The sequence below is a fragment of the Mycobacterium sp. genome, from assembly GCF_035274705.1.
In the GTDB taxonomy this organism is placed as follows: Bacteria; Actinomycetota; Actinomycetes; order Mycobacteriales; family Mycobacteriaceae; genus Mycobacterium.
On the sequence record NZ_DATENY010000032.1, the window covers coordinates 1 to 57,642 of the forward strand.

Below are 57,642 nucleotides of genomic sequence, written 5' to 3' on the forward strand. Positions count from 1 at the left end.
GCACGGCGCACGGCGCCGCCGGTGGCAACGGCGGCAGCAGCCTGTGGCTCGGCAACGGCGGGGCCGGCGGAGCGGGCGGTAACGCCGACGCCCCTGGCGACGCCGTGGGCGGCGTGGGCGGCAAGGGCGGCGACGGGGGCAAGCTGCTCGGCGACGCGGGGACCGGCGGGGCCGGCGGCACAGCGACGAGCGCGGACGGCAACGCCACTGGTGGCGACGGCGGTAAGGGTGGGTTCATCGGAGTCGAGGGCAATGTCGCCCAAGGCGGCGCCGGCGGCGACGCTCAAACCACGAACGGTAACGCCGCAGCCGGTGCGGGCGGTGACGGTGGAAGCAGCCTTTGGGACGGATTCACCGGCCACGGCGGAAACGGCGGCAACGCAACCACCGTCAAGGGTGACGCCACCGGCGGCGACGGCGGCAACGGCGGCAGTACCGGCTGGGACGGCTTCGGCGGCAACGGCGGCAACGGAGGCACCGCCACAACCACCACCGGCAATGCGACCGCTGGTAACGGCGGCGACGGTGGCGCCGGCGGCTGGAGCGCGATAAGTGGATCGGGCGGTCACGGCGGCAACGCCACCACAGGCACCGGCACTGCGAACGGCGGTCACGGCGGCAAGGGCGGCGACTCGCTGCCCCTGAGCTTCAATTCGCCGGGTGGTAACGGCGGCAATGGTGGCGATGCAACGGCCACCACAGGAGCCGGTCACGGCGGCAACGGCGGTCGTGGAGGCGTCGGGCAGCTGGGCGGTCCGAACGGCACCAACGGCACCGGTGGCACTGGAACCGGAAGTGACAGCGGCTCCTCCAATGGCAGCGATGGCGGTTCGGGGGGCGGCAGCGGTTAGACCGGATTGGCCTGCCACAGTTGAGAAATCGACAGACCCGCGTGCTGCAGTAGACGCCGGGTCAGCGGCAGGCCGATGCCGATCACCGATGACGGGTCGCCCTCGACTCCGTCGATGAACCAGCCGCCGAGGCCGTCGAGCGTGAATCCGCCGGCCACGGCCAGCGGCTCCCCGTGCTCGACGTACGCGTCCAGGTCGGCCGCAGATGGGGTGCCGAACCTCACTGTGGTACAGGTTGCGTCGGCCGCACGGTAGGTGATCACGTTGTCGCGCAAGCGAATTAGGCAGTGGCCGGTGTAGAGCTGGCCGGATTTGCCGGCCATCTGCCGCCAGCCATCGCGGGCCGCGTCCGCCGACGCCGGCTTGCCCAGTAGTACGCCGTCGCGGTACAGCATCGAATCACAGCCGATAACAACGCAATCCGCGGCGACATCTGGGTCCAGCGCATGCGCGACGGCATCGGCCTTGGCCGCGGCCAGCGCAGTGGTCACGTCCCCCGGGGTCGCCTCGGGATCCAGCCGCGCGATGACGGCGTCCTCGTCTACCCCAGAGACGCTGACAAGCGGATCGATTCCGGCCTGGCGCAAGACTTTGCGGCGGCCCGGCGAGGCCGACGCGAGCACCACCCGGGTCATTTCCGCATGTGCGTCCGTTCCAGCAGCGTCACCCGCTGCCAGCTGAACGTCGTGTAGCGCAGCCGATCCACCGGGTGTCCCCACAGGTTCTGCTCGGCCTCGCGCGGCTCCTCCGGGGTGCCAGCCGCCGCGGCGAGCACCGCGAGCAGCGCCGCGAGTTCGTCTTCGGTCGGCTCGCCCTTGACGATATTGATATGTGCGTCGTGCGCGTGCGGATCGGGGGCCGCAACCGCGTTCTCGTCGCTCATAGTGGAATGTTCCCGTGCTTCTTCGGCGGCACCTGTGCGATCTTGCGTTCCAGTAGCCGCAGCGCCGTGGCCACGTAACCGCGGGTGTGCGACGGCGGGATGACCGCATCGACATAACCGCGCTCCGCGGCGATATACGGGTTCACCAGAGTGTCCTCGTAGTCCTCCTGCAACTGCAGCCGCAGCGCGTCGACGTCCTCGCCCTTCTTCGCCGCCTCCTTGAGCTCAGGGCGGTATACGAACCCGACCGCGCCCGAGGCGCCCATCACGGCGATCTGGGCTGTCGGCCACGCCACGACGACGTCGGCGCCCATGTCCTTTGACCCCATCACGCAGTACGCGCCGCCGTAGGACTTGCGGGTGATCACGGTGACCTTGGCGACGGTCGCCTCACCGTAGGCGTAGAGCAGCTTGGCGCCGCGGCGGATGATGCCGTTGTACTCCTGGTCGGTGCCCGGCAGGAAGCCAGGAACGTCGACCAGCAGCACGATAGGGATGTTGAAGCAGTCGCAGGTGCGGATGAACCTGGCTGCCTTCTCCGAGGCGTTGATGTCCAGGCAGCCCGCGAACTGCGTCGGCTGATTGGCGACGATGCCGACTGGACGTCCCTCGACGCGGCCGAAGCCGACGAGGATGTTGGTGGCGTAGCCGGCCTGCACCTCGAGGAACTCGTCGTCGTCGAGGATGCGGGTGATCACCTCGTGCATGTCGTATGGCTGGTTCGGCGAATCGGGGATCAGCGTGTCGAGGTCGATGTCCTCGTCGGTCAGGTTCTCCTCGATTGCGCCGGGATGCGGTGGCGCTGGATACCGTGGCGGGTCGCTGAAGTTGTTTGAGGGCAGGTAGCTCAGCAGGTCGCGGACGTAGTCGAACGCATCCTGCTCGCCGGAGGCAACGTAGTGCGCCGTGCCCGATTTGGCCATGTGGGTGTGAGCGCCGCCGAGTTCCTCCATCGTGACGTCCTCGCCGGTGACGGTCTTGATCACGTCCGGGCCGGTGATGAACATCTGGCTGGTCTGGTCGACCATGATGACGAAGTCGGTCAGTGCGGGGGAGTAGACGTGGCCGCCGGCCGCAGCACCCATGATCAGCGAGATCTGCGGGATCACGCCCGAGGCCTTGATGTTGTTGTGGAAGATCTTGCTGTAAAGGCCGAGCGAGACGACGCCCTCCTGGATGCGCGCGCCGGCGCCGTCGTTGATGCCGATGAGCGGACGGCCGGTCTTCAGCGCCAGGTCCTGGACCTTGACGATCTTCTCGCCGTAGACCTCGCCGAGGCTGCCGCCGAACACGGTGGCGTCCTGGGAGAAGATGCAGACCTCGCGGCCGTCGATGGTGCCGTAGCCGGTCACCACCCCGTCGCCGAGCGGGCGTTTGTCGGCCAGGCCGAAGTTCGTGCTGCGGTGCCGGGCCAGCGCGTCGAGTTCGACGAACGAGTCCTCGTCCAGCAGCGCCAGGATGCGCTCGCGGGCGGTCAGCTTGCCCTTGGCGTGGACCTTCTCGACCGCTGCCTCACCGACCGGGTGCAGGGTCTTCTCGGTCCGCTTACGCAGATCGGCGAGCTTGCCCGCGGTGGTGTGGATATCGATCTCGTGCTCGGAAGCCGGCTCGGTAACGCTCGTCATGGTCGTCGATCTTATCGACTCCTTAGAGTGTTCTCTCAGGCAGGCTTGCGCAGCACCACTACGGCGAAGCTCGTCAGCGACGGCATCGGGTGCTTGAGGAGGAAGTTGCTCTTCGCGCGTTCGACGGCGTCAAGCGGCTTGATGTAGTGGTAGTAGTGGTGCCCGAACGTGGCGTGGTATTCCTCGACCTGGAATCCGATGCGCTCGAATCGCCGCTTCGCGCGCCGGGTCGGGCCGTTGGTCCAGCGGTAGTACGCCGGGAACTTCTCCAGATTCTCCGAGTTGATCCGCCCAGGCTGCACCTTATCGAGGAGCTTGCGGGCCAGGTCCTCGGGGATGAGCTTGTTCACCATGAACGGGAAGGTGAACATCGTCGGGAAGTAATGCACCGACAGGCCGCCCGGCCGCAGCAGTTTGAAGCAGTTCTCGTGGAACACACGGGGATTCGGCAAGTGTTCGCACAACATCTTGGAGAACACGAGGTCGTAGGAGCCAAGGCCGTCGTTGATCGGCCGGCACAGGTCGGCCACGCGTGTCTCGACATCGCCCGTGGCCTTCGACAGTTCATTGGCCGAAATGTCGACGACGATGCGGTGCTCGGCGAAGCCCCACTTCTCGAGGTCGCCGACGAACGGGTTCGCGCCGCCACCGAGTTCGGCGACCGTCTTGACGTTGTTGCGCCGCGCCAGATCCAGAACCTGATCCTCGTAGCCCTGCCACAGCGACGTCATGTCCGTGTAGTTAACCCGGCCCCTGATTGTGGTCACTGAACCGACGGTGTCGTTCGCCATCTGCCCACTTTCGATAAGTTGTTTGCCGGGACGTCACACTATACATCGCGAACGGGGCCGCACGCTGGTCGGTGACGGGGCGATGCGAGTCACATCGGCGGCGCGCGCGGACGCCGAAAAACCCGGTATCTGAGAGCGCGACCAGGCAGGTTCGCGACGAATTTTCATTTGCTGCTCGGCGCGTCATTGTGGTGTGCAATGTGATGCCAGCCAGCTAAATGCATATCAAGTCGTCATCTACGCGCACGTCAATCATGGTGCAGGCGCGTATCGCGGGCGGTGGGGCAACGGCAGTGCCGCATTCCCAACCGGACTCGTGATCGCCCGCCCCGACCGTTGACCGACGTCGCGCAAGGATGCCCAGCCTGCGGCGGCGCCGACGAGCAAACCGTCCCGGCGCGGGTACCAAAGTTCTGCGGTAGCTTGTGACCGAGACAAGTTTGCGGTTCTATATATGGCTGCGGGTGTGAAAAGCCATCCCGTTCATATGTCCGCAAATAGACCAGCGAAGCCTTTCAAGGGGATTATCACCGTGCACGCGAACCGCAAATATGATGGCGTTGACGGGCCTCGAGTTGCGATCGCGCACGACTACCTCACCCAGCTCGGCGGTGCGGAAAAGATCGTGCTGTCGATGAAGAAGGCTTTTCCCGACGCTCCGATCTACACCATGCTCTACGACCCGGCTACGACGTATCCGGAGTTTGCCGAGTGCGACGTCCGGACACCGTGGGCCAACAAGATAGGCCTGTTGCGCAAATACCATCGCGCGGGCTTGCCGTTGTTTCCGTTGATCGCGCGCTCGGTGCACATCGACGCGGACATCGTGCTGACCAGCACCAGCGGCTGGGCGCACGGATTCCGCACCAACGGCCGCAAGCTCATCTACTGCTATTCGCCGGCACGCTGGCTGTATCTGTCCGATAAGTACCTGGGCGAAGAAGCAGGGTTCATCAAGCGTGCCGGGCTGAAACTGAGCGGGCGATACCTCAAGGCGTGGGACCGTCGCCAGGCGCTGGCCGCGGACAAGTACCTCGCGATCTCGACGTTGATCAAGGGCCGGATCGCCGACACGTATGGTATCGACTCGGAGGTCATGTTCGCGCCGGTCGCCATGTCGCGGTCGTTTGAGACCGAACCGATCCCTGATCTGCAGAGCTGGTTTCCGACGGAAAAGGATGCCGACGGCGGCTTCTACCTTGTGGTGTCGCGGCTGCTGCCGTACAAGAACGTCGACGTCCTCGTCCGCGCTTTCGCCGGCACCGATCGACGGTTGGTGGTCGTCGGCAAGGGGCCCGACGCCGAGCGGCTGCGCGCGATGAAGACGCCGAACGTGATGATGCTGTCCGATCTGACGGACGGCCAGATGGCCTGGCTGTACAAGAACTGCCGCGCGCTGCTGGCGGCCAGCTACGAGGATTACGGGCTGACCCCGATCGAGGCAGGAGTGTGGGGCCGCCCGAGCGTCGCGCTGCGCTTCGGCGGGTTTCTCGACACCATCGACGAGGGCGTCACCGGTATGTATTTCGACGAGCCTGAACCCCGTGCGATCGCAGAGGCGCTGGACCGCTTCGAGGCCACGTCGTTCGACGCGGACAAGATCCGCAGCCACGTCGAGCAATTCACCGAGGAAGTCTTCACCGAACGGCTGCACGCCGCGGTGGACCAGCTGGCGGCGGTTGATGTCGACTGACCGACCCGGCGGCGTTGCGCTGATCACGGGGGTGACCGGTCAGGACGGTAACTACCTGTCTGCGCTGTTGTCGGACAAGGGGTACGCGGTACGCGGTGTGCGCAGGGCCGACCTGCTGGACCACGAATCCATTGCGCGGGTCATCGACGAGACCGAACCCGACGTTGTCTTCCACCTTGCCGCGATCTCCTCGGTCGCCGCATCGTGGGACGACCCGACGGCGACCACTCGAGTGACCGCCTTGTCGACCGCGGCCCTGCTCGACGGATGCCTGCGCACGCAGGACCGCACCGGCCGAAAGATCACCGTGGTCAACGCGTCCAGTTGCGAGATCTTCGCCGGCTCCGAGGACTCGCTGCAGACCGAAGCCACTGCGCTGCAGCCGATTTCGCCATACGGCGCGGCAAAAGCGTTCGGGCACATGATGTGTCAGGTCTACCGGGCCAAAGGGCTCGAAGCGTCCAACGCCATCCTGTACAACCACGAGTCGCCGATGCGGCCCGAGCGGTTCGTCACCCGCAAGATCACCAAGGCGGTAGCCGCCATCGCCGCCGGCCGTCAGGACCGGCTAGTGCTCGGCGACATGACCATCAAGCGCGACTGGGGCTGGGCACCTGACTACGTCGACGCCATGTACCGGATGGCCGTGCACGGCAAGGGTGACGACTTCGTGGTAGCGACGGGCGAGACCCATTCGATCGGCGATTTCGTCGCCGAGGCGTTCGCGGCGGCCGGCATCACCGATTGGCAGGACCGCGTGCGCAGCGATTCGGCACTGCACCGGCCCGCCGATCGCCCCGCCATGGTCGGCGACGCGGGCAAAGCCGCCGCGATCCTCGACTGGCGGCCCACCACACGCTTCCCCGACATCGTGGGGGCTATGGTTGTTTCGGATCTACGACAGGAGCAAAGTCCGTGAGCGTCGAACCCCAGACAGCGGATCCCGAAGACGTCGCCCGTAAACGTGCTGCTGCGCCGGGTTTGAAGATGCCGCCGGAACCGGAGTGGGTGCTCGGTCCGGATGGGCGTGTGGTCGATTTCAAGATGCAGGGCATGGGCGTTGCGCGTAAGGCGCGCAATCGTCTTGGTGAATTGATCTTCAACATGTTCATCACCCATATCCCGTCGCACACCATCCGTCAGGGGTATCTGCGGTTGATGGGTGCCACCATCGGCAAGCATTCGGCGATCATGCGGGCCACGACGATTCTGGATATCGAGTTCCTCACCGTCGGCAACGGCACCACGGTCGGATCCCGTTGCCTGCTCGACGCGCGGGCGGGTCTGTGGATCGGCGACAATGTCATCATCGCCGCCGATGTGCACATCCTCGGCGGCGGACATGACATCAACCATCCGGATTTCTTGCCGGTGCCGATCCCGACGGTCATCGAGGATTACGTGTGGATCGCCAGCCGCGCGATGGTGCTGCCATCGCTGATCCGCCGCGGCGCGGTCGTGGGGGCACAGGCCTTGGTGATCAAGGATGTCGGTGAATGCGAGGTGGTCGGCGGGAATCCGGCCAAGGTGATCTCCAAGCGCAATCCCGACGCGCTGCGCTACACCGGCCGCTTCCGCCCGCTGTTCTGGTGATGATGACGACGACAACGCTTTCCGACTATCGGCTGGTGTTCGTCGGCCCCGCCCTGCATCAGACGGCGGTCGGCGACTACGCGGAAAATCTGATCGACGCGCTGCGGCCTTACGTTGGCGAGCTCGTCGAGCACCGCACGCTCGGACCCGGCGGTGACAGCGTTCGCGACCTGTGGCGCCATCGCAAGGCCGTCAAGGAACTGGTTGCCCAGGGGCCGCCGGGGCGGGTGCTGGTGCACGCCGAACTCGCCGCGGGTGGGCTGGTGCCGTTCTGGTCGACGGTCGGCCTGCGCGGGGTGCCCGTCACGGCCACCGTGCACGACCCGCCGCAGGGCATCTGGTGGCCGGCGCGTACCAAGTTCGTCGCCCAGCACCGGCTGATCATGCACGGCCTGCACTATCCGCTGCGCCCGGTGTCGCGAGCTCTGGAAGGAGCTGTCAACGGGCATCGAATGATCTTCGCGCTCAGCAAGATCGGGCGCCATTCGATCGACGTGACCTATCCGAACACCACCACGGTGTACGTGCCGTACCTGGTGTGTGATCGGGCGGCGATCAAGCCCGCAGAGAACCGGCCCAAGGCCATCGGCTTCTTCGGCCACGTCTACCGCGGTAAGGGCTTCGATCAGATCGCCCGTATCCGCCGCGAACTTCCGGACGACATCATCATCCGCTGTGCAGGCCGAGGGACCGAGTCGCTGCCCCGCGCGGATGGCGTCGAGATCGTCGGCCCCGTCGACGGACCCGACGAGGACGCCTTCTTCGAGTCGGTGCGGACCATAGTCATCCCGTACGGCAAACGACACTTCTACGCCGAGACCTATCCGGCGTCGTCGGTGGCCGCGCACGCGCTGGCTTACCGCACACCGATTGTGTGTACCGGCTACGGCTCGCTCGCCGAATTCGGCGAGGAGACCGGGGCGGTCGTCGTGCCGATGAACGAGGGCGACGACGTCCGCGCGATCCCGCCAGGGTTCTCGGACGCCATTGCCTCGCTGGTCAACGATGAGGAGCGGCTCGCCAAGCTCGGCGCCAATGCCGATCGCACCCGGCAAGAGCGCTCGGCGCCGCGGACGGCGGCGGCCTATGCCGAGGCGTGGTCGGAGATGCTGACGCGGGGAGCGCAAGGATGATTGTTCGGGGATTACGACAGGAGCAAAGTTCGTGAGTGTAGAACCCCAGACCGCGGATCCCGAGGACGTCGCCCGTAAACGTGCTGCCGCGCCGGGTCTGAAGATGCCGCCGCCGCCCGAGTGGGTGCTCGGTCCGGATGGCCGGGTGGTGGATTTCAAGATGCAGGGCATGGGATTTGGGCGCAAGGCGCGCAATCGTCTTGGCGAGTTGATCTTCAACATGTTCATCACCCATATCCCGTCGCACACCATCCGTCAGGGGTTTCTGCGGTTGATGGGTGCCACGATCGGCAAGCATTCGGCGATCATGCGGGGCACCACGGTTCTGGATATCGAGTTCCTGACGATTGGCAACGGCACCACGGTCGGGCTGCGTTGTCTGCTTGACGCGCGGGCGGGTCTGTGGATCGGCGACAACGTGACCTTGGCGAGCGATGTGCACGTCCTCGGCGGCGGTCATGACATCAACCATCCGGATTTCTTGCCGGTGCCGATCCCGACGGTGATCGAGGATTACGTGTGGATCGCCAGCCGGGCGATGGTGCTGCCGTCGTTGATCCGCCGCGGCGCGGTCGTCGCCGCACAGGCCTTGGTGGTCAAGGATGTCGGTGAATGCGAGGTGGTCGGGGGGAATCCGGCCAAGGTGATCTCCAAGCGCAATCCCGACGCTCTCCAATACAGCGCGAAGTACCGGCCGCTGTTCTACTGATGTCCCCCGAGTTAAACGAGTACCGCTTGGTCTATGTCAGACCGGCGGAGGGCCGCACAGCGGTGGGGGACTACAGCGTGGATTTCGGCAAGGCGATCCGGCCGCACGTCGGTGAGATCGTCGAGGTGCGCACAGGCGGCCCGCTCGCGGACTCGGTGGCCGACATCAAGCGCTATCGCCGGATGGTCGCCGACGCCGTAGCCCAGCGGCCCGGCCGGGTGCTGGTTCACGCCGAGCTGGCCGCCGGTGAGACAGGCGCATTCTGGGCGATCGCCGGCCTGCGGGGCATCCCGGTCACAGCGACGCATCACGATCCGCCACAAGGAGTTTGGTGGCCGGCGGGTATCAAGAGCCTCGCCAGGAGCAGGCTGATATTCCACGGCATCCACTATCCGTTGCGTCCAGTGTCCGCCGCTGTTGAGGGCGCGGTCAATGGGCGCCGAACGTTGTTCGCGCTCACCGAAACCGGGCGACGTTCCATCGAGCGGCGCTACCCGCGTTCTCGTGCTATTCATGTGCCACACATCGTCCGCGACAGGCCGGCCATCGAGCCTGTCCAGAATCGCCCAAGAGCAGTCGGATTCTTCGGACATGTCTATCGCGGCAAGGGCTTCGAGCTGGTGTCACGCATCCGCGAACAGCTACCCGACGACATCGCGATCCGGGTGGCGGGGCGGGGGACCGAATCGCTGCCACGCGTGCCCGGTATCGAGGTCGTCGGCCAGGTCGATGGACCCGACGAGGACGCGTTTTTCGAGTCGATCCAGGCGGTGCTGGTGCCGTACGGCAAGCGGCACTGGTACGACGAGACGTACCCGGCATCGGGTGTGGTGGCGCACGCCACCGCGTATCGGACGCCGCTGATCTGTACGGACTATGGCTCACTGGCCGAGCTCGACGACAAGGCCGGAGCGATCGTGGTGCCTACCAACCCGGCCAAACCACAGGCGATCGCAAGGGATTTGACGGTCGCAGCTACCTCGCTTCTCAACAATCGCGCCCGGCTGACCGAGCTCGGTGAGTACTCCGAGAAGACCCGTCAGGCCCGCTCGGGTGCACGCACGGCTGAGGCGTTCGCCGCGGCGTGGTCGCAACTGCTGGCGCGGCACGGTGTCTGAGGTCTCCGCGCCCGAAGCGGCACCGCGCAACATCGCCAAGACGCTTCTGGCGCTGGCGTGGATCTACGGCGGCCGCGGGCTGGGCCTGCTGTGGACGCTGGTGATGATCCACAAGTTGGGTGTCGACGACTACGGCCAGTACGGCATGGCCGTCGCACTGAACGCGATCGTCGGCCCGTCGCTTGACAATTCGTTCTCGGTGCGCGCCATCCGCGAGTCGGAGGAGCGCTTCCTGCGCGAGCGGGTGACGCGTTTCCTCGTCGCCGTCACCTTGATCGCCATCGGCGTCGGCCTTGTCGGGGAGGTCTATTTCGCCGGCTTCGGTCTGATCGTCGCCGGCGGTGAGATCGCGCTCAACGTCGTCAAGAGCCGATCGGCCCGCGACGGCCATCCCGACCGGGTGTATCGAATGGACACCGCCAGGCAGTTCACCGGCATCGGGATGGGCACCGCATACCTGTACCTCGCGCCGGCGCCGACCTTGCTCGGCGCCAGCCTGGCCTACTGCACGCCCTACGCGGTGATCATCGTGTTGGCCGCGTTCGCCGCGGGCCGGCATCGGCCGGGGCTGCCAGGGCCGCCGCGGCTGATGGCCGCGCTCACCGGCGAAATGCTGGGCACCGCCGCGTATCTGCAGGGCGACGTGCTGCTGCTCGGCGCCCTGACCAACAGCACCACCGTCGGCTATTACACATTGACGTGGGTGGCGGCCGCCGCGGTCGCGGCCGCGGGTCAGTCCTTCGGCATGACCTATCACGAGCCGCTGCGCGAGGCCAACGGTGACCTGTCGGCGGCCCCGCCGCTGCGAAACACGTTGGGCATCGCGGCGATCGGCGGCACACTGATATTCCTGATCGGCGTCGGTCTGCTGATCTCGCCTGCGCCCACCGAACTGGCCGTCGCGATGATGGTGATGTCCGGATTCGCGACGCTGCGCATCGTGGTGTCGGTGTTCCAGGTCGTCCTGTATACGCAGCGACGCGATGTGATGCGGTTGACGGCCGCCATCTCGCTTGTGCCGTTCAAGCTCGGGCTGCTCGCGGTGCTGTCCTTCTTGGGCGCCGTCGGTGCGGCGATCTCGTCCACGGTCACCGACGCCGTGCTGCTGCTCGTCTTCACCTACGCGCTGTATTGGCAGAGGAAAAAGTGACCAGAGCCAGCTTTCTGCTCTCCAAGGACCCCGTCTTCGAACACACCGGTGACATCGCGCTGGCGCGGATGCTGATGCAGTTGGCCGCCGATTCCTTCGAGGTGTCCGCCATATGCCTGTCGCGCGAATCCGGCACGACGACAGCTGATCTCGTGCCAGGCGGGCTGCCGTTGCGCCGGGTGCGCAAATCGGAGATCCAGCCACGCAGACTGCTGACCACCTCGCTGCGAACCCGCCGCAGCCTGGTGCACGTTCGTTTCGACACCGACGACCTGGTCGAGGCGATCGAGGAGTCCGACGCCGACGTGTTCGTCGCCGAACACAGCTATATGGCCGAATCATTCTTGCGCAGTGGGCATTTCGGTACACGAAAGCTCGTCGTGAACACCAACGTGACCGAGTCGTTGGTATGGCGCGCCACCAGGGGCGTTCTCGGCCGGGTCGAGGAACCGCGGCTGCTGCGCGACGAACTGCGGGTGGCGCTCGCGGCGGACGCCGTCGGGACGTATGACGCCGAGGAGGCGACGTTCTACCGGGGCAGGGGCGTGCGGGGCGTGCGCTTCCTCGATATCACCATGCCGCCCGGCGATCAGGTCGACGTGTCTGCGACGCCTCGGCGGCTGGTCTTCATGGGCACCCGCGACTGGCCACCGAATCAGGAAGCGTTCCTGCATGCGCTGAAGCTGTGGCCCGCGATCGCGGCCGGTATTCCGGACGCAGAGTTATGCATCGTCGGCGCGAAGAAGCCGGGTGCGGCCGATCCCGACTATCCCGAAGGCGTTCGCGATCTCGGGTTCGTCGACGACCTGCACGCATTTCTGGGCAGCTGCCGGGCGATGGTCGCCCCGATCAAGACCGGCGGGGGAGTGCGCGTCAAACTGCTCGACGCGATCAGGATCGGCCTTCCGGTGGTGGCCACCACGCCGGCGATCGGATCTCTCGGTCCGATATTCAACCTGACCCCTGTCGACGACGACGCCGCGTTCATCGCGGAATGCCGCCGCCTGCTGACCGACCGCGACGCCGCGGTCAAGGCCGGCAATCTGCTGTTCGACATCAACACGGACCGGTGGGAGCAGCGCCTTCCGCACCGAGCGGTAGAGGCCCTGCTGCGCGCCGAGGATGTGGCCGCCGACGCTACGTGAGGGTGACTTTGAAGCCCACCCACGGCATCCACGTCATGTAGCCGTGCTGGAAGTTCACTTGGCTACCACCGTTGACGTAGATCTCATCGCTGGTGGCCAGGCCCAGCTGCGGCACCCACGCCTGGGCGAAGCCGAAGCTGGCCCAGTGCACGCCGGTGGCCTGCGACCACCACACCCGAAAGCCGTTGGCGCCGTTGAAATCCTGCCAGCCGTTGGCGAAGGAGGCGTTGGGTGTCGCATTGCGGGCCACCGCGAAATCGGCGACCGGCTTGGGCGAGGAGAAGATCCCGTTGGGTGCCTCGAATAGGGTGTTCACGGTCCGGATCTGAGCCCACATCGTCGGGGTCGCCTTGAACACCGGGCTCAGCACGCTGCCGTGGACCGGATCGGTGATCTTCGAAAAGCGCTGGAACTCAGCCGACTTGGGCACACCCGCCGCAATGGCGGCTTGCAGGGCCTGCTGAGCGGGCTTGGGTGTCCAGTCGGACCGGAAGACGCCGAACGTGTCGTCGGCGGTGGTGCTCGCGGTGTTGCGGTCACGGGTGGTGTAAAACATCAACGGACCGGTGTAAGGCATCTCCTGCCACTTGGTGTACATGTCCGTCAGAAACGCGGACTGAGCGGCGGGATCGCTGATCGAGGTCGGTTGGCCGTACTCGGTGTTCCAGATCTTCTTGCCGGAGTCGCCGTTGGAGATCATCGCCTGCCGCATCTGCATGAGTTGGTTCACAGGCGAATTCGCTTGGGGAACACCGTCGGAGAACTTCAAGTAGTAGTGGTACGGGTGAAACGACAACGCGTCGAAGTAGTTCTTGGCACCCGCGGTGTACATCTGGTTCACGAACTTGACCGGGTCCATGGCGAAGGTGCCCCAGTCGATGACCGCTCCGAGCACACCGGCGATGACCGTGGCGGTTGAATCGACCGCCTTGATCTTCGGGTACGCCGCCTTGAGCAGATCGGTGTAGCCGGCCGGATCCGGCTGCGGCGAGTAGAAGTAGGCCGAATTGGGCTCGTTCCAGATCTCGTACGCCGACACCTTGCCCTTGTATCGAGTCGCCACCTTCGCGGCGAAATCCCCATAGGCCGCAGGCGACGCGGGTCTGCCGCTGATCGGCTGAGCACCGGGCGCGACGGCCCACCCCGGTGTGGAGTTGATGAAGCCGATCACGGACATCCCCTTGGCCGCCGCCGCGTTGATGGTCTTGTCGACCGTCGACCAGTTCAGCTGCCCCTGAAACGGCTCGACACCAGCCCAGGGAATCATCAGGCGGACCGTCTTTACATTGGTCGAGCCCATTATTTGCAATGTGTGGTCGACGTCAGCCGGTGTCATACCGTAAATATCTGAGTCGGCAAACCCAATTGTGGTGGGCAACGGGTTGATGTTCGCGCTCTCGGCGACGATAACGCGCCGTGGCGAATCCGGGGGAAGCACCACGGCGACGGCAAGAGCGCAAACAACTCCGGTGACAATCGCAGCGGCAATTGTGCTGACCCGACGAAGCCGGCGGCTCCTGCCTGAGCGCACGGGTTACCTCCAGCTTTTTTGCGACAGGAAGCGCCGTTATGACGCGAGTGTGCCTTTAGTGTGCCGTAGCAAGCACCTTTTCTTCAGCATGAGTTGTGGTGTGTCGCAACGAATCCGTGGTTGCCGACGAATCGCTTACGCAAATGTCAATTTATGGCACGCCCACCCTGGGCGCCTCCTGCGGCGTTGAGACGGCATCTGTCTGAGTTGACTTGCGTCGCAGCGCTTCCCTGCGTTCGCGGTCAATATAGACAAGAAACGCCAGCATGATCGAATACAGGAGCACGATCTGCGCAATGTCCGCGGTCCCATGGTCGAGTTGCATTCCGACAAAACAGAACGCGATGAACACGCCGCCGTAGAGGGCCCAGGGTAACGAGTTCGAAATTATCGCGCGGTATGCCATTACGCAGCCGACGATCATAACGGCGAGAAATGCGAGACCGGTGATGATTCCCCCGCGATAGACGGTAATCAACGGCGCGTTCGACACGAGGTTCAGCGTGTACGAGTATGAGGGATCGAGGAATTCGCGCCTGCCCCAGCCGTGCCCGAACAGCCAGTTCCCCGACATCTGACCGGGGAAGTTGTGCAAGGCGTCCAGGCGTGATGTGGAACCGGCGTCATCGCTACGGAACGATGACAAGATTCGTCGGCGGACCGGCGAGATCAGGAAGCACAAACCGGCGATGAGCCCCAGGCTGGCGATCGTCGCGATGCGGTCGCGCGACCGCATCGTGTGGAAAATCAGCACGAGGACGATGCCAACGACGAATGTCCCAATGCTCTGCCGACTGAGAGTCAGCGCCAAAGCGGCCGTGATCACTGTCGTGAGGACCACCCGGCGCCAGCCTGCAAACAGCAGAATGCAGAGTGCCAGGGCGACCATCAAGTTGAGTCCGGCGCCGTTTGGCTCCACCCACGTGCCGCCCAAGCGCTGCGTTCGCGACGCACCTTCGTTCGTATATGCGTAAAAACCCACCGTATATTGCTCGAGGTATCCGAATGCGCGTAGATATCGGAAAGACGCGTGGTTTTGATCGAATGCGATGAGATAGAAGCCGAAGATCCCGTTGAGCGCCGCGCCGCATACGAATATGCGCCCGAAGGTAGCCAGGTGCTGCTGCGAAAGCTGAAGCAGCGGAAATATCATCGACATCGCGATAAGCCACCGAACGAAAATCGACACATCGGCGAGTGACTGGTAGTTCGCGACAACCGATAGGCCGGAAGTGATGATCAACGCCAAAACGGCCAGCTCGAGCGGATGTGGAGAACGAGCGAACCGGGGGTGAAGGATCGATGCAAGCAGGCACCCGAACGCCAACGGTAGATAAAGCGGTAAGTGGGCACCGGGAATGCGGCCGTATTGAAGTACCGCCATCACGGCGGCCAAGGCCCAGAACAGCCACAGCGGATGTCGTACGCCCACATAAACGGCCACAATTAACCCCACAAGGCCGACAACACCGAGCATCGACAGCTTGCCGAAGGACATTGCCAGCCACACCGTTGCAGCTATCACAGCAACGATCCCGGCGGATACCATATGATTGCGGAGCTGATCCCAGCGGGTGTTCACGGAGACCATGCTCTCAGCTCGACCAGCTAAGCTCAATCCCGGCTGGCCGGACCGTGTTAAAAAGCGGTCGCTGGGGTCGGGAGCGCTAGCCTGACAACCGTTAGGACGCCCAATTCGAGGGGACGACGTTGGAGATCAAAGAATACCTGCGCATATTCGCCAGGTACTGGTGGGTGATCGTGATCCTTACAGCAGTTGGCGCGGCCATCGGCTGGGGGACCTGGCAGTTCACCGACCGCGAGTATCAGTCCACGGCCACCCTGTTCGTCGCCACGCAGAACGGGACGACGGTCACCGAGGCGTACCAGAACAACCTGTTCTCCCAAGAGCGCGTGGTCTCGTATGCCGGCCTTGCCGCCAGCGAACAGGTCGCGGCGCGGGCGGTTGACCAGTTAAAGGCGCCGATCTCATCGGAGGAGCTGCGTTCCAAGATCTCCGCCGCGCCCGTTCCGCAAACGGTCCTGCTGAATGTCAGCGTGACCGACCCCGATCCGACGCAGGCCCAGACTTATGCCAACGCCGTCGCCGATCAGCTCGTCGGGCTGGTCAGTGAACTCGAAACGTCGCGGCGCGGCGGCACCCCGGCGGCCGGCGCCGTCGTGGTCGACGAGGCCGCGTTCCCGACGTCGCCGCTCGGCTTGGGCATGCTGCTCCGCATCGGTCTCGGCGCGGCCGGTGGTTTGGCCGTCGGGATCATCGTCGCGATCCTGGCCGGTGTCCTGGACAAGCGGGTACGTGGCCGGGAACCGGTCGAGAAATCCAGCGGTTCGTTGGTTATCGGCGCACTGCCGCTCGACCCGTCCCGCGAAAAGGTTGACGTCGCCGACCTGGCATCTGACGACTTGTATGCAGAGCGGCTCCGCGAGCTGCGGACCAATTTGCGCTTCGTCGTACCGGCAAACGGTGATGACGCGCCAAGGGTGATTGCTGTGGCCAGTCCCCGCCGGCAGGAGGGCCGGACCACGACGGCCATCGACCTGGCCGCGGCCCTGGCTGAATCGGGTCGCTCCGTCATCCTGGTCGACGGCGATCTGCGCAATCCCGAGTTGGCCGACCGACTTCCCCTCAACGGCCCGATGCGCGACGGCGCCAACTCCCGCGGATTGAGCACAGTGCTGGTGGGGGAGAACAGCCTCATCGAGGCCGTCATCTCTGACGTCTCGGTCGGCCACCACACGATCGCGTTGCTTCCCGCCGGGCCGGCTGCCGCGCGTCCGGGTGAACTGTGGGCCAGCCAGCGTGCGGAGAAATTGCTCGACGAACTTGCCAACGGATACGACTACGTCGTGATCGACACCCCGCCGCTGGATGCGTACAACGATGCTGCCGTCGTCGGGGCGTTGTCAGACGGGGCGCTTCTACTGGCGAGGATCCGCAAGACGACCACATCGGCGCTGCGCCGCGCCGTGCAGTCGCTGCAGGCTGCCAACGTCGGGGTGATCGGCACCGTCGTCACGTTCGAACCCGGCAGCCAACGCCGGCTGCGTCGCGACCGCAAGGAAGGGGCGACAGCCGCGTCGGGCGGTGATCGGTCGGCGCGCAACGTGAGCCCAGCGGCCGACGGCGACGCCGATACGACAACGATCAACCAGAGCGGCCTGGTCGGCTCTACAGGCTCACCACGGTCGGCGCGCAGGCACGGGGCCGGCTGATCGTGCGAACACGGGCCATCGCAGCGCTCCTCGCGGTGATGGCGGTGCTGGCTGGCTGCTCCGATGACGGAGTGGCGCCGTCTCTCACCTACGACCGGCCGCCGCGCGACGAACTCACGCCCGGCTTCGTCGGCGCGCCCACCCTGCCGCCCCCGGACATGACCAACGACGGACCAGGCTCACTGGTGAGCGTCGAGCCCTATACCGACGCCAACATCGAGGGCGCCAATGCCACGGCGGTCAAGGTGGTGTACCGGTCAACGTCCGGTGTCGACGGCGCGGCAACCGAGGTGTCCGGCGTGGTGGCGGTGCCGCCAGGCATGCCCCCCAAGGGCGGCTGGCCGATCCTCTCATTCGCCCATTCGCTGATCGGCGTGACGCCCAAGTGCGCCCCGTCGATGGCGGAGGGACTGTGGGGTTACTCACAGACCACGGCCACGCTGGTGGGCCGCGGCTTCGTGGTGGCACTGCCCGACTATCAGGGACTGGGCACTCCCGGCGGCGGCCGGCATTCCATCGTCGACGCAGCGACGTTGGGCAACAACGTGATTGACGCGGCGCGGGCGGCGCGACGGGTACTGCCGTCGGCGAGCACGCGGTGGGCGGCGTTCGGCATCGGCGAAGGCGGCCTAGCGGCGTGGGCTGCGGCGGAACGGGCCGGAATCTACGGTGGCGGAATGGATCTCGTCGGCTCGGTGGCCCTCGCCCCATACGCCGATCTGTCCCCGATGGTCGACACGGCTACAAGCGGACAATTCGCGGGACCACAGCAGATTCAGATGTACATCCAGGTTCTGCAGAGTCTGGAAAACGCCGACCCCCGCTTCGACCTGGACGCACAGCGATCGGCTTCGGCCCGCCAGCAGTGGAATGTCCTAACTGACTGCGCGCCAAAGGATCCCCAGCAGGCGCAGCAGGCACTGACTCAACTCAAACCCGAAGACGTACGGCCACAAAGCCCCGCCGCGGTGGCGGATGCCCGACAGCGTCTGGCCGATGCGGCGTTGCCGGCCCGCTACCCCACGCCGGGATCGGCACCGGTGTTCGTCGTCTTCGGGACGGCGGACACCTCGACGCCCGCGTTGGGCATCCAGCAGGCCTTGGCGAGCGCATGCGCGAAAGGCGACCGCATCGAGGTCAACAAGCGCGCCGGGGATACCGAAGTCACCAACGATCAGATCATCCAGAGTGCGATCGCATGGATGTTCGCCCGCTTCGACGGGCAGCGCCTCGGCAATGTCTGCGTGGGTGCCACATGAGGCCGCCGTCGGGTGCTCCTCGCATCCGGGACTATCTGACCATCCTGCGTGATGGCTGGGTGGTGATCCTGTGCGCGACGCTGGTCTCGGCGGGCGTGGGGTTTTTCCAGTGGCGAATCGCCTCACCGGTGTACGTGTCGACCGCCAAGCTCTTCGTGGTGACGCCCGGCAGCGCCACCACGCTCGACGCGTACTACGGGGAGCTGACCGCGGAGCCGCGGGCGGCCACATTTCAACAGCTGGCGCGCAGCTCGCAGGTCACGTCGCGGACGATCGAGCAGCTGGGTCTTCCCGAAACGGCTGAAGAGCTGGCCGCGCACATCATCGTGCCACCCACCAATTCGGCGTTATTCGACGTGGTCGTCACCGGCACCGACGCGCAGCGCACACAGGAGGTTGCCAGTTCTGTCGCGGCGAACATGATCTCGCTGTCGCGTGAAATGGCGTCGGTTGATACGGTGCACACCGAATTGGTGCTGGTAGACGACGCTAGCCCAGCTCAGCGGCAGGGTTCGATGTGGAAGAACATCCTGACCGCGACGCTGCTAGGCTTCGCGTTGAGTATCGTACTGATAAGCGCTCGAGGGTTGCTGGAGGATAGACTCCTCGGCAGGGGGCAGGTCGACCGCGTTGTCGGCGAGGCGACTGCGGAAAGGAACAGATGATCCGGCCCCCATCAATGGTGTCTGTTGCCTGCGTGGTGTTGGCGGCCTGTTTCAGCATCGTTGGGTGTAGCGATGCGAAGCCCGCAGCGCCTGAACCTGCTGCGACGTCGGGCATCGACCTGAAACCTGACACCTCCGGCAATGGGGAAGTACCCGGTGCGCTCGCATCGGCGAGCACACTGCCCACGATCGACCGCAGGCTGAAATCCGTGACGTCGCTGGCCGCGCACATCCAGTACACGTCGACATCGGGCATCACCAACAACCGCACACAGGTCACCGGGACGGTGTTCGTCCCCAAGGGCAAAGCGCCCGACGGCGGCTGGCCCGTCGTCGTGTATGCGCACCCGACGACCGGCATCACCTCCGACTGCGCGCCGTCGCTGTCGCCGAATCTCCTTGGCGCCTCAGAACCGATCGCGGCATTGACCAAGGCCGGCTACATCATCGTGGTGCCTGATTACCAGGGGCTCGGGCTCGACAAGGACCGCCACCCCTATCTGGACTCCACCACCGTCGGCTACAACGTCATCGACGCGGTGCGCGCGGTGCGCCGGCTTGTCCCTGACTCGTCTGACCGCTGGCTTGCAGTCGGGGTGTCTCAAGGCGGCCAAGCCGCCTGGGCGGCCAACGAACTCGCCGGCAGCTACGACGCGGGCGGGCTGAAGCTGCTCGGCACCGTCAGCCTGTCACCGGCCACGAACATCAGCGGCTTTGCCGAGGGTGCCGCATCCGGCACCCTGACCAAGGAACAGCAGGCCGCGCTGCCGTTGATCCTGTCGTCACTTGCCAACGAGCATCCGGACTTTCACCTCGACGACTATCGGCGCGGCGTCGTCGAGCAGCGATGGAACTCGTTGACCTCATGTGAGGGACCGGCCATCGCAGACCGGGCCAAGGTGATCGACGACATCAGCCCCGACGATCTGCGGCCCGCCAACCCACAGGCGGTCGACACACTGCGCGCATATCTGCAGAAGCGCGGCCTGCCGCAGCGTCCGGCCACCGCGCCGATGCTCGTGATCTACGGCGGTATGGACACGCTGACGCCGGGCAATTGGACCGACCAGGCCCTTGAAGCGGCCTGCGGGATGGGCGACGTGATCGACATTCAGTTCCAGCCCGACAAGGGGCACAGCGACATCGACGTGACCTACTCGTTCGGCTGGATCAACGACCGTTTCGCCGGCGTGCCGGCGGCCAACAGCTGCGAATCCTTCACGTCGGCCCGGCAGGCGATCGAGCAGCCCGTCGCACCTGCCGGTGAATCGAATTACAGCGAGAGTGACACCGGAGAGACTGGAGGAGGCGAATGACGGCCGAGTTCACCGCGATACCGCCGTCGATTCCGCCGGCACCGCCATCGCCCGCTGTCACCCGTACGAAGGCGCGAATCATCGGGCTCGACGGAGCGCGTGGACTGTCGTGCATGGGTGTCGCGATCATGCATGTCACCGGGCACTACTCGCCGCACACCTCCGCGACGTGGAAGACCAATCTGGTCGGCCTGTCTCTGATCTTCTTTTATGTGCTCAGCGGGTTCCTTCTGTTCCTGCCCTATGTCAGGAAATTGACTGAGGAACGCGGTACTGCCAACGCGCCGAGCGCCGCCAACTTCGCGATGCATCGTGTCGCGCGGATCCTGCCCGGCTATCTGGCGATCTTCTTGATTTGCAACTTCGTCTTCCAAATCGTCTACGTCCAGAATCCGTCGCTGCAGCCATTGGGGACCGAAGACGGCACCGGGATGATCACCGATCCGTGGCAGTTGCTCGCCAACCTGACGCTGGTGCAGTCCTACATCCCGGAGTACTTCCAGACCGGCCTGAACCCGTCATGGTCACTGACCCTGGAATACGCGTTCTATGTTTCCGTCCCGCTGCTCGGGGCGTTGCTGTTCGCGCTGCGGAAGCGGACGTCGACGCGGCCACTCATGCTGGCCTTGCTCGCCCCGGTCCTCTTGATCACGATGGCGTTCATCGGGCGCTCGCTCGTCCCGATGATGGTGCATCGGTCTGGCATCACCGACCGGGTGTTGCTCGACTGGGGTCCCAACTGGATCGCTGTGTTCACCAAGACCTTCCTGACCAACGCGGACACCTTCGCAATGGGAATGCTCGCGGCGGTCGTGATCGTCGCCATGGAGCAGTTCACGATGTCGGAGCGGGTCAGCCGCCGGGTGCGGTTGTACAGCGTGCTCGCGATCATCCCGGGGACCGCTCTGTTCCTGTGGCTGCTCGCCAGTGCCAGCCAGTTCGTGACGAGCGGCATCGCCTTGGTGTGCGGCTTGATGATCCTCGTCATCGTCGCGCCGCTGGCGCGCGGCGAAGACTCGGCGATCGCGCGTCATCTCGACAGCGCGCCACTTCGATTCATCGGTAAGGTCTCATTGTCGGCATATCTCTGGCACTTCCCCCTGATGCTGTTGTTGGGCCGCTGGGGCTTGATGGCCGGCGACTCTGTTCCCGGAATGTTTAGGAATGTCGTCGTGGTACTCACCGTGACACTTTTGGTCTCGGCCGTGACCTACTATCTCGTCGAGCAACCGGCCATGAATTGGGCGAAGCGGTATCGAGCTAGGTGGGCGTGATGCGCCGAGCGGTGCTGTGGATCAGCGCCGCCGCCGCGGTCGTGCTGGTGCTCGCTTCGTTGCCGTTGATCTGGAAGTTGGGCGTGCGCTTGCTGGAGAACACCAGGCACGGCGCCGAGGGCGACCCGGTCCCGATCCAGACGGCCGACCTGTCCGGTTCGGGCCCTGGGACATTGGTGAGCGCGATGACGATGCCGTCGTTCACCCGTACCGGCGACGGCAAGCTCGTGCAGGCCGCCCGCGTCGTCTACCGCTCGACGTCCGGGGACACCGGACTGGAAACAGTTGTGTCGGGATCGGTGTTCACGCCACTTGGGACGCCGCCGGACGGCGGCTGGCCGGTAGTCGCACTCGGCCACGGCACGACCGGCATCAATGAGCCCTGCGCACCGTCAGGGTCCGACTCGCTGCTCGGATTCTCCACCGCTGTCGCTGGATTCGCGAAGATGGGATACGCGGTCGCGCTCGCCGATTATCAGGGGCTTGGGGCAGCCGGGGTGCACCCCTACACCGATGCCAAAACGGCGGGGCTGAACATGATCGACTCTGTGCGGGCGCTGCGCCACACCTTCAAGAACGTGTCGAACCGATGGGCCGCGGTCGGCGGATCGCAGGGCGGTGGCGCGTCATGGGCGGCCGACGAGCAGGCCGCCACCTACGCGCCCGAGCTCAATCTCGTTGGCGCCTTGGCATATTCGCCCGCGGTCGACATATCGGGAATGGTCGACAAGTCACAGGCCCGCACTTTGACCGACGATCAAGAGGCGGCGTTTCAGGCGATCATCGAGTCGCTGGCGCGTTTGCACAAAGACTTGAACAGGGACGACTACCGGCGTGGCGGCGCCGCCAAGTATTGGGACGTGCTGTCGGCCTGCGCGGGCCCCAAAGTCGGTGATCGTAAGGCGGCCATCGACGCCGTGCAGCCGGGTGATCTTGGGCCGGTGACACCCGCTGCCGCGAACCGCCTGCGCGACCTGCTCAAGGCGTGGGCACTTCCGCAGCAGCGACTTTCGGCGCCGCTGTCAGTGGCCTATGGCGGTCAGGACACATATATCGACGCCCAGTGGACCACCGATGCCATCGCGCGCGCATGTGCGCTGGGCGGAACGGTGGTGTGGCAGCTGCAACCCGACAAAGGGCATGGCGATGTCGACATCGCATCCCAATTCGCTTGGATGGCAGACAGATTCGCGGGAAAGCCGGTGGCCAATGAGTGCCCGTAGGAATCCCGACGGGGATTACGCGCTGTGGCTGCAGCTCCTGGTTCAGGCCAAATGCGTGGTGAAGCGCAGGATCGCCAAGCCCGGCATTGCCGTGCAGCGTCCCGAACAGCCGTACTTGATCGTGGCGCTCCTCGGGCAGTCGAACGCGTATGGCATGGGTGTTGGCCTCGACCCGACGGGGCTGGATCGACCGCATCCGCTCGTACACCAGTGGGCAATGTCCGGGCCGTCGAAGGGCACCGCGGTCGCCGGCGTCGATCCGTTGTTTCATGAGGTGCCCGGCAAGGGTGTCGGCTTCGGTGTGACGTTCGCCAACCATCTGGCCGACGAGACAGGACGGGCGGTGCTGCTGATCCCCGGCGCGCGAGGCGACACTGCCTTCTCGCCGAAAAACGGCTACACCTGGGACGTCGACAACACCACCACGAGGACGAATCTGTACCACCGTGCGATATCGGCGATCGACGCGGCCATCGCCGCGTATCCCGGCAGCACCGTCGCGGTCGCGCTGTGGCATCAAGGCGAATCGGACGTACCGCTGATGGCCGCGTCGGTGTATCAGAAGAAGCTCGACCGGCTCATCGACGACATCCGTGCCCGCTACGGCCAGGATCTCCCGTTCCTCCTTGGGCAGATGGTGCCCGAGGAGATGGAACAGTCCCATAAGGACTATTCGGCGATCAACGCCGTGCACATCGACACTCCGAGCCGCCGGCCCCGCGCCGCGTTCATTGACGGTCCGGTCGGGTGCATCAACGGCGGCGAAGACCGCCACTACAACGCAGCGGGACAGCGTGAGCTGGGCCGCCGGATGTGGACGTCTTACAGCAAGATGTGCGCCGACCGCCTGGCGGGTTATGCGTCGGCTTGACCTTGACCGTGTCGTCGTGGAGGCGATCGCCGCGGTGTTCGTGATTCTGCTCGTCGATGTCGGCCTCGCGGGGATCATGCTGTTCACCAATGCGAAGGAGGACGAGTTGGCGCATGCCGACGCGATCGTCGTCCTCGCCGGTGAACACGACGGTCGCGAGGACTACGCGATACAACTCGCCCGCGAGGGCTGGGCGCACACGGTCGTGTTGTCCAATCCGTATCTGCCCGGCGACGACGTGATGGATCGGGTCTGTCGTCCCGCTGCCGACGTCGAGGTGATCTGCGGGAAACCTCCGTCGCTCACCACTCGCGGGGAGGCCCAGATGGTGCGGCGGCTGGCCGAGCAGCGGTCGTGGAAGAAGATCATCGTCCTCACGTGGCGCTATCACATTCCACGCGCGCGGCTGGTTTTCCGGCAGTGCTATTCCGATCAGCGCGGTACGACTGTATTGCGCGCGATGCCGCGCCAGTATCCGTACTCGTTCCTGCAATGGGAGTTCATGTACTTCTACCAGTTTGCCGGCTTCGCGAAGGCCGTTCTACAGGGGACTTGTCCCTGACCTGGCAGTTTGAAGAATGTGTGGCGTAGACGGGCAAACAATGAGATAGTGTACCGACAGTCGGGGATCAGCGATTATTCGGTAGCTGCCAGCAAATAGGAGGTAGTGCGAACCGTGTCGGTGGCAGAAGAGGTTTTTGCACCCGCCAACCCCCGTCTAACCGCGGTCGGATCCGCTACCGCTACGGTGTGGCAGAGGCGGTATAAATGGGTCCTCGTCGTCACCGATGTGGCGGTCGTCACACTTGCCCTCGCCGGCGCCCAGGTCATCCGTCTCGGCAAGCCTGACCAGGCACCGGAAGCCGCGTGGGCCTATTACTCGGTGTTCTCGTATTATTCGGTGCTCTCGGTCTACGTGGCCGCCATTTGGCTGGGCCTGCTCGCCGCCTATCGCACCCGATCTCCCCGAATCGTCGGCGCGGGCGTCGAGGAATACCGCCGAGTCTTTTCGGCCACCCTGGCAACCGTCGGTGTAATCGCCGTCGTGCTGATGATCTTCCGGCCGGAATACGCTCGTGGCTATCTCGCGGTGGCCCTTCCGCTCGGATTGCTGGGTTTGCTCCTGAGCCGTAGCCTGTGCCGGCGGATTCTCGCCCGCCAGCGCCGTCGCGGAAAATGCGTGATGTCGGTGCTGGCCGTGGGCGATCCGCGGGCGGTGCGCAGCCTGGTCCAATCGCTACAGCGCGGATGGTTGTACGGCTACTCGGTGGTGGGCGTTTGCCTGACCGGTCGCAGCGACGGGGGCACGCTTGAGGTTCCCGGTGTAGGCACGCTTCCCGTCCTCGGTGACGAGGGCAAGGTGCACGACGCCATCCTGAAGACCAACGCCGACACAGTCGCGCTGACGACCACCGACCACCTCGGCCCAGAAGGGGTCCGCGAATTGTCCTGGGACCTGGACAAACTCGGCGTGGACCTGGTCGTGTCGCCGGGCGTCGTCGACGTCGCCGGTCCTCGCCTGACCATGCGCCCTGTCGCCGGCCTCCCACTGATTCACGTCGAGAAGCCGCAGTACAGCGGCACCAAGAAACTACAGAAGCGCGCCTTCGACATCTTCGTGTCGGTCACCGTGCTGCTCGGAGCGTTGCCGGTGATGCTGGGCGCTGCCATCGCCATCAAGTTGACCAGCCGGGGCCCGGTGTTCTACCGCTCGGAGCGGATCGGGCTGGACGGCCGGCCATTCCAGATGATCAAGTTCCGCACCATGGTCGACGGCGCGGACAAGCAGGTCGACAGTCTGATCCACATCAACGAGAGCGTGGGCGGCGTCCTCTTCAAGATCCGGGAGGATCCGCGGGTCACCACTGTGGGCCGGATATTGCGCCGCTACAGCATCGACGAACTGCCGCAGTTCATCAACGTGCTGCGCCGCGATATGAGCGTCGTTGGCCCGCGACCGCCGCTGCGCCGCGAGGTCGACACGTACAACGACCAGGTGCGTCGGCGGTTGCTGGTGCTGCCAGGCATCACGGGCCTCTGGCAAGTCAGTGGACGGTCCGACCTGTCCTGGGAGGACTCGGTTCGCCTCGATCTGTCTTACGTGGAGAACTGGTCCATCACCAACGACCTTCTTATTGCGGCCAAGACCATACGCATTGTGGCTGGCGGCTCTGGCGCTTACTGAGCCGGCGTCACGCGTTCTCGAACCGTAGCCGTGTCGTACGTCGGCCCTGCGGGTTAGCCGTCAAATGCCCTGGCAACCACATCGTGGGCGCTGGTAAGCGGGCCCGCTCACAGCATCGGTTGAACGCCGGTCGAGCCAGCCGGAAAAGCGCCCGTCGCGGCATCGGCTGCGCGGGCGCAAAGCATCCTTGCCGGCGTGAGCCTCGAGCGCGAAATCAATATCAATATCCATATTGCGAATGCAAATGAAAGGCGGCAAAGACATCCAGCAACGTCTAAAGGCTCGGATTGACCACCCGCCCGGACATGTTCGAGATCGCGGCCGGCAAAATAATTCACGCCGCTGTAAACAAGATCAGATTGAGGAGCCCGAGCGCTCGGCGGGGCTTCGCCGCCCCGTAGAGGTGTTCGCGGAACACTGTTTACATCGGCTGGATACGCGCAGGCGTTACCGCGCACGACACGCTCCGAGGCTGACCGACTCTAACAGCATCGCGCCGAGACGTCGCACTAGATTGAGCGCCAGACCGAGGGCAAAGGAACCATGTTGAAACGAGCGCTGTTGCTGACGTTCCTGGCCCTCGTAATCGCCGCCGAAGTCGGCGCGTTGGTGTGGGTCCAACCCATCGCCGCGAACCTGGGCCTGAAACTGATCAACCAGTTCCCGTCGTCGGGCGGAGCGCCGGCGCCCATCGAATCGGCCGATATGACCGGGTCGGGGCCAGGATCGCTGGTGACGGCGACGACGATGCCGGCAGTGACCCGAACGTTCGAGGGCAGCGATTTGAAGGCCGCACGGGTCGTGTATCGATCGACCGAGGGCGACACCGGCGAGCCGACCGTGGTGTCGGGCTCGGTGTTCGTACCCAAGGGCAAGGCCCCGCAGGGCGGCTGGCGCGTCGTGACGTTCGGCCATGCCACGTTAGGTATCGAGGGCCCCTGCGCGCCGTCGCTGTCACCGGATCTGCTGGGCTTTCTGCGCTACGTCACTGTGCTGACCGATCTGGGTTACGCGGTCGCGCTGGCCGATTTCCAGGGCCTGGGTACCAAGGGCGTGCATCCGTACTCCGATTCGCGCACGGCCGGACTCAACATGATCGACGCCGTGCGCGCACTGAAGCGCGTGTTCCCCGACGTTTCCGACACCTATGCCGCCTTCGGTGATTCGCAGGGCGGCGGCGCAGCCTGGGCCGCCGACGAGCAGGCGGCCGACTACGCGCCCGAGCTGCACATCGTCGGCGGCCTTGCCGCCTCGCCGGCGGCCGACATCTCGGGTCTGGTGGGCAAGGCTGAGCAGGCCACGCTGACCAGTGAACAACGTGCGGTTATGCAGTCGGTCATCGAGTCGCTGGCGAGGTTGCACCCCGACCTCGACCGCAATGATTTTCGCCGTGGTGGCGCCGCGCACTACTGGAACGTGCTGTCGGACTGCACCCCTGGTGCTGCGTACCGGCGCGCCAATGCGGTCGGCCAGCTCGGCCCGCGCGACTTCACGCCGCGCACACCCGAAGCCGCCGATCGACTGCGCGAACTGCTGCAACAGTGGGCACTGCCCCAGAAGCCGCTCTCGGCGCCGCTCTATGTCTGGTACGGCGGCGCCGACCCGTTCATCGACGCGGCGTGGACCAAGGCCGCGATCGAACGGGCCTGTCAGTTGGGTGGATCCGTTACCGTCGAATTCGATCCCGGCGGCGGCCACAATCCTCCCGACGCACTGGCTTTGATCAACTGGATGACGGACCGCTTCGAAGGGAAACCCGCCAAGAATGACTGCTGAGGACTCCCGCCGGCCACTTGACGCTGCGATATTGCGCGACGACGTGACGGCGGCGTCACCGCTGTGGCGCCAGCTCGACGTGGTGTCCGAAACCGGTTCGACCAATGCCGACCTGATCGCCAGGGCGGCCGCAGGCGAGGACATCGCCGGGGCCGTGCTGATCACCGAACATCAGAGCGCAGGCCGCGGACGCCAGGGCCGAAGCTGGTCGGACGTGCCAGGGGCGCAGATCACGATGTCGGTCGGTGTCGACGCAAGCGGGGTCGCGACCGAGAGCTGGGGATGGCTGACCTTGGCCACCGGTGTCGCCGTCGTCGACGCGGTCCGGGCCATCACCGGCGTCGAGGCAGGACTGAAATGGCCCAACGACGTATTGGCCGGCGGTGGCAAGCTGGCCGGCATCCTGGCCGAGGTCGCGGCACCGCAGCAGTACGTCGTCGTCGGGTTGGGCCTCAACGTCACGCTGCACAGCGACGAGATCGCTACACCGGAGGCGAGGTCGCTGTCCGAACTGGGCGTGGCCTCGCCGGATCGCCACCAGCTCATCGTCGAGCTGCTGCGCCGGCTGAGTGAGCGGATCGTCGAGTGGAAGAACGCCGACGCAAAACTGGCCGCTGCTTACCGTGCCCACTGCCTGACGATTGGTGCCGACGTGCGGGCGATCCTGCCCGACGGCCGCGAGATCGTCGGGGTGGCTAAATTTGTGGACGATCAGGGCCGGTTAGGAATCGAAAGCAATGGCCAAATGAAGGCGGTTTCGGCCGGAGATGTGATCCATCTGCGGTGAATCTAGCAATCACCTATAACGGCAATTTGCGCACCGAATGGCTGCCCCGAGAAGGGGTGGATTAACCACGTGTCGCGCGGCTGAGACGATACAGTTCAGCGAACAACTTGTTCGTGTAGTTCACGGGTCGTCTGGGGAGGACACCGCTTATGGATCATGTCGCCGAGGGTCACTACTACAGCAGCCAGATCGGGAGCAAGAACAAGGTCATCGCCTGGAGTCACCAGTCCAGGTTTGACAAGGCCCTCGAGCTGATCGGCGACGGCACCCAGAAACTGCTCGACTACGGCTGCGGGGACGGCACGTTCCTGGCAATGGCCAGCGATCGGGTCGTCGAGGGCCACGGCGTCGACGTCGACGCCGACCAGATCAAAGGCTGCCGTGAGCGGTTCGCGGAGATCGAGAACCTCAGGTTCTACACCAACGAGGAGCTGGCCGACTCCGCGCACGATAAGGCCTACGACGTCGTCACCTGCATGGAAACCCTCGAGCATTGCACCGATGAGGTGGTCGAGATGGTGCTTGCCGACGTGGCCCGCCTGTGCGCGCCGAACGGGCGAGTCATCATCAGTGTGCCGATTGAAATCGGGCCGTCATTCCTGGTGAAGCAGGCGGTGCGGTCCATCGCCCGCCGTCAGGGAGCCAGCAGTTATCAGCTCCAGGAGACCTATCCCGTCGGGCAGGCCCTGAAGATGCTGTTCGCCCGCCGCCGCACATCAATCGAACGGCCGATCTACGGTGAGCCACCGTTGACCGGCCATTCTCACTACGGGTTCAACTGGCGTCGCCTGCGTGGACGGGTTTCGCAACACCTCGCGGTCGAGCAGACGCTCTTCACGCCTTTGGGCTTCCTGGGCGGCTGGGTGAGCAGCCAGGCCTACTTCGTGTGCCGCCCCAAGGCCTGAGTCCTCAACGCTTTAGGGTCTGTACGCATGGGCTACCCGGAGAACGTCCTCGCCGCTGACGAGCAGGTCGTGCTGCACCGCCACCCGCACTGGAAGCGGTTGATCGGGCCCGTGCTCATCCTGGTGGTTGCCACCGCGCTGGCGGCTTTCGGCGCTGGGTATGTCAACCAGACCAGCTGGGACTCGACCGCACGCAACGTCGTGATGATCGTCATCGGGGTGATCTGGCTGGTGATCGTCGGCTGGCTGACGCTGTGGCCGTTCCTCAATTGGTGGACAACGCATTTCGTGATCACCGACCGGCGCGTGATGTTCCGCCACGGCCTGCTGACCCGGTCAGGCATCGACATTCCGCTGGCGCGAATCAACAGCGTCGAATTCCGGCACGGCATCATCAACCGGATGTTCCGCACCGGCACGTTGATCATCGAATCCGCGTCGCAGGATCCCCTGGAGTTCCACGACATTCCGCGAGTAGAGCAGGTCCACTCACTGCTGTATCACGAAGTCTTCGACACCCTGGGCTCGGAGGAATCGCCGAGCTGAGCGAGGCGCCGGGCGCGTCGGCCGGGGCGACGGAGGGGCGTGACTGTGCCGTCTTTGTGCGCGCGCTCCACATGGTCTTCCATCGCCTCGGCAATGCCGCCGGCGGTCAGCGATTCGATCGCCTTGTCCGGAGCGCGGCCGAACTCGTCGGGGAAGACCCACCGGCGGAACGCCCAGAAGCGGAACCCCATCTGCAGCAGATTGCCGATGATGTAGGCCGAGATGAAGTCGGCGATGTTCTCCACCGTCAGGCTGACTTCCGGAACGCGCAACATCAGCACATAGCTGGAGAACCACAGCGGTGCCATCGAGAGCAGCACCCCGACCCCGCTAAACGCGAAGAACATCAACGCCTCGTGGTGGCGCTCGCGGCCGCCACGGTCGCGGAAGCTCCATTCCCGGTTGAGGATGTAGGAGGCGATCACCGCGACGATGCCGGCGATGATCTTCGCCGTGACCGGCTTGGGCTCCAGCACCGTCAGCTTGAGCGTGTAGAAGACCGCCGAGTCGATGATGAACGTCGTGCCGCCGACGATCGCGAACTTGATCAACTCGTGATGCCGCTCCGCGTACGGCCGGATCGGGCGGGGCAGCCGAGCGATCGTGGCATCGGTGAAGGACACAACAGCGCAGTGTACGGAAATAGGGAAGGCCGCGCGTACCCGTGCAGGTCACGGCGCGTAAAACGCCCCACTCGCGCCATGACAACATATGCCTGTGCCACGTGACCCCAGCGCGCCCCCGGTGGTGACCATGGTCGGCGGCGGCCAGCTGGCCAGAATGACCCATCAGGCCGCCATCGCGCTTGGTCAGACGCTGCGCGTGTTGGCCGCCAGCCCCGACGATCCGGCCGCGCAGGTGACCCCTGACGTGGTGATCGGAGCGCATACCGACCTCGATGCGCTGCGCAAGGCGGCCGCTGGTGCAGACGCGCTGACATTCGACCACGAACACGTGCCGACCGAACTGCTGGAAAAGCTCATGGCCGACGGCGTGAACGTCGCCCCGCCACCGTCGGCGCTGATACACGCACAGGACAAGCTGGTGATGCGGCGGCGGCTCCAGGCCCTCGGCGCGCCCGTGCCGCGGTTCGCCGAGGTGACCGGCGTGGCCGACGTGGACGCGTTCGCCGCCCGCGTCGACACGCCGATCGTCGTCAAGACGGTGCGCGGCGGCTACGACGGCCGAGGCGTGACGCTGGCCCGTGACATCGCCGAGGCCCGCGACGCCGCGGCAGCCTATCTGGCCGGCGGCGCGGCGGTACTGGTCGAGCAGAAGGTGGCCATGCGGCGCGAGTTGGCCGCGCTCGTCGCACGTTCGCCGTTCGGTCAGGGCGCGGCGTGGCCGGTGGTGCAGACCGTGCAGCACGACGGTATCTGTGTCGAGGTGATCGCGCCGGCGCCCGGACTGAACGCCGAAATCAGCAGCACTGCAGGACAACTCGCGCTTCGGCTGGCCGACGAACTTGGTGTGGTCGGGGTGCTGGCCGTCGAATTGTTCGAGACCATCGACGGCGGGCTGGTGGTCAACGAGCTGGCGATGCGTCCACACAACTCCGGACACTGGAGCATGGACGGCGCAAGAACCGGCCAGTTCGAACAGCATCTGCGTGCGGTGCTCGACTATCCGCTGGGGGATACGGCGCCGATCGCGCCGGTCACTGTGATGGCCAATGTGATTGGCGCGCAGCGTGTTCCGACGATGAGCATGGATGAACGGCTGCATCACCTGTTCGGTAGGCTGCCTGAAGCCAGGGTTCATCTCTACGGCAAAGGCGAGCGTCCGGGCCGAAAGATCGGACACGTCAACATCCTCGGTGCGCCAGGTGGCTCGATCGACGACGGCGCGTACGTCGCAGATGTGCGAGAACGGGCGACACGGGCCGCACATTGGTTATCGCACGTCGAATGGACCGACGGATGGAGTGGACATGACCGTGGCTAGTGCGCGGGTCGGCGTGATCATGGGCAGCGACAGCGATTGGTCGGTGATGGAGGACGCCGCCCACGCCCTGGCCGAATTCGACGTGCCGTTCGAAGTCGGTGTGGTCTCGGCACATCGCACTCCCGCCCGCATGCTCGACTACGCGCAGACGGCGGCGGGCCGCGGCATCGAGGTGATCATCGCCGGTGCCGGCGGCGCCGCACACCTGCCGGGCATGGTCGCTTCCGCGACGCCCCTGCCGGTGATCGGGGTGCCGGTGCCGCTGGCCAAGCTCGACGGGCTCGACTCGCTGCTGTCGATCGTGCAGATGCCGGCGGGCGTGCCGGTGGCCACGGTGTCCATCGGCGGCGCCCGCAATGCGGGGCTGCTGGCCGTGCGAATCCTCGGCGCGTCGGATCCGGCGCTGCAGAAGCGGATCACCGATTTTCAGGCCGAGCTTTCCGACATGGTGTTGCAAAAGGACGCGGCGCTGCGTAATCGGCTGCTCGGGCGATAGGCTGCCATCCGATGGAGCGAAATTTCGTCCGGTACCGGGCAATTGGCCAGCGGCTTGTCACCGGCTTTCTCGAACCTGAAGTCCTGTTGCTGCTCGATGCGCTGAATTCGGCACAACGCGCCAAGCAGATTTCGGGCGCGGTCGCCGAGATCGGCGTGCACCACGGAAAGCTGTTCATCGCGCTGCGCCTGTTGCAGCGGCCCGATGAAAAAGCCGTCGCGATCGACATCTTCGACGATCAGGAGCTCAACATCGACGGCTCCGGACACGGCAGCCTCGACAAGTTCGTCAACAACGTCAAGCTGTGGTCGTCGATGGACGACGTCGTGCTGCACCAAGGTGATTCGACGAAACTCGAACCGGCCAAGCTACGCGAACTCGCGGGCGGCGAGATCCGTTTCTTCTCGGTCGACGGGGGCCATACCGCGGAAATCGTCTATAGCGATATGAATCTGGCCGAGGCCACGCTGGCCGACGGCGGCATCGTCATCGCCGACGACGTGTTCAACGAGCAGTGGCCAGGGGTTGCGACCGGCACACTGCGATATCTGGAAGACGATGTCAGGATTGCCGGCTCGGCCGGCGGCGCCAAACTCGCGCCGTTCCTGATCGGTTTCAACAAGGTGTTCTTCGCGCAGCCCGACTATTGCGCGTATTACCGCGCCGAGGTCGAGTCGGCCGTCGAGGGCAAGCTGCGGCTCGGGACCGGCTCGTCGGTGTTCTCCGGCCACGACGTCGGCCTGGTGGTGCCGCAGACGGCGGTCGACATCCTGCGCCGCAGCCAGACCATCCGGTCGGTGTATCACCGCACATACCGCGAAATGGTGCGCGGGCTCCAGGCCGTTACGGGCAGGGGCGGATCGGGCCGCTGACTGCATTGCCGGTAAAGTTACTGGCAAGTAGCAAGGAGTTTTCATGGCCATCGGTAACCCGTCTTTCGACGCTTTTCAGCTCTCCGAGGAGCACCGCGAGCTGCGCTCGGTGCTGCGCGATCTGTGCGAAAAGGAGATCGCGCCGTATGCCGCGGACGTCGACGAGAAGGCGCGCTACACCGACGAGGCTCTGACGGCGCTGACATCGTCGGGTTTCGCCGCGATCCACATCCCCGAGGAGTACGGCGGACAGGGCGGCGACTCGGTTGCCGCCTGCATCGTCATCGAAGAAGTGGCGCGGGTATGCGCGTCGTCGTCGCTGATCCCGATCTGCAACAAGCTGGGCACCATGGGCCTGCTGATGCGCGGGTCCGAAGAGCTCAAGAAGCAGGTGTTGCCGACGATCGCGGCCGGGGAGGCGGTGGCCTCGTACGCGCTCAGCGAGCGCGAGGCGGGCAGCGACGCGGCGTCGATGCGGACCCGGGCGCGTCGAGAGGGTGACGAGTGGGTCCTCAAGGGCTCCAAGTGCTGGATCTCCAACGGCGGTCACTCGACGTGGTACACGGTGATGGCGGTGACCGATCCGGACAAGGGCGCCAACGGCATCTCGGCGTTCGTGGTGCACAAGGACGACCCGGGTTTTGTGGTCGGTCCGAAGGAACGCAAGCTGGGCATCAAGGGTTCGCCGACGACGGAGCTGTACTTCGAGGACTGCCGGATTCCGGGGGACCGGATCATCGGTGAGCCCGGCACCGGGTTCAAGACCGCGCTCGCGACGCTGGATCACACGCGTCCGACGATTGGTGCGCAGGCCGTCGGCATCGCTCAGGGCGCAGTGGACGCCGCTCTGGCATACGTCAAGGAGCGCAAGCAATTCGGCAAGCCGATCAGCGATTTCCAGGGTGTCCAATTCATGCTGGCCGATATGGCGATGAAGCTGGAGGCGGCCCGGCTGCTGGTGTACACCGCCGCGGCCCGCGCCGAACGCGGCGAGCCCAACCTGGGGTTCATCTCGTCGGCGTCGAAGTGCTTTGCCTCCGACGTGGCGATGGAGGTCACCACCGACGCGGTGCAGCTGTTCGGCGGCTACGGCTACACGGTCGACTTCCCGGTCGAACGCTTCATGCGCGACGCCAAGATCACGCAGATCTACGAGGGCACCAACCAGATTCAGCGCGTCGTGATGTCGCGCGCGCTGCTGAAGTAAACCGGTTGCCGCGAGGCAACGAAGCGTGTCGAAAACTGTGTCGATAGTACGTTGATTTGGCAAATGTCAGCGCAGTGTCCCGCAGTCCATTGAACTGGCATAAGACATGTATCTCAACAGAAGCGTGCGATGCTGGCAAAGTTTGTGGATGCAAAGACTGACAATTTAATGTAGCGTCAGTGGCGCCATTCAAGTCTGAATGCAACCTCGTGCGGGGGCCGAAGGACGTATTCCGATGACGGCGAGAACTGCCTTGCCCGCAACTGTGGACCACCCCCGCGGCGTGCCTGGCCCGATGGCTCCGGTCGACGCCATGTGGTACTGGTTCGCAACGAAGTTCCCGACCGATCAGTTCCTGGTCTACGCGTTCGCCGGTACTGCTGATGTCGACGCCGCGGCGGCCCAAGTTCTCGAACGCGCCAATGCGTCGTTCGACCTGAAGCTGCGGATCGCACCTCACCGCTGGGACGTCACCTTTCCCCGTTGGCGCATCGGCGACGTCGACGCCGGTCAGGTTGTCGTCCACACACTGCCGGAGCCGACGTGGCCCGCCTTCCTGCAGGCGCTTGCGCGGCTCACCGACGATCAACTGGATCCGCGTTCGGCGGCCTGGCGGCTACACGTCTATCCCGGTCTGTCGCAGGTCCCCGCCACGCCGGGAGAGTCGACGGTCGTCGTGGTGCAGATGGCCCATCCGCTCGCCGACGGTTTGCGCTCGTCGGCGCTGGCCGGCTATCTGTTCGGGCGGGAAAGGCCATTGCCCGAAACCAGCTGGCGTCGCGCCGGCGGGCTCGCCGGCCGAATGATGGAACGTGCCACGCAGCAGCGGCAGCTGGCACGCGACGTCGACGCCGGCCGGATACCGCCGATGAGCGGTCTCGTTCCCGCCTTGAGTACCAACAACATTCCCACCGGCACCCGCCTGCTGCGGACTCTGGCCACGTCAGAGTCCGAGATCGCCGGCCCGACGGTGACGATCGGTGTGCTGGCCGCGATATCGGAGGCGTTGTCGGGTTACCTGAGCACTCGTGGCGAGGACGTCTCGCAGCTGACCGCCGAGGTGCTGATGTCCAGGCCCGGCATGCGCTACGCCTACAACCATTTCGATGCGGTCGGTATCGGCCTGCACAGCGCTGCCGTGTCGCGGAGCGAGCGAATCCGGTTGATCGCGCGGGAGTTACAGGCCTGCCGGATGCACCGCGACCATCCCGCCGTCGTCGCCGACGAACGTGTTTTCGACGCGGTGCCCGGCCCCCTACGCCGTTGGGGCGTCAAGCGGCTCGATCCCCATGCTCGGCCCGCCTTGGTGCGCGGCAATACCGGGGTTTCCAGCGTGCACCGCGGACCGGCCGACCTTCAATTCGGCGGCTGCCCAGTGACTTTGACGTGTGGTTTCCCGGCGCTGTCGTCGGTGCTGGGACTGACGCACGGCGTGCACGGAATCGGCGACACGATCGCGGTCAGCGTGAACACGACCTCGTCGATCATCGGTGACTTCGACGAATACATCGACCGCCTGGCCGTCGCTCTGCGCTGACGCGGTCGCGTCGGCGGTCAGCCCATCAGCGACACGAGCCGGTGATAGACGGCCCGAGCGGTCTCACTGCGGCGCGCCACATCCGCCGGCCGCTTCGGCACCGGCACCAGGACGCCAACATCGTGGCCTCCGAACACCGAAGCGTATACCGCGGTCATGGTTCGGCCGCCGTAGGCGTCGTCGATCGCGCGCCGGTAGTCGTCGGCATGGCTGCGATGCGCGAAGAGGACCTTGTTGAAGCCGATGTAGAAAGGCACCAGCGCGCCGCCCTGCTCGAGGTAGTGCACCGTACCGACGGCCACGCCGGGCCACTGCTGGTTGAACACGTCGTCGGCGATCACCACGCCGCCCTCGGCCAGCGTTTCCTCTGCCAACCGCATGTCGCTCAACGCGATCTCTGCGGTGTGGCCGCCGTCCACGGAGAACAGCCGCACCTCTTTGAGTTCGGGAATGTCGCCGGGCTTGATCTTCGTCGAGTCGCCGCCGTGGATCACCAGCCCGTCCCGGCTCGACCACCGGTCGATGTTTTGCAGGAAGCGGCCGAGGTCGCCTTTACCGGACCTGTCGATGTTGGCTTCCTGATTCTCGAACAGGTCGATCGCGATTGCCGACTCACCTGGCTGCTGCAAGAGCTTCATCGCGATGAACAGTTGCCCGTGATGCACGCCGATCTCTGCGATAGGCCCGCCAATACCGGCTCTACGCTGGGCGGTGTCTATCTCCCTCAGAAGGCCGATGGCCGGCGACTCGGTGTAGCCAGCGACCCGACGGTGTCCGAACAGGCGATACGCAATAAAGCCCTTCGAGGTCCCCACCACAGCGCTCAGTTTACGTGGTGATATTTGCCTTGTGAACAAAGCACGCCATTTGCTGGACGCTGCCTCCGCCCGATCACCCCCGGGTGACTTTCTCCATCTGGCGGCGACGGTCCAACACGGAAGCATCCGGATTCGCCACCTGAACCAATGAAGCTCCGGCCGCGAAAACCGCCAAGAGTCCGTCGGTCAGCTCATCGGCGGTGTTCCAGTGCGCCGTCGACAGGACGCGGTCCTTGGCCACCAAACCCTGTGCGGCCGCGGAAGCTTGGGCGCCGGCGATAACGTCGGTGACCGAGCGGCCGTCGAGCGCGGGACCGGGATGGCGTTCGGGCGCAATCTGATCGCCGTGTACCCGCACCGACGAGGCGTAGTCGGTCACGCCGATCGGAAGGTCGGCGACAGGCTTGCCGAACGGATCCAAAGACAGCACCGCGATCTCGCCCGCGCCGACGGCGGCGTCGGCGTCGGCGAGCCGATCGGCGGTGCACAGCGCGATCTCTGCCGCTCTTCCTTGCATGCCGCCCAGGACGACTTCCGCTCCGACCCACCAGATTCCGAACAGCACCGCGGCGGTCTGCCAATGCGCGGGCAATAGCACCGCGACGCGCGAGCCCGGCCCCGCGCCGAGTTCGTCGCGCAGCAGGTTGCCGGTCTTGGCGGCCCAGTTGGCGAGTGTGACGGCGGAAAGCTCGATGCGTTCACCGGTGGCATCGTCGTAGTAGGTGATCCGTGGCCCCGCCGGGTCGGCGGCCATCAGCGGATCGACTAGCGCCGACGTCACGGTGGTCAGTTGACGCACTCCGGGTCGTTCGAGCCGGCCGTCAGGATCGGCGATGGGGCAGGGGTGGATTCGGGCGAATCACTCGATCCGGCAGCGGCCTGGTCCGCGGTGGCCATCGTCGGGTCGGTGCCGTCGAGGCCGGCGCCTGGGCCGGTGTAGTCAGCAGCCAGCACCACACGCACAGACCCGGGGGCCAGCGATGCGTTCTCGACGACTGGGAGTCCGCCGAGTTCCTTCGAAACCGATTGCGCGCCAAGGTCGCCGGCCTTAGCCGCCTGCACCTGGCTGCCCGTGACGTGGCCGGCGTCGTTGTTGCCGGTGGTACCCGGTGTGAATCCCTTGTTGGTCAATACCGTTGACACGGCGGAGGCCAATCCGTTGATGTCCGAGTCGTTGACAACGTCGACGGTGGTCTTGCTTGGCGAGTAGGCGAGTTGCTCGGTCTTGCCCTCGTCCTGCTCGTGCAGAAGGCTGGCCACCCACTCCTTGACCGCAGAGGGGTTCACCCGCACCACGCTCTGCATCCCGTCGTCGCTCCATCCCGCCTCCTCGACGATGGGGATGGTCGCGAATGCGACGCTGCCGGCGGCGAGTTTCTGCAGCTGTTTGACGAAATCCATGATGTCCCAACCCTCGGACAGCACGACCGACCGCTGGACGGCGTCTTCCAGGCGGTTCAGGGTAGACGGGCTGGACAGCGTCTTGCTGGAGATGACGTCGTGCGCCAGTGACGCCATCACCGCCTGCTGGCGCGTCACCCGGTCCAGGTCGCCGCGTGGTAGGTCGTGGCGTTGCCGGACGAAGCTCAATGCCTGCGGTCCGTTCAGTTTCTGCCAGCCCGCGGGGAAGTCCGCACCCGAAAGGGGTTCGTAGACAGCCTCTTTCAGACAGACGTTGACTCCGCCCAGCGCGTCGGTGATCAACGCGAAGCCGAGCAGGCCGATTTCGGCATAGTGGTCGACGGTGACGCCGGTGAGGTTGGCGACGGTTTTGATCAACGCTTCGCGGCCGGCTTCGGTCGCTTCCGGTTCGGCCTGCGCCGGGTCCACGCCTTTTTGTTCGACGAGTTCGGTCTTCTTCTCGAAATAAGCCGAGCCGTACACGCCGTTGATCTTCATCTTGTTTCCGCCCGGCGTCGCGACGTAGGAGTCGCGGGGGATGGATATGGCGGTGGCCGACTTCCCGTTGTTCGGGATGCGCACCAGGATAATCGTGTCGGTGTTGGTGGACTCGTCGTCGCCGGCCCGCAGCGTTGCCAGTTCCTCTGCCGACAGCGGGTTGCCGTGCGCGTCTGTGCGGCTGTCCAAGCCGACGAGCAAGATGTCGATCGCGCCGTCCGCGCCGCCCTCGCCGAGCGCCACCGAGGAAAAGTGGTTGATGCCGGATTCGAACGACCGGATCTTGCCCCACGCGACGCCGGTACCCACCACGATCACCAGCGCAGCGCACACGGCAATGACACGAAGCGTGCGAGCGGGCATCTGCCCAGGCTACTTGCGAGACGCCCATAGACCGGGTAGCGCTTCTCGGCGTGCCAGACTCGTGATCATGTCGGGCCGAATCGTTATCTCCGGCGCGGGCGGCCTCGTCGGACGTGTCTTAGCAGATCAGGCACGCAGACAGGGCCGCGACGTGCTCGCATTGACGTCGTCGCAGTGGGATATCACCGATGCAGCCGCCGCTGAGCGTTTCATCGAGGCCGGCGACGTCGTGATCAACTGCGCGGCCTACACGAAGGTTGACGACGCGGAGAAGGACGAGGCCAGGGCGGCAGCCGTGAATACGACGGGACCGGAGAACGTCGCGCAGGCCTGCGCCCGCGCCGGTGCGGACCTCATCCACATCTCCACCGACTACGTGTTTTCCGGTTCGCTGCGCCGACCTTATGAGATCGACGACGAAACCGACCCGCTGAGCGTCTACGGCCGCACCAAGCTGGCCGGCGAAGTGGCCGCGCTGGCGGCGATGCCCGACGCCCACGTCGTGCGCACGGCGTGGATCTACGAGGGAGGCAACGGCACGGACTTCGCGGCGGTCATGCGCCGGCTCGCCGCCGGCGAGGGAACGGTGGAAGTGGTGGCCGACCAGGTCGGTTCGCCCACCTACGTCGGTGACCTTGTCGGGGCGCTGCTGCAAATCGTCGACGGCGCCATCAGCGGACCGGTGCTGCACGCCGCCAATGAGGGCGAGGCCAGCCGCTTCGAGCAGGCGCGGGCGGTGTTCGAGGCGGTAGGCGCCGATCCGGAACGCGTGCGGCCTGTCGGCAGCGACCGCTATCCTCGCCCCGCGCCGCGGCCGCCGTATTCCGCGTTGTCCGGCCGGCTGTCCGCGAAGGCGGGGCTGACGCCGTTGCGGCCGTGGCGGGAGGCTCTGGTGGCGGCGATCACTTCAGGTGGCCCGCTAACCTCTACCGCGTGAGCGACGAACTGGTTTCCGTCACGTGAGTGACGATTCGGCAGGGGTCACGTGAGTGACGAATTGGTGGTGGTGACGGTTACGTACTCACCGGGACCACACCTCGACCGGTTCTTGGCCTCGCTGTCGCATGCGACCGACCGGCCGGTGACGGTGATCATGGCCGACAACGGTTCGACCGACGGCGCCCCCGAAGAGGCGCTCGAGCGCTATCCCAACGCCCGGCTGTTGCGTACCGGCGGCAACCTCGGCTACGGAACCGCGGTGAACCGGGCTGTCGACGAGTACCTCAAGGACTCGGGCTATCCGGAGTTTTTCGTGGTTGCGAACCCGGATGTGCAGTGGGGGCCGCGCAGCATCGACATCCTGATGGGGGCCGCCGCGCGCTGGCCGCGCGCCGGTGCGCTGGGGCCGTTGATCCGCGACCCCGACGGTTCGGTCTACCCGTCGGCGCGCCACCTGCCGAGCCTGATCCGGGGTGGGATGCACGCCGTGGTCGGTCCGTTCTGGAAGGCCAACCCGTGGACCGCGGAATACCGCCAGGAGCGGTTGGAGCCCAGCGAACGCCCCGTCGGCTGGCTGTCGGGCTCGTGCCTGTTGCTGCGGCGCGCTGCGTTCGATGAGGTGTCGGGCTTCGACGAGCGCTATTTCATGTACATGGAAGACGTCGACCTGGGTGATCGCCTCGGTAAGGCGGGCTGGCAGAACGTATATGTGCCGTCGGCGGAGATTTTGCACGACAAGGGCCACGCCACCGGCCGGGACCCGGCCCGCAACTTGGCGGCCCACCATACGAGCACCTACACTTTCCTGTCAGATCGGCATCCGAAGCGATGGCAGGCGCCGCTGCGGTGGACGATCAGGGCAGCACTGGCCGCACGCGCGAGTCTGGTGGTCCGCAATTCTCGGCGAGGCAGGTGAAAGGACGGCCCTGATGGTCAACCCGGCAGAGGTGGATGCTGTCGTCCTGGTTGGTGGCTTGGGCACGCGGCTGCGACCGCTGACGCTCTCGGCGCCCAAGCCGATGCTGCCGACTGCGGGTCTGCCGTTTCTGACGCACCTACTGTCGCGGATCGCCGATGCCGGCATCGAGCACGTGGTGCTGGGCACGTCGTACAAGGCCAGCGTCTTCGAATCGGAGTTCGGCGACGGCTCCAAGCTCGGACTGCAGATCGACTACGTCGTCGAGGATGAGCCGCTGGGCACCGGCGGCGGCATCGCCAATGTTGCGGACAAGCTGCGCTACGACACCGCGCTGGTGTTCAACGGCGACGTGCTCTCCGGCGCCGATCTGGGTGCGCTGCTGCAGACCCATGAAAGCAACGGCGCCGACGTCACGCTGCACCTGGTGCGCGTCGGCGATCCCCGGGCATTCGGCTGCGTGCCAACGGACTCCGAGGGCGTGGTGACCGCGTTCTTGGAGAAGACCCAGGATCCGCCGACCGATCAGGTCAACGCGGGCTGCTACGTGTTCAAGCGCTCGGTCATCGATGGGATTCCGAAGGGCAGGCCGCTGTCGGTGGAGCGCGAGGTGTTCCCGCAGCTGCTATCGGATGGGCTCAAGGTGTGCGGCTACGTCGACGCCACGTACTGGCGAGACATGGGCACGCCCGACGATTTCGTCCGCGGTTCGGCCGATCTCGTGCGGGGTATCGCGCCGTCGCCGGCGCTCGGCGGGCAGCGCGGCGAAAAGCTTGTACACGACGGCGCCGCGGTCTCGCCCGGTGCGCTGCTGATCGGCGGAACGGTCGTGGGTCGCGGCGCCGAAATCGGTGCGGGCGCACGGCTTGACGGTGCGGTGATCTTCGACGGGGTGCGCATCGGCGCGGGCGCGGTGATCGAACGCTCGATCATCGGCTTCGGCGCCCGTATCGGTCCGCGCGCGTTGGTCCGCGACGGCGTGATCGGCGACGGCGCCGACATCGGTGCGCGCTGCGAATTGCTACGCGGTGCGCGGGTGTGGCCGGGAGTCACGATTCCCGACGGCGGCATCCGCTATTCGACCGACGTCTGAGCAGCCTTCGCCAGTTGCGTCAGGCCGAAGTCGCAGTCCTCGGGCAGTCCTTGTAGCGGCCACCACCGCAGATCCAAAGACTCGTCGCTGACCGCGATTTCGGCGTCGGCCGGCGCGTGCACGATGAACTGCATGTCAAGGTGACGGGTCGGCACGCCGAGCGAGCAGGTGACGGGGTGCACGTGCAGCGCGGCCAGCGCCGGGTCGATGGTCAAGTCGTCGATCCCGGATTCCTCTGTGGCTTCCCGCAGCGCGGCGGAGACGATGTCGGGATCGGTTGCTTCGCAATGCCCGCCGAGTTGCAACCACCGGCCGAAGCGCGGGTGCAACGTCAGCAGTGCGTGCGTGCCGGTGTAGTCGAGCACCAGCGCCGAGGCCGTGACATGGCCGGGCACGCATTCACGCAGACAACCATCGGGACGGGCGGCGAGAAACGCGAGCACGGCGTGGCGCAGTGTGTCCTGCTCTGGATCTGGTGCGTGCCAACCGGTCAAGGTCTCGACGGCCGAGGCATGCAGACTCACTTGCGCACCAGCAGGCCGTCGGTCGGGACCGGGTCGCGTGGTCCGGATGGCGCCGTGCCGTCTTCGGGGTATCCGATCGCAATGGCGCCCAACGGTTCCCACTCTGCCGGCAGGGCCAATTCGTCGCGGACCAGGTCCGCAGCGAAGATCGTCGAGCCGATCCAGCAGCTGCCCACGCCGCGCACCGCAAGCGCCACCAGCAGCGCCTGCACGGCAGCACCCACCGCGACGGTGAACATCGTGTGCTCGGCCGCGGTCCGGGCCGGGTCGGGGTAGCTGTGGGCACCGTCGCGCACCATGAACGGGATCACCAGCTCCGGTGCGTCGTAGAGGATCTGGCCGCGGCCGATGCGGCGCTCGACGGCGTCGGCCGGCCTTCCGTCGCCGGTCAGGTCGGCGCGCCACTTCTCCTTCATCCGGTCCAGCAGCCGCAGGCGCTTGGCCGGGTCCTGCATCCAGACGAACCGCACCGGCCGGGTGTGATGTGGGGCAGGCGCGGTGAGCGCTTCGGCTACGGCGGCCTCGATGAGTTCGGCCGCGACAGGCTCACCACTGAACTGGCGCACCGAGCGCCGCAGCAGCTGGGCCTGGCTGCGGCCCAACGCGATCGCTTCCTCGGTGCCCAGCCAGAACAGGTCCTCCTCGCCCGGCCGCAACAATGTGCGTGCGTTGGACCCGTTGTCGGACAATGTCAATCCGCGCACCACCGCGGCCGGAATGTCGGTCAGTTTGCCCTTCACCAAGTCGGCCGCAGCCGCGATCTCGTCGGCGACGGCGATCTCGGTGACGATCAACTCGTTTCCGTGCCGGTCCTGCGCCCCGGCGTATCCGTGCAGCACGGTTAGGCCCGCAGCACCGATCGCGAAGTCGGCCTGCCCGTTGCGCCAGGCCCGGCCCATCGTATCCGTGATGACCACGCCGACGGTGACACCGAGCCGATCGCGTAGCCCTGCCCGCAGCGTTGCCGCGCTGGTGTCGGGATCCTCTGGAAGAAGCGCCAATTCTGTTGATCCGATGTTGGATCCGTCGACTCCGGCAGCGGCCTGCACCAAGCCGAGCGCATTCTCGGTGATCAAGGTGCGGCCCTTGCGTGCCAGCACTCGCACTGCTTCGGCGTCGATCAGCTTGCGCCGCAGCGCATCCCGTTCCTCGGGATCGGACGGCGCGGCGACGATGCGGCCCTCACACTTGGACACCACCTTGCTGGTGACCACCACGACGTCGTCGTCTTGGAGCCAAGGCGCCGCCTCGGCGATGGCCGCGGCGAGGTCGTCGCCGGGACGAAACTCGGGCAGGCCCGCCACAGGAAGTAGTTCAACCGCAGCGGCGGAACCGTGCTCGGTCACGGCTTCACCCCGGCGAGGTCCAATCCGGCACGGATCATTTCGGCTGTCGCCGCCGGAGCCGTCATCAGTAGAGGCACCGCCCGCACCTCGACGCCGTCGATCTCGGCGTGGTCGCCCTCGTGAATCAACCAGCCGTCGAGGATGCCGACGCCCGAGCGGGGACCGTAGTAGCCACCGACGGCTTCGGAGGTGCTCGCTACGCCGATGACCGACAGGCATTCGTCGGCCATGCCCCGCAAGGGCTTTCCGCCGATGATGGGGGAGTAGCCGATCACGCGTGCTTTTGTGGAGCGCAGTGCACCGCGGATGCCGGAGATGGCCAGTATCGCGCCGATGCTCACCACCGGGTTGGACGGCGCGATCAGCACCACGTCGGCGTCCGCTATCGCCTCGGTGACACCGGGGCCTGCGGTGGCTTTGTCGGCGCCCACGAACGCAAAGCTATGCGTTTGGACCTGAGCGCGGTAGCGCACCCACCATTCCTGAAAGTGGATCGCGCGTTTCTCGCCATCGCTGGGATCGGTGATGACGACGTGGGTTTCGCTGCGGTCGTCACTGGCCGGCAGCAGCCGCGCCCCGGGCGACCAGCGCTGGCACAGCGCTTCGGTGACTTCCGACAGCGGATAACCGGCGCGCAGCATCTGGCTGCGCACCAGATGGGTGGCCAGGTCGCGGTCGCCAAGCCCGAACCAGTCCGGCTGTACACCGTAGGCCGCGAGTTCCTCTTTGGCGTGCCAGGTTTCGTCGCGGTGCCCCCAGCCGCGTTCCGGGTCGATGCCGCCACCGAGCGTGTACATGCACGTGTCCAGGTCGGGGCAGATGCGCACGCCGTACATCCAGGCGTCGTCGCCGATGTTCACCACGGCCGTCAGCTCATGGGAAGATTCACCGAACTGGCCAAGCCCCAACAAGCGTTGCACGCCCAGCAGGAAGCGGGCGCCGCCGACGCCACCGACCAGAACCGTGACCTTCACATCGACCGACACTAGGCCGTCGCGCCGGAACCGGTTGCGGCACGGGGGTGTGAGAGACACGCCGATGCGCCGACGCGCCGAATTCGGATCACGGAATGGTATGAATTTCTGTTCCAGCGCTTGACCGCAGCAGCTAACGCGTGTGTAATCACACCAGTGTCATTTCGCGGTTGGCCGGCCGGTTCCGGTGTCGCAGACCGAGATTCGATCACTTGTTCGAATTGAGATGGCCGCACATGACAATAGTGGGGCTTAATTTAGGGATCTACGAGACCAGGTGAGGAGGCGGAACATGGCTTATGAGCAGGTCGATTTCGGTCACCACGACCGGTTTGACAATCGGATTCTCGGCTCAGTAGGCGACACCCGTCACACCATTACCGGACCGACACCAATTGGGGCACCGGGACGTCCTCAATTGAGTTTGGTGCCTGAGCAACCCGAGAGATATGAAGTTGCCCCGGCAACTACTGAAGATGAGCAATGGCAAGAGCGCGGTTTGTGCGCGCAAACGGACCCCGAGGCGTTTTTTCCTGAGAAGGGCGGCTCGACCCGCGAGGCCAAGCGAATCTGCATGGGTTGCGAGGTGCGCGACAAGTGCCTGGACTACGCGCTGGCCCACGACGAGCGCTTCGGCATCTGGGGCGGGCTCTCCGAGCGCGAACGCCGTCGCCTCAAGCGCGGCATCATCTAGTCGGGGTGTTCACTCGTCATCGATCGTCGGGTCGATGACAGAAGGTTCGACGCCCAAGTACGTGGCCACCTGAGCCACCAAGACCTCATGCAACAGCTCCGCCAGCTCGACGGTGTCCTTAGCCCGTCGCTCAATTGGCTTGCGGAACAGCACAATTCGCGCGCGCGTCGCGTTACCGCGGACATCGACACCGGCCGGGATGAGTCGGGCCAGCGCGATCGGGCCGTCGGCGAGCACCTCCGGCGGCCACGACACCGCGTCGGGATCTTTCGGTGAGATACGAGGTATCTCGTCGACGGCGACGTCGAGTGCCGACACCCTCTCGGCCCACCGGCGCTCGATGGGTTCGTACGCTTCCAGCACCGCCATGTCGAACCGCTCGGCGCGGCTCCGCCAGCCCGGTACCGATGGCGGAAGGAGCGGCCCGCGCATTTCCCGGCCGCGACGTGATCGCCGCAGATTCTGCTCGGCCACGATATGAAGGGTAACGGTTGGAGATCGTCGACCCCGCGGCTGCGCGTGTCCGGCGGCCCATGGCGATTCCGCACGATAGCCTCTCGCTGTGAACGTTCCCCGTCGCTGCTGCCGGCCCGGGTGCCCCCACTATGCGGTCGCGACGCTGACCTTCGTCTACTCGGATTCGACGGCCGTCGTAGGTCCCCTGGCCACGGTTTCCGAGCCGCATTCGTGGGATCTGTGCGTGGCGCACGCCGGCCGGATCACCGCTCCCCGCGGCTGGGAGCTGGTTCGCCACGCGGGACCGCTGCCGGCTCATCCGGACGAAGACGATCTGGTCGCGCTGGCCGACGCGGTGCGTGAAGGACGCGACGGCACAGCTCCGATGAACGGCGTCGCGGCAGGGTTTTCCGATCCGGTGACCGGTGTACACGGAGGCGCCCTGATGGCCCCGCCGGCCCGTAGACCCGAGTCGAACGGACGCAGGCGCGGTCACCTGAGGGTGTTGCCAGACCCGAGCGATTAGAGCCCGCCTAGCCGGAGCCCAAAGGCTTGACTAGTCGGCGTGTTGCGACCGCGCGACGGTTAGGCTGGCGCCAACAGTCCCCTTCGCAAGGAGTCCTATGTCTCGGCCCGCCGCGGATGTTCACCGCGTCATCAAGGCGTATGACGTCCGCGGACTGGTCGGCGAGGAACTCGACGAGCAATTCGTCGCCGACGTCGGGGGCGCGTTCGCGCGACTGGTCCGCGACGGTGCTTCGCAAGTGGTGATCGGCCACGACATGCGGGCCAGTTCACCGTCGCTATCGGCGGCGTTCGCCGACGGCGTTGTCGCCCAAGGCCTCGACGTGGTTCGGATCGGGCTGGCCTCAACGGATCAGCTGTATTTCGCGTCGGGTCTGCTGGACTGCCCGGGCGCGATGTTCACCGCCAGTCACAACCCGGCCGCCTACAACGGGATCAAGCTCTGCCGCGCCGGCGCCAAACCCGTCGGCAAGGACACCGGGCTGACGGCCATCAGTGAGGACATCATCGTGGGCGTGCCCGCCTACGACGGGCCGCGGGGCAGCATCTCCGACCGCGACGTGCTGGCCGACTACGGCGATTTCCTGCGGTCACTTGTCGACGTCACCGACCTGCGTCCGCTTCGGGTCGCGGTGGACGCCGGAAACGGCATGGCCGGGCACACCACACCCGCAGTGCTGGGCCCGGTCTCCGCAATCACGCTGTTGCCGATGTACTTCGAACTCGACGGCACCTTCCCCAACCACGAGGCCAACCCACTGGACGCGGCGAATCTCGTCGACCTTCAGGCCTACGTCGTCGAGACGGGCGCCGACATCGGGCTCGCCTTCGACGGCGATGCAGACCGGTGTTTTGTCGTGGACGAAAAGGGGCATCCGGTTTCCCCGTCGGCGGTGACCGCGCTGGTCGCCGCGCGAGAATTGGGCAGAGAGATCGGCGCATCGGTGATCCACAACTTGATCACCTCGCGAGCGGTGCCGGAACTGGTCGTGGAGCGAGGTGGCACGCCGATCCGCTCGCGGGTGGGACATTCCTACATCAAGGCGCTGATGGCCGAGACCGGCGCGATCTTTGGTGGTGAACACTCGGCGCACTACTACTTTCGCGACTTCTGGGGCGCCGACTCCGGGATGCTGGCGGCGCTTTACGTGCTGGCGGCACTGGGCGAACAGCAGCGGCCGCTGTCGGAACTGATGGCCGACTACCAGCGCTACGAAGCATCCGGCGAGATCAACTTCACCGTCATCGACGCGGAGGCGTGCGTGGACGACGTCCTGAAGTCGTTCGGCACTCGCATTCACTCCATCGATCACCTCGACGGAGTGACCGTCGACCTCGGTGACGGGAGCTGGTTCAACCTGCGCATGTCCAACACCGAGCCGTTGCTGCGGCTCAACGTCGAGGCCCGCAGCGCCGAAGAGGTCGACGAGATCGTCGGTCAGGTGGCCGCTCAAATCGCTGCCCGCAGTGAGGCGTCCACGTGAATGCCGCCCAGGACGTCCTCGACCTAGACGATGTCGAAGGGCTTATCGCCGCCGACCAGGACGGTTTGCTGCGCGCGGCATCGATGGCGGGGGCGCAAGTGCGTGCCACAGCGGCGGCGGTCGACGAGGGTGATCTTGACTCGCTGAAGTCCGACGAGCCACCGAGAACGGTGATCTGGGTGGCAGGCCGGGGAAACGCGGAGACCGCGGGGTCGATGCTCGCCGCGGCGCTCGGCGGTTCGGTGGCCGCGCCCATCGTCGTCGCCTCCGAAGCGCCACCGTGGATCGGCGCGCTGGACGTACTCATCGTCGCCGGCGACGATCCCGGCGATCCGGCTCTGGTGGCGGCCGCCGCGACGGGCGTGCGGCGCGGCGCGCGCGTCGTCATCGTCGCGCCGTATGAAGGCCCGCTACGCGACGCGACCGCCGGCCGGTCCGTCGCTCTGACGCCTCGGGTCCGGGTGCCCGACGACTACGGCCTGAGCCGCTATCTGGCAGCCGGCCTTGCCACACTGGGCGCGGTGGATCCGGGGATGCGCGTGGATCTGGCCGCGCTGGCCGACGAACTCGACGCCGAGGCGTTTCGCAACAGCGCCGGCCACGAACTGTTCACCAACCCCGCCAAGACGCTGGCCGAACGCATGACGGGCCGCGATGTCGTGCTCGCTGCTGACAATGCGGCCACCCTGGCGCTGGCCCGGCACGGTGCGTCGGTATTGCTGCGGGTCGCCCACCAGGCGGTGGCCGCGGTCGGACTGTCCGACGCCCTCGCGGCGCTGCGGGGTGGCATGGGTGGCGGATCGGGAGCCGAAGGGCAGAAGTCGATATTCCATGACGAACAGATCGACGGTCCGCTGCCGCGGCGGGTGCGGACGTTCGTGTTGGCCACCGACGCCGAACGCCAAGTGGTGATCTCGCGGGTCGCCGGGCTTGCCGATGTCGATGTGATCACCGCCGAGGATGTGCCGGAGGCGTCCGATACACCGTCGGCCGCGGTGACACCCGCGACCGGCCGTCCGGAACGACAACTGGCGATGCTGGCCGTCAGACTGGAGATGACGGCCACCTACCTGCGACTGGTTCGAGGTTAACGAGTGCACCTGCTACGCGGAGCGGTGCGGACCTATGCATGGGGTTCGCGGACCGCGATTGCCGACTTCACCGGAAGGCGTTCTCCCACAGCGCATCCCGAGGCGGAGCTGTGGTTCGGCGCGCATCCGGGCGATCCGGCGTGGCTGGAGACCGACGAGGGCGAGGTATCGCTGCTCGACACACTGCGCGACGATCCCGAGGGCCAACTCGGCGCGGCCGTACGCGGGCGCTTCGGCGACACACTGCCGTTCCTGCTGAAGGTGCTGGCCGCCGATGAGCCCTTGTCGCTGCAAGCGCATCCGAGCGCCGAGCAGGCGTTAGAGGGCTTCGCCCGCGAGGAGAAGCTCGGGATCGGTGTTTCGGCGCCGACGCGTAACTATCGCGACCGCAGCCACAAGCCCGAATTACTGGTCGCACTAGGGCAATTCGAGGCCTTGGCCGGTTTCCGACCCGCGGCCAGCAGCGTGGAATTGATGCGTGCGCTGGCGGTCAGCGACCTCGACCCGTTCGTCAACCTGCTGTCGGGTCAGTCCGACGCCGACGGCCTGCGCGCGCTGTTCACCACGTGGATCACGGCGCCGCAGCCCGACCTCGACGTGCTGGTGCCCGCGGTGATCGAAGGTGCGATCCACTATGTCCGGTCGGGGAAAAAGAAGTTCGCGGCCGAGGCCAAGACGGTGCTCGAGCTCGGCGAGCGGTATCCGGCTGACGCCGGCGTATTGGCCTCGCTGCTGCTGAACCGCATCAGCCTCAAACCGGGCGAAGGTATCTATCTGCCCGCGGGCAATTTGCATGCGTACCTGCACGGGGTTGGCGTCGAAGTAATGGCCAACTCCGACAACGTGTTACGCGGCGGATTGACCCCCAAACACGTCGACGTGCCGGAGCTGTTGCGAGTACTCGACTTTCACCCGGCAGCCGACGTGGTGATCCGCCCCGAAATCAGCCGGGACGGCGCGGAGCTCGTCTACAACACACCCGCCCCGGAGTTCGCGGTGTCGGTGCTGTGCATCGACGGCGAGGCGCTCGGCCACGAGATCGACGCGCCGACTCGCCACGACGGCCCGCAGATCCTGCTCTGCACAGAGGGTTCGACAGTCGTGCACGCCAAAACCACTGCGGTGACCCTTGAGCGCGGAATGGCGGCATGGGTCGCCGCCGACGACGGCCCGATCCGGCTGGTCGCACAGAATCCGACGAAGTTGTTCCGGGCCACGGTAGGTATCTAGTGACCGCGGCGGCCGAACGGCAGCACATGCATGATCGCGACGATCACGGTTCCGACGACCAGTCCGACCACCGCTGATGCCGCGGTGTTGACCAGCCAGGCCAGCAGCGCGCCGACGCCCTGGACGGCGTGATGGACGAAGTCTTCGGCGTGGTGCACGAGGCCGTACGGTGCATGCCAGCCGACCTCGTCGGTTCCGGCGAGCAGAATGTGTCCGCCGACCCAGAGCATCGCCACGGTGCCGATGGCCGAAAGTGCCGATAGCAGTTTGGGCATCCCGGCGACCAGGCCGCGGCCGACCCCCTGCGCGAATCGTGAGCTGCGTTGCGTGAGGCTCAGGCCGACGTCGTCCATCTTCACGATCGCGCCAACCACGCCGTATACCGCGATGGTGATGACCACGGCAACGATCGCCAGAATGATGAGCCGCGGCCAGAACGACTGATCGGCGACCTCGTTGAGCGCGATGACCATGATTTCTGCGGACAGGATGAAGTCGGTGCGGATCGCTCCCGCCGCCATCTGCTTCTCGGCGTCCTCGCCGATCGTCGTTGTGGGCGCGGCATGATCGTCGTGACCAAGAAAGCGGCCCCATACCTTCTCGGCGCCCTCATAACAGAGATAGGTCGCGCCGAGCATCAGGATCGGCGTCAGCATCCACGGCACGAACTGGCTGAGCAGCAACGCGGCGGGCAGGATGAACAGCAGCTTGTTGCGCAGCGACCCAATCGCGATCCGCTTGATGATGGGCAGCTCGCGTTCGGCGGTGATGCCGTGAACGTACTGCGGGGTCACTGCCGTGTCGTCGACGACGACTCCCGCCGCCTTGGCCGTCGCGCGCCCGGCGGCGGCGCCGATGTCATCGACCGAAGCGGCCGCGAGCCTGGCCAGAGCGACAACGTCGTCGAGTAGTCCGAACAGACCGGCGCTCATCGCGTCGTCCCCATGGCACCGAAGGCTACCTGCCGACGGTAAAGGGTCACCGCGGCGTGCCGCGCGATCGCCTCGCACCGCTGTGGTGGGGTGCTCGTGTCGCACAACGGTCTTGCATGAAGGCGACCAGCACGTCGACCGCTCGGCCGTATTGCTTCATGTCGACATACAGGCTGTGAGCGACCGGTCCTCTGGCCCGGGCCCTGCGGCCGCCGGGGATTGCTACGTAGCCACCGACGTCTGCTTGGGCTAGCAAGTCGAGAACGTCTGTCGCGTCGGCGGCATCGAGGTCGGCGATGACCACCCACGTGTCGGCCCACACGCCGTTGTCCGTGCCGCCGGGCGCCAGCCAGTACGCGATGTCACGAGCCGCGACGTCTTCGATGGACCACATGTACGAGCTGATGGCGGCCTCCGATCGCCGGGCCCCATTATCCCGCGTTTCAGCCGGCCGGCGCAGACACCGCGGTCGGTCTAGTGGCCCTTTTCTCGGCCAGCCACAGCCGCATGTTGTGGCGGATGGTGCGGCCCACCAGCCGGGCCGACGGGACCATGTACAGGCTGTCGAGCAGGCTGAAGCGGCGTAAGAACCATTCGGCCAGAACGGGATCCGTCTCGGCCGCGCCGAGAAACTGGTCGAACAGGCCGCCGACCGGCCGGTACCACCACGGCATCGGGCCGCCGGCCCGGTGCAACACGCGGTCGCCGATCGCGTTCATCGTCCACACCGGATACGTCGTCTTGGCGGTCGCGCGATTGAAGTCACCGATCACGTCGTCACCCTGCAGTGCCTGCCGCAGATGCCCGGTTTGTAGCGACGTCATCGTCATGCCCTGCCCGAAGGTCGGGTTGAAGCTCGCGACGGCGTCGCCGAACGGCAGGATGCCCGCGGGGAAGCGATCGAGTTTGTCGTAACGGCGCCATCGGCTGGTCGGGTATTTATGGAGCGCCACTTCGCCGATGGGTTCGCCCTGCCGGATCGCGTCGGCGACGTGCGCGGGCAGGATCTCGTCGGCCAGCGCACACATGCCGGCAAAATCGTGCGGCGGCTCCACTTTGTTCACACCGAACGTCGTCAGTCCCCAGGTGCCGTCCTCGTAATACAGCATGCCCAGCCCGAGCGGCTGTTCCCGGCAGGCGCCGGCAACAATGACCTTCTCGGCGATCAGACCGTCGGGTATCCGCAGTTGATGGGTGGCATAGCCGATGCCGACGTCGACGGCTTCCTCGGTAGGACGCTCAAAACCCCACTGCGCCAACCACACTGGAAGGCGCGTGCCGCGGCCAGCGGCATCGACGACGAAATCGGCCGCGATGTCCTCGCCGGTTTCGAGCAGCACACCCGTTACTCGCTGACTGCTGACGTCGTAGCGGGGCTCGACGACGACGGCGTGCACGATGCCGACGTTGTCGAGGGCGGCGACACGGCGGCGGATCTGCCATTCCAGGTGCGGCCTGCTGGGGACATAGGCGGTGAACTCGTCCTGCAGCGTGTGGTGGGTGCCGAGGACGTGGCCGGCGGCGCCGAAGTGGATGCAGTCGGGACGGTTCTCCAGAATCGGTACACCGGCTGCCACCATGTCGTCGAGCAGACCCGGAAAGTGGCTCTCGAACTCCTGCGCGCCGCGCGCCATCAGGAGGTGCACGTGCCTGCCCTGCGGCACCGCGGATCGGTTCGCCGCACCGTCAGGAAGATCGTCGCGCTCGAACACCGTCACCCGGTCGTAGAAATCCGACAAAATCCGCGCGGCGCACAAGCCCCCGATGCTGGCCCCGATTACGACGGCGTGGTTTCCGCTCCGCCCCATGGGGGGACAGTACTAAATACGTTCCCGCGGAGGGAGGGCCTGGAATGACCGGCAAGTGGCGGACCAAGTCGGTGGAGCAGTCGATCGCCGACACCGACGAGCCAGAGACCCGGCTGCGAAAAGATCTGAACTGGTGGGATCTCACCGTGTTCGGGGTTTCGGTGGTGATCGGGGCGGGCATCTTCACGATCACGGCCTCGACGGCCGGCAACATCACCGGCCCCGCAATCTCGATCTCATTCGTGTTCGCGGCAGTCGCCTGCGGTCTGGCCGCGCTCTGCTACGCGGAGTTCGCCTCGACGGTGCCGGTAGCCGGCAGTGCATACACCTTCTCCTATGCGACGTTCGGGGAATTCATCGCCTGGGTCATCGGGTGGGACCTGATTCTGGAATTCGCGGTCGCGGCGGCCGTGGTCGCCAAGGGCTGGTCGAGCTATCTGGGGACGGTGTTCGGATTCGGCGGGGGCACAGCGGATTTCGCGGGCTTTCAACTGGATTGGGGCGCGCTGCTGATCATCGTGTTTGTCACCGCGATCCTGGCGTGGGGTACCAAGCTGTCGGCCGAGGTCAGCCTGGTCATCACCGTGATCAAGGTGTCGGTCGTGCTGCTGGTGGTCGTCGTCGGGGCGTTCTACATCAAGACGGCGAATTACTCACCGTTCGTTCCACCTGCGGAAGCCGGCGAGGGCGGAACCGGTGCCGAACAGTCGCTGTTCTCCTTACTGACCGGCGGCGAAGGCAGCCACTACGGCTGGTACGGCGTGCTGGCCGGGGCGTCGATCGTGTTCTTCGCGTTCATCGGATTCGACATCGTCGCCACCACGGCCGAGGAGACCAAGAACCCGCAGCGCGACGTGTCTCGCGGCATCATTGCCTCCCTGGTCATCGTCACGGTGCTGTACGTGGCGGTCGCCGTCGTGCTGTCCGGCATGGTGCGCTACACCGAGCTTCGCAAGGCAGGAGAAAAGGTCAATCTCGCAACGGCGTTCACGGCCAACGGTATTGACTGGGCCGCCAAGGTGATCTCGATCGGCGCGCTGGCCGGCCTGACGACCGTCGTGATCGTGCTGGTGCTCGGGCAGACGCGGGTGCTCTTCGCGATGTGCCGCGACGGGTTGCTGCCCCGGCCGTTGGCCAAGACGGGCCCGCATGGCACGCCGGTGCGGATCACGGTTCTTGTCGGCGTGCTCGTCGCGATCACCGCATCGGTGTTCCCGATGGACAAGCTCGAGGAGATGGTCAACATCGGCACGCTGTTCGCCTTCGTCCTGGTCTCCGCCGGCGTCGTCGTGCTGCGGCGCACCCGACCCGATTTGGAGCGCGGCTTCCGGGCGCCGGGCGTGCCGCTGCTGCCGATCGCCGCGATCGTGGCCTGCACGTGGCTGATGCTCAACCTCACCGCGCTGACCTGGATCCGATTCGTCGTCTGGATGGCCGCCGGGGTGCTGATCTACTTCGCCTACGGCCGCCGGCATTCGGTGCTGGCCCAGCGGGAAGCCGACGCAGCCTCGGCGTGATTTCGACGCGATAACCGGCGCTGAGCGCGTGTTTGCGCGCCGAATCGCGGAGTCATGCGCGCGATGCTTTACAAAACACACATCTATGTCTAGACAGCCGACAAAATCGCTTCTATAGTCAATCTGAGGACGTGATGGCACTCACTTCAGGAGGCTTTGGTGGCGACACATCTTTCCGACGTGGAGATCGCCCAATGGCGGGACCGCAAGCGGCATCTATGGCTGATGGGGTTGATCGCGCCGACGGCGTTGTTCGTCGTGCTGCCACTGGTGTGGGCGTTCAACCAGTGGGGCTGGCACGTCGCGGCGCAGGTGCCTTTCTGGATCGGTCCGATCCTGCTCTACGTGGTGCTGCCTGCGCTGGACCTGCGCTACGGGCCCGACGGGCAGAACCCGCCAGATGAGGTGATGGAGCGGCTGGAGAACGACAAGTACTACCGCTACTGCACCTACATCTACATCCCGTTCCAGTACGCCAGCGTGATCTTCGGCGCGTATCTGTTCACGGCGTCGGACCTGAGCTGGCTCGGCTTCGACGGTTCCCTGGCCTGGCCGGCCAAGATCGGTCTCGCGCTCTCGGTCGGGATGCTCGGCGGGGTGGGCATCAACACCGCGCACGAGCTCGGTCACAAGAAGGACTCGCTCGAGCGGTGGCTGGCGAAGGTCACGCTTGCGCAGACGTGGTACGGCCACTTCTACATCGAGCACAACCGCGGCCATCACGTGCGGGTCGCCACGCCCGAGGATCCCGCGTCGGCGCGCTTCGGTGAGACGTTCTGGGAGTTCCTGCCGCGCAGCGTGTGGGGGAGCCTGCGCTCATCGTGGGAGTTGGAGGCGCAGCGGATGCGCCGACTTGGCAAGAGCCCGTGGAACATTGAGAACGACGTGCTGAACTCCTGGCTGATGTCGGTGGTGTTCTGGGGCGTGCTGATCGCGGTGTTCGGCCCGGCGCTGATCCCGTTCATGGTGATCCAGGCGGTGTTCGGATTCACGCTGCTGGAGACCGTCAACTATCTGGAGCACTACGGCCTGCTGCGGCAGAAGACCGAGAGCGGCCGCTACGAGCGGTGCGCGCCGGAGCACAGCTGGAATTCGGACCACATCGTCACCAACTTGTTCTTGTACCACCTGCAGCGGCACAGCGATCACCACGCCAATCCGACCCGGCGCTACCAGACGCTCCGCAGCATGACGGGCGCGCCGAACCTGCCCAGCGGCTACGCGTCGATGATCGCGCTGACGTACTTCCCGCCGCTGTGGCGCCGCGTGATGGATCACCGGGTGCTCGAGCACTACAACGGTGACATCACACAGGTGAACATGCACTCGCGGGTTCGCGACAAGATGCTGGCTCGGTACGGAGTCGCGGCATGAGCGCCTACCGCTGCCCCGTCTGCGATTACATGTACGACGAGGCGAAAGGTGCTGCCAGAGAGGGATTCCCGGCGGGCACGCCGTTCAGCGACATCCCCGACGACTGGTGCTGCCCCGACTGCGGGGTTCGCGAGAAGGTCGACTTCGAAGAGATGGGAGTAAGGCAATGACGGATTACAAGCTGTTCGTGTGTGTGCAGTGCGGCTTCGAGTACGACGAGGCCAAAGGCTGGCCGGAGGACGGCATCGCCCCCGGCACGCGATGGGAGGACATCCCCGACGACTGGAGCTGCCCGGATTGCGGTGCGGCGAAATCGGACTTCGAGATGGTGGAGGTCGCCCGACCGTGACCGCGGCGTGGGCGAGCGCAGCGACGCGAGGGGATATTGTCGCGCGTGTGACCAGCCCGCGCGACAAGCGCATTCCGTACGCCGAGGCGTCGCGGGTGCTGCTGCGCGATTCGATCCTCGACGGCATGCGGGAGTTGCTGCTCACCCGCGACTGGTCGTCGATCACGCTTTCGGACGTCGCGAAGGCCGCAGGCATCAGCCGCCAGACGATCTACAACGAATTCGGGTCTCGCCAAGGCCTGGCGCAGGGATACGCGTTGCGGTTGGCCGACCGCCTTGTCGACCAGATCGAGTCTGCGATCAACGACAACGTCGGCGACGTGTATGCAGCGTTCCTGCAGGGCTTCCGCGACTTCTTCACCGAGTCAGCGGCCGACCCGTTGGTGATCTCCCTGCTCACCGGCACAACCAAGCCCGATCTGCTGCAGCTGATCACCACTGACAGCGCGCCGATCATCACGCGGTGTTCGGCGCGGTTGACCGAGTCGTTCATGAATAGCTGGGTGCGCGCCAGCGAGGAGGATGCAGGGGTGCTAGCCCGCGCTATCGTCAGGCTCGCGATGAGCTACGTTTCGATGCCGCCGGAGGCCGACCACGACGTCGCCCGCGACCTCGCCCGTTTGATGACGCCGTTCGCCGAACGCTACGGTGTTGTAGATACCCCTTAGCTGTCAGAGCGCCGACGCGCCTGTCCCGCGAGCCCGCAGGCTGAGGGGGTTTCCGCATGGGTGTCGCCGTTGCGTACGTCCGTGCGCACATTGGCAATGACGAACGAAGAAGGGCTCTACATGACTGAGTTGAAGGCTGATGTCCGTAATGGCATCGATTTCAAGGTGGCCGATCTGTCGCTGGCCGAGTTCGGCCGCAAGGAGATCCGGTTGGCCGAGCACGAGATGCCGGGATTGATGGCGCTGCGGCGCGAGTACGCCGAGGTCGCACCGCTGAGGGGTGCGCGTATCTCGGGTTCGCTGCACATGACCATCCAGACCGC

The 57,642-nt window shown here is 65.7% G+C and carries 56 protein-coding genes and 2 pseudogenes; 41 read left to right on the forward strand and 17 right to left on the reverse strand.

Annotated elements, in window-relative coordinates; translation table 11 throughout:
- Positions 1-851: pseudogene (locus tag VJV41_RS08260) on the forward strand (hypothetical protein); the annotation flags it as partial.
- Here the strand turns inward: VJV41_RS08260 and VJV41_RS08265 are convergent.
- The 4 genes from VJV41_RS08265 to VJV41_RS08280 are packed head-to-tail and all read right to left on the reverse strand — an operon-like array spanning position 848 to position 4,126.
- Positions 848-1,486: a Maf family protein gene (locus tag VJV41_RS08265; RefSeq protein ID WP_325332814.1), complete on the reverse strand. Its 639-nt coding sequence runs from the start codon at positions 1,484-1,486 to the stop codon at positions 848-850. The pseudogene VJV41_RS08260 and the gene VJV41_RS08265 overlap by 4 nt on opposite strands.
- Positions 1,483-1,734: an acyl-CoA carboxylase epsilon subunit gene (locus VJV41_RS08270; protein WP_325332815.1), complete on the reverse strand. Its 252-nt coding sequence runs from the start codon at positions 1,732-1,734 to the stop codon at positions 1,483-1,485. Before VJV41_RS08270 ends, VJV41_RS08265 begins: the two co-directional genes overlap by 4 nt.
- On the reverse strand, positions 1,731-3,359 hold the full coding sequence (locus VJV41_RS08275; RefSeq protein WP_325332816.1) for an acyl-CoA carboxylase subunit beta: 1,629 nt from the start codon (positions 3,357-3,359) through the stop codon (positions 1,731-1,733). The genes VJV41_RS08270 and VJV41_RS08275 overlap by 4 nt, the downstream gene beginning before the upstream one ends.
- Before the next feature lie 35 nt (positions 3,360-3,394).
- On the reverse strand, positions 3,395-4,126 hold the full coding sequence (locus VJV41_RS08280) for a class I SAM-dependent methyltransferase (RefSeq protein ID WP_325332817.1): 732 nt from the start codon (positions 4,124-4,126) through the stop codon (positions 3,395-3,397).
- A 556-nt stretch (positions 4,127-4,682) separates the two neighbouring features.
- Between VJV41_RS08280 and VJV41_RS08285 the strand changes: the two genes are divergently transcribed.
- From VJV41_RS08285 to VJV41_RS08320, 8 genes are read left to right on the forward strand one after another with little or no spacing between them, the layout of a single operon-like run.
- Positions 4,683-5,843, forward strand: coding sequence for a glycosyltransferase (locus tag VJV41_RS08285; protein ID WP_325332818.1), 1,161 nt, complete (start codon positions 4,683-4,685; stop codon positions 5,841-5,843).
- Positions 5,833-6,762: a GDP-mannose 4,6-dehydratase gene (locus VJV41_RS08290; RefSeq protein ID WP_325332819.1), complete on the forward strand. Its 930-nt coding sequence runs from the start codon at positions 5,833-5,835 to the stop codon at positions 6,760-6,762. Before VJV41_RS08285 ends, VJV41_RS08290 begins: the two co-directional genes overlap by 11 nt.
- On the forward strand, positions 6,759-7,436 hold the full coding sequence (locus VJV41_RS08295) for an acyltransferase (protein WP_325332820.1): 678 nt from the start codon (positions 6,759-6,761) through the stop codon (positions 7,434-7,436). The genes VJV41_RS08290 and VJV41_RS08295 overlap by 4 nt, the downstream gene beginning before the upstream one ends.
- A 2-nt stretch (positions 7,437-7,438) precedes the next feature.
- Positions 7,439-8,569 carry a glycosyltransferase gene (locus VJV41_RS08300; protein WP_325332821.1) on the forward strand — a complete coding sequence of 377 codons (1,131 nt, stop codon included), beginning with the start codon at positions 7,439-7,441 and terminating at the stop codon, positions 8,567-8,569.
- Positions 8,570-8,600: 31 nt separating this feature from the next.
- The gene (locus VJV41_RS08305; RefSeq protein WP_325332822.1) at positions 8,601-9,278 is read left to right on the forward strand and encodes an acyltransferase; all 678 of its coding nucleotides are present in this window, start codon (positions 8,601-8,603) and stop codon (positions 9,276-9,278) included.
- On the forward strand, positions 9,278-10,396 hold the full coding sequence (locus VJV41_RS08310) for a glycosyltransferase (protein ID WP_325332823.1): 1,119 nt from the start codon (positions 9,278-9,280) through the stop codon (positions 10,394-10,396). The genes VJV41_RS08305 and VJV41_RS08310 overlap by 1 nt, the downstream gene beginning before the upstream one ends.
- Positions 10,389-11,546 (forward strand): hypothetical protein, encoded by a 1,158-nt coding sequence (locus tag VJV41_RS08315; RefSeq protein WP_325332824.1) that lies wholly within the window; start codon positions 10,389-10,391, stop codon positions 11,544-11,546. Before VJV41_RS08310 ends, VJV41_RS08315 begins: the two co-directional genes overlap by 8 nt.
- A complete protein-coding gene (locus VJV41_RS08320; RefSeq protein WP_325332825.1) occupies positions 11,543-12,691 on the forward strand; it encodes a glycosyltransferase in 1,149 nt (382 codons plus the stop codon). The genes VJV41_RS08315 and VJV41_RS08320 overlap by 4 nt, the downstream gene beginning before the upstream one ends.
- On the opposite strand, the gene VJV41_RS08325 is transcribed toward VJV41_RS08320, so the two are convergent.
- Together VJV41_RS08325 and VJV41_RS08330 are read right to left on the reverse strand one after the other, a co-directional pair.
- The gene (locus VJV41_RS08325; protein WP_325332826.1) at positions 12,684-14,222 is read right to left on the reverse strand and encodes a cellulase family glycosylhydrolase; all 1,539 of its coding nucleotides are present in this window, start codon (positions 14,220-14,222) and stop codon (positions 12,684-12,686) included. The two genes, VJV41_RS08320 and VJV41_RS08325, sit on opposite strands and share 8 nt — an antisense overlap.
- 151 nt (positions 14,223-14,373) lie before the next feature.
- Entirely contained in the window at positions 14,374-15,813 is a 1,440-nt protein-coding gene (locus VJV41_RS08330) for an O-antigen ligase family protein (RefSeq protein WP_414684911.1), read from the reverse strand.
- Positions 15,814-15,932: 119 nt separating this feature from the next.
- On the opposite strand from VJV41_RS08330, the gene VJV41_RS08335 reads away from it, so the two are divergent.
- From VJV41_RS08335 to VJV41_RS08395, 13 genes are all read left to right on the forward strand, one after another.
- Entirely contained in the window at positions 15,933-17,456 is a 1,524-nt protein-coding gene (locus VJV41_RS08335) for a polysaccharide biosynthesis tyrosine autokinase (protein ID WP_325332828.1), read from the forward strand.
- A gap of 2 nt (positions 17,457-17,458) precedes the next feature.
- Positions 17,459-18,715, forward strand: coding sequence for a lipase family protein (locus VJV41_RS08340; protein WP_325332829.1), 1,257 nt, complete (start codon positions 17,459-17,461; stop codon positions 18,713-18,715).
- Entirely contained in the window at positions 18,712-19,380 is a 669-nt protein-coding gene (locus VJV41_RS08345; RefSeq protein ID WP_325332830.1) for a YveK family protein, read from the forward strand. The genes VJV41_RS08340 and VJV41_RS08345 overlap by 4 nt, the downstream gene beginning before the upstream one ends.
- Positions 19,377-20,696, forward strand: a complete 1,320-nt coding sequence (locus VJV41_RS08350; RefSeq protein ID WP_325332831.1) for an alpha/beta fold hydrolase — start codon at positions 19,377-19,379, stop codon at positions 20,694-20,696. Before VJV41_RS08345 ends, VJV41_RS08350 begins: the two co-directional genes overlap by 4 nt.
- Positions 20,693-21,970 (forward strand): acyltransferase, encoded by a 1,278-nt coding sequence (locus tag VJV41_RS08355; RefSeq protein ID WP_325332832.1) that lies wholly within the window; start codon positions 20,693-20,695, stop codon positions 21,968-21,970. The genes VJV41_RS08350 and VJV41_RS08355 overlap by 4 nt, the downstream gene beginning before the upstream one ends.
- Positions 21,970-23,193: a lipase family protein gene (locus tag VJV41_RS08360; protein ID WP_325332833.1), complete on the forward strand. Its 1,224-nt coding sequence runs from the start codon at positions 21,970-21,972 to the stop codon at positions 23,191-23,193. The genes VJV41_RS08355 and VJV41_RS08360 overlap by 1 nt, the downstream gene beginning before the upstream one ends.
- Positions 23,180-24,064, forward strand: coding sequence for a sialate O-acetylesterase (locus VJV41_RS08365; protein ID WP_325332834.1), 885 nt, complete (start codon positions 23,180-23,182; stop codon positions 24,062-24,064). Before VJV41_RS08360 ends, VJV41_RS08365 begins: the two co-directional genes overlap by 14 nt.
- A gap of 16 nt (positions 24,065-24,080) precedes the next feature.
- Positions 24,081-24,626 carry a YdcF family protein gene (locus VJV41_RS08370; protein ID WP_325332835.1) on the forward strand — a complete coding sequence of 182 codons (546 nt, stop codon included), beginning with the start codon at positions 24,081-24,083 and terminating at the stop codon, positions 24,624-24,626.
- Positions 24,627-24,812: 186 nt separating this feature from the next.
- Positions 24,813-26,249 (forward strand): sugar transferase, encoded by a 1,437-nt coding sequence (locus VJV41_RS08375; RefSeq protein WP_325332865.1) that lies wholly within the window; start codon positions 24,813-24,815, stop codon positions 26,247-26,249.
- Between the two features lie 543 nt (positions 26,250-26,792).
- On the forward strand, positions 26,793-28,025 hold the full coding sequence (locus VJV41_RS08380) for a lipase family protein (RefSeq protein WP_414684912.1): 1,233 nt from the start codon (positions 26,793-26,795) through the stop codon (positions 28,023-28,025).
- On the forward strand, positions 28,015-28,812 hold the full coding sequence (locus VJV41_RS08385; protein ID WP_325332837.1) for a biotin--[acetyl-CoA-carboxylase] ligase: 798 nt from the start codon (positions 28,015-28,017) through the stop codon (positions 28,810-28,812). The genes VJV41_RS08380 and VJV41_RS08385 overlap by 11 nt, the downstream gene beginning before the upstream one ends.
- 149 nt (positions 28,813-28,961) lie before the next feature.
- On the forward strand, positions 28,962-29,717 hold the full coding sequence (locus tag VJV41_RS08390; protein WP_325332838.1) for a class I SAM-dependent methyltransferase: 756 nt from the start codon (positions 28,962-28,964) through the stop codon (positions 29,715-29,717).
- A 27-nt stretch (positions 29,718-29,744) separates the two neighbouring features.
- Entirely contained in the window at positions 29,745-30,263 is a 519-nt protein-coding gene (locus tag VJV41_RS08395) for a PH domain-containing protein (RefSeq protein ID WP_325332839.1), read from the forward strand.
- On the opposite strand, the gene VJV41_RS08400 is transcribed toward VJV41_RS08395, so the two are convergent.
- Positions 30,218-30,886, reverse strand: coding sequence for a GtrA family protein (locus tag VJV41_RS08400; RefSeq protein WP_325332840.1), 669 nt, complete (start codon positions 30,884-30,886; stop codon positions 30,218-30,220). The two genes, VJV41_RS08395 and VJV41_RS08400, sit on opposite strands and share 46 nt — an antisense overlap.
- Positions 30,887-30,980: 94 nt before the next feature.
- On the opposite strand from VJV41_RS08400, the gene VJV41_RS08405 reads away from it, so the two are divergent.
- From VJV41_RS08405 to VJV41_RS08425, 5 genes are all read left to right on the forward strand, one after another.
- Positions 30,981-32,207: a 5-(carboxyamino)imidazole ribonucleotide synthase gene (locus VJV41_RS08405; RefSeq protein WP_325332841.1), complete on the forward strand. Its 1,227-nt coding sequence runs from the start codon at positions 30,981-30,983 to the stop codon at positions 32,205-32,207.
- On the forward strand, positions 32,194-32,703 hold the full coding sequence (gene purE / locus VJV41_RS08410) for a 5-(carboxyamino)imidazole ribonucleotide mutase (protein ID WP_325332842.1): 510 nt from the start codon (positions 32,194-32,196) through the stop codon (positions 32,701-32,703). Before VJV41_RS08405 ends, purE begins: the two co-directional genes overlap by 14 nt.
- 11 nt (positions 32,704-32,714) lie before the next feature.
- Positions 32,715-33,575, forward strand: coding sequence for a class I SAM-dependent methyltransferase (locus tag VJV41_RS08415; RefSeq protein WP_325332843.1), 861 nt, complete (start codon positions 32,715-32,717; stop codon positions 33,573-33,575).
- Positions 33,576-33,618: 43 nt separating this feature from the next.
- A complete protein-coding gene (locus VJV41_RS08420) occupies positions 33,619-34,782 on the forward strand; it encodes an acyl-CoA dehydrogenase (protein ID WP_325332844.1) in 1,164 nt (387 codons plus the stop codon).
- 235 nt (positions 34,783-35,017) lie between these two features.
- Entirely contained in the window at positions 35,018-36,319 is a 1,302-nt protein-coding gene (locus VJV41_RS08425) for a DUF1298 domain-containing protein (protein WP_325332845.1), read from the forward strand.
- Positions 36,320-36,336: 17 nt separating this feature from the next.
- On the opposite strand, the gene VJV41_RS08430 is transcribed toward VJV41_RS08425, so the two are convergent.
- The 3 genes from VJV41_RS08430 to VJV41_RS08440 all read right to left on the reverse strand — a co-directional run bounded on the left by VJV41_RS08430 (position 36,337) and on the right by VJV41_RS08440 (position 39,399).
- Positions 36,337-37,137 carry a class I SAM-dependent methyltransferase gene (locus VJV41_RS08430; protein WP_325332846.1) on the reverse strand — a complete coding sequence of 267 codons (801 nt, stop codon included), beginning with the start codon at positions 37,135-37,137 and terminating at the stop codon, positions 36,337-36,339.
- A 73-nt stretch (positions 37,138-37,210) separates the two neighbouring features.
- Positions 37,211-37,927: a TIGR03089 family protein gene (locus VJV41_RS08435; protein WP_325332866.1), complete on the reverse strand. Its 717-nt coding sequence runs from the start codon at positions 37,925-37,927 to the stop codon at positions 37,211-37,213.
- Positions 37,924-39,399, reverse strand: a complete 1,476-nt coding sequence (locus VJV41_RS08440) for an LCP family protein (protein WP_325332847.1) — start codon at positions 39,397-39,399, stop codon at positions 37,924-37,926. The genes VJV41_RS08435 and VJV41_RS08440 overlap by 4 nt, the downstream gene beginning before the upstream one ends.
- A gap of 67 nt (positions 39,400-39,466) precedes the next feature.
- Between VJV41_RS08440 and rfbD the strand changes: the two genes are divergently transcribed.
- The 3 genes from rfbD to VJV41_RS08455 all read left to right on the forward strand — a co-directional run bounded on the left by rfbD (position 39,467) and on the right by VJV41_RS08455 (position 42,347).
- On the forward strand, positions 39,467-40,336 hold the full coding sequence (rfbD, locus tag VJV41_RS08445; RefSeq protein ID WP_325332848.1) for a dTDP-4-dehydrorhamnose reductase: 870 nt from the start codon (positions 39,467-39,469) through the stop codon (positions 40,334-40,336).
- A gap of 66 nt (positions 40,337-40,402) precedes the next feature.
- Complete coding sequence (locus VJV41_RS08450; RefSeq protein ID WP_414684917.1) at positions 40,403-41,254, forward strand: glycosyltransferase family 2 protein; 852 nt, start codon at positions 40,403-40,405, stop codon at positions 41,252-41,254.
- Between the two features lie 13 nt (positions 41,255-41,267).
- Positions 41,268-42,347: an NDP-sugar synthase gene (locus VJV41_RS08455; protein ID WP_325332850.1), complete on the forward strand. Its 1,080-nt coding sequence runs from the start codon at positions 41,268-41,270 to the stop codon at positions 42,345-42,347.
- On the opposite strand, the gene VJV41_RS08460 is transcribed toward VJV41_RS08455, so the two are convergent.
- Genes VJV41_RS08460 through cofD form a run of 3 tightly spaced genes read right to left on the reverse strand, consistent with a single transcriptional unit; the run spans position 42,329 to position 45,191 of the window.
- On the reverse strand, positions 42,329-42,871 hold the full coding sequence (locus tag VJV41_RS08460) for an NUDIX hydrolase (RefSeq protein ID WP_325332851.1): 543 nt from the start codon (positions 42,869-42,871) through the stop codon (positions 42,329-42,331). The genes VJV41_RS08455 and VJV41_RS08460 overlap by 19 nt on opposite strands.
- Positions 42,868-44,217: a coenzyme F420-0:L-glutamate ligase gene (locus VJV41_RS08465; RefSeq protein WP_325332852.1), complete on the reverse strand. Its 1,350-nt coding sequence runs from the start codon at positions 44,215-44,217 to the stop codon at positions 42,868-42,870. The genes VJV41_RS08460 and VJV41_RS08465 overlap by 4 nt, the downstream gene beginning before the upstream one ends.
- Positions 44,214-45,191: a 2-phospho-L-lactate transferase gene (gene cofD, locus VJV41_RS08470; RefSeq protein ID WP_325332853.1), complete on the reverse strand. Its 978-nt coding sequence runs from the start codon at positions 45,189-45,191 to the stop codon at positions 44,214-44,216. Before cofD ends, VJV41_RS08465 begins: the two co-directional genes overlap by 4 nt.
- Before the next feature lie 292 nt (positions 45,192-45,483).
- On the opposite strand from cofD, the gene VJV41_RS08475 reads away from it, so the two are divergent.
- Positions 45,484-45,885 carry a WhiB family transcriptional regulator gene (locus tag VJV41_RS08475; protein WP_414684914.1) on the forward strand — a complete coding sequence of 134 codons (402 nt, stop codon included), beginning with the start codon at positions 45,484-45,486 and terminating at the stop codon, positions 45,883-45,885.
- 9 nt (positions 45,886-45,894) lie between these two features.
- Here the strand turns inward: VJV41_RS08475 and VJV41_RS08480 are convergent, their stop codons facing one another.
- A complete protein-coding gene (locus VJV41_RS08480; RefSeq protein WP_325332868.1) occupies positions 45,895-46,317 on the reverse strand; it encodes a metallopeptidase family protein in 423 nt (140 codons plus the stop codon).
- A 130-nt stretch (positions 46,318-46,447) separates the two neighbouring features.
- On the opposite strand from VJV41_RS08480, the gene VJV41_RS08485 reads away from it, so the two are divergent.
- From VJV41_RS08485 to manA, 4 genes are all read left to right on the forward strand, one after another.
- Positions 46,448-46,867 carry a DUF3499 domain-containing protein gene (locus VJV41_RS08485; RefSeq protein ID WP_325332854.1) on the forward strand — a complete coding sequence of 140 codons (420 nt, stop codon included), beginning with the start codon at positions 46,448-46,450 and terminating at the stop codon, positions 46,865-46,867.
- Positions 46,868-46,964: 97 nt separating this feature from the next.
- Positions 46,965-48,350, forward strand: coding sequence for a phosphomannomutase/phosphoglucomutase (locus VJV41_RS08490; RefSeq protein ID WP_325332855.1), 1,386 nt, complete (start codon positions 46,965-46,967; stop codon positions 48,348-48,350).
- Positions 48,347-49,441 carry a TobH protein gene (locus VJV41_RS08495; protein ID WP_325332856.1) on the forward strand — a complete coding sequence of 365 codons (1,095 nt, stop codon included), beginning with the start codon at positions 48,347-48,349 and terminating at the stop codon, positions 49,439-49,441. The genes VJV41_RS08490 and VJV41_RS08495 overlap by 4 nt, the downstream gene beginning before the upstream one ends.
- A gap of 3 nt (positions 49,442-49,444) precedes the next feature.
- Positions 49,445-50,671: a mannose-6-phosphate isomerase, class I gene (gene manA / locus VJV41_RS08500; RefSeq protein ID WP_325332857.1), complete on the forward strand. Its 1,227-nt coding sequence runs from the start codon at positions 49,445-49,447 to the stop codon at positions 50,669-50,671.
- On the opposite strand, the pseudogene VJV41_RS08505 reads toward manA, so the two are convergent.
- From VJV41_RS08505 to VJV41_RS08515, 3 genes and pseudogenes are all read right to left on the reverse strand, one after another.
- Positions 50,672-51,603 (reverse strand): annotated as a pseudogene (locus tag VJV41_RS08505) (DUF808 domain-containing protein); the annotation flags it as partial.
- Between the two features lie 46 nt (positions 51,604-51,649).
- Complete coding sequence (locus VJV41_RS08510) at positions 51,650-51,997, reverse strand: hypothetical protein (protein WP_325332858.1); 348 nt, start codon at positions 51,995-51,997, stop codon at positions 51,650-51,652.
- A gap of 49 nt (positions 51,998-52,046) precedes the next feature.
- Positions 52,047-53,411 (reverse strand): oxidoreductase, encoded by a 1,365-nt coding sequence (locus VJV41_RS08515; RefSeq protein ID WP_325332859.1) that lies wholly within the window; start codon positions 53,409-53,411, stop codon positions 52,047-52,049.
- Between the two features lie 44 nt (positions 53,412-53,455).
- On the opposite strand from VJV41_RS08515, the gene VJV41_RS08520 reads away from it, so the two are divergent.
- The 6 genes from VJV41_RS08520 to VJV41_RS08545 all read left to right on the forward strand — a co-directional run.
- A complete protein-coding gene (locus tag VJV41_RS08520; RefSeq protein WP_325332860.1) occupies positions 53,456-54,928 on the forward strand; it encodes an amino acid permease in 1,473 nt (490 codons plus the stop codon).
- A gap of 159 nt (positions 54,929-55,087) precedes the next feature.
- Positions 55,088-56,302, forward strand: a complete 1,215-nt coding sequence (locus VJV41_RS08525) for an alkane 1-monooxygenase (protein WP_414684915.1) — start codon at positions 55,088-55,090, stop codon at positions 56,300-56,302.
- Entirely contained in the window at positions 56,299-56,472 is a 174-nt protein-coding gene (locus VJV41_RS08530) for a rubredoxin (RefSeq protein ID WP_325332862.1), read from the forward strand. The genes VJV41_RS08525 and VJV41_RS08530 overlap by 4 nt, the downstream gene beginning before the upstream one ends.
- Entirely contained in the window at positions 56,469-56,651 is a 183-nt protein-coding gene (locus VJV41_RS08535; RefSeq protein WP_325332863.1) for a rubredoxin, read from the forward strand. Before VJV41_RS08530 ends, VJV41_RS08535 begins: the two co-directional genes overlap by 4 nt.
- A gap of 35 nt (positions 56,652-56,686) precedes the next feature.
- The gene (locus tag VJV41_RS08540) at positions 56,687-57,319 is read left to right on the forward strand and encodes a TetR family transcriptional regulator (RefSeq protein WP_325332869.1); all 633 of its coding nucleotides are present in this window, start codon (positions 56,687-56,689) and stop codon (positions 57,317-57,319) included.
- Positions 57,320-57,439: 120 nt separating this feature from the next.
- A partial coding sequence (locus VJV41_RS08545; protein ID WP_325332864.1) for an adenosylhomocysteinase occupies positions 57,440-57,642 on the forward strand: 203 nt, incomplete at its 3' end.

Coding starts and splice junctions, on each gene's coding strand:
- VJV41_RS08395 (WP_325332839.1), top strand. CDS start 29,745: ATGGGCTACCCGGAGAACGTCCTCGCCGCTGACGAGCAGGTCGTGCTG.
- VJV41_RS08510 (WP_325332858.1), bottom strand. CDS start 51,997: ATGTGGTCCATCGAAGACGTCGCGGCTCGTGACATCGCGTACTGGCTG.
- VJV41_RS08270 (WP_325332815.1), bottom strand. CDS start 1,734: ATGAGCGACGAGAACGCGGTTGCGGCCCCCGATCCGCACGCGCACGAC.
- VJV41_RS08480 (WP_325332868.1), bottom strand. CDS start 46,317: ATGCGCGGGCCGCTCCTTCCGCCATCGGTACCGGGCTGGCGGAGCCGC.
- VJV41_RS08365 (WP_325332834.1), top strand. CDS start 23,180: ATGAGTGCCCGTAGGAATCCCGACGGGGATTACGCGCTGTGGCTGCAG.
- VJV41_RS08420 (WP_325332844.1), top strand. CDS start 33,619: ATGGCCATCGGTAACCCGTCTTTCGACGCTTTTCAGCTCTCCGAGGAG.
- VJV41_RS08350 (WP_325332831.1), top strand. CDS start 19,377: ATGATCCGGCCCCCATCAATGGTGTCTGTTGCCTGCGTGGTGTTGGCG.
- VJV41_RS08475 (WP_414684914.1), top strand. CDS start 45,484: ATGGCTTATGAGCAGGTCGATTTCGGTCACCACGACCGGTTTGACAAT.
- VJV41_RS08425 (WP_325332845.1), top strand. CDS start 35,018: ATGACGGCGAGAACTGCCTTGCCCGCAACTGTGGACCACCCCCGCGGC.
- VJV41_RS08300 (WP_325332821.1), top strand. CDS start 7,439: ATGACGACGACAACGCTTTCCGACTATCGGCTGGTGTTCGTCGGCCCC.
- VJV41_RS08265 (WP_325332814.1), bottom strand. CDS start 1,486: ATGACCCGGGTGGTGCTCGCGTCGGCCTCGCCGGGCCGCCGCAAAGTC.
- purE (WP_325332842.1), top strand. CDS start 32,194: ATGACCGTGGCTAGTGCGCGGGTCGGCGTGATCATGGGCAGCGACAGC.
- VJV41_RS08275 (WP_325332816.1), bottom strand. CDS start 3,359: ATGACGAGCGTTACCGAGCCGGCTTCCGAGCACGAGATCGATATCCAC.
- VJV41_RS08490 (WP_325332855.1), top strand. CDS start 46,965: ATGTCTCGGCCCGCCGCGGATGTTCACCGCGTCATCAAGGCGTATGAC.
- VJV41_RS08390 (WP_325332838.1), top strand. CDS start 28,962: ATGGATCATGTCGCCGAGGGTCACTACTACAGCAGCCAGATCGGGAGC.
- VJV41_RS08515 (WP_325332859.1), bottom strand. CDS start 53,411: ATGGGGCGGAGCGGAAACCACGCCGTCGTAATCGGGGCCAGCATCGGG.
- VJV41_RS08520 (WP_325332860.1), top strand. CDS start 53,456: ATGACCGGCAAGTGGCGGACCAAGTCGGTGGAGCAGTCGATCGCCGAC.
- VJV41_RS08290 (WP_325332819.1), top strand. CDS start 5,833: ATGTCGACTGACCGACCCGGCGGCGTTGCGCTGATCACGGGGGTGACC.
- VJV41_RS08330 (WP_414684911.1), bottom strand. CDS start 15,813: ATGGTCTCCGTGAACACCCGCTGGGATCAGCTCCGCAATCATATGGTA.
- VJV41_RS08440 (WP_325332847.1), bottom strand. CDS start 39,399: ATGCCCGCTCGCACGCTTCGTGTCATTGCCGTGTGCGCTGCGCTGGTG.
- VJV41_RS08380 (WP_414684912.1), top strand. CDS start 26,793: ATGTTGAAACGAGCGCTGTTGCTGACGTTCCTGGCCCTCGTAATCGCC.
- rfbD (WP_325332848.1), top strand. CDS start 39,467: ATGTCGGGCCGAATCGTTATCTCCGGCGCGGGCGGCCTCGTCGGACGT.
- VJV41_RS08310 (WP_325332823.1), top strand. CDS start 9,278: ATGTCCCCCGAGTTAAACGAGTACCGCTTGGTCTATGTCAGACCGGCG.
- VJV41_RS08385 (WP_325332837.1), top strand. CDS start 28,015: ATGACTGCTGAGGACTCCCGCCGGCCACTTGACGCTGCGATATTGCGC.
- VJV41_RS08360 (WP_325332833.1), top strand. CDS start 21,970: ATGCGCCGAGCGGTGCTGTGGATCAGCGCCGCCGCCGCGGTCGTGCTG.
- VJV41_RS08535 (WP_325332863.1), top strand. CDS start 56,469: ATGACGGATTACAAGCTGTTCGTGTGTGTGCAGTGCGGCTTCGAGTAC.
- VJV41_RS08530 (WP_325332862.1), top strand. CDS start 56,299: ATGAGCGCCTACCGCTGCCCCGTCTGCGATTACATGTACGACGAGGCG.
- VJV41_RS08455 (WP_325332850.1), top strand. CDS start 41,268: ATGGTCAACCCGGCAGAGGTGGATGCTGTCGTCCTGGTTGGTGGCTTG.
- VJV41_RS08355 (WP_325332832.1), top strand. CDS start 20,693: ATGACGGCCGAGTTCACCGCGATACCGCCGTCGATTCCGCCGGCACCG.
- VJV41_RS08415 (WP_325332843.1), top strand. CDS start 32,715: ATGGAGCGAAATTTCGTCCGGTACCGGGCAATTGGCCAGCGGCTTGTC.
- VJV41_RS08345 (WP_325332830.1), top strand. CDS start 18,712: ATGAGGCCGCCGTCGGGTGCTCCTCGCATCCGGGACTATCTGACCATC.